We start from the raw sequence: 57,671 nt of genomic DNA, 5'->3' as shown, positions 1-57,671 counted from the left end.
TGGCCGTCCACCTCGGCGGCGACCTGCTGGAGCCGGGACAGGATCCAGGCGTCCACGGTCGAGACCTCGGCGGGCAGCTCGCCGCGCACGTGCGCGCCGTTGATCATCGCGAACCGGGTGGCGTTCCACAGCTTGTTGCAGAAGTTGCGCGAACCCTGCGCCCAGTCCTCGGCGACCGGGACGTCGCCGCCGGGGTTCGCGCCGCGCAGCAGGGTGAAGCGGGTGGCGTCCGCGCCGTACCGGTCGATCCAGTCGAGCGGGTCGACGACGTTGCCGAACGACTTCGACATCTTCTTGCCGTGCTGGTCGCGGACCATGCCGTGCAGCGCGATCGTGTGGAACGGCTGGACGCCGTCCATGGCGTAGAGGCCGAACATCATCATCCGGGCGACCCAGAAGAACAGGATGTCGTACCCCGTGACCAGCACGGACGTCGGGTAGAACCGCTTGAGATCGGCCGCGTCCGCGTCCGGCCAGCCGAGCGTGGAGAACGGCCACAGCGCGGAGGAGAACCAGGTGTCGAGGACGTCGGTGTCCTGCGTCCAGCCGGCGGGCGGCTCCTCGTCGGGTCCGGGGCAGAAGGTCTCGCCGTCCGGGCCGTACCAGACGGGGATGCGGTGGCCCCACCACAGCTGGCGGCTGATGCACCAGTCGTGCATGTTGTCGACCCACTCGAAGTAGCGGGGCGCCATCTCCGGCGGGTGGATCGCGACGCGGCCGTCGCGGACGGCGTCGCCCGCGGCCTTCGCCAGCGGCTCGACCTTGACGAACCACTGCAGGGACACGCGCGGCTCGACGACCGTGGAGCAGCGCTGGCAGTGCCCGACCGCGTGCTCGTAGGGACGGATCTCCTTGACGATCCGGCCGTCCTCGCGCAGCGCGGCGACGACGGCGGGACGCGCCTCGAACCGGTCCATGCCCTCGAACGGGCCGTGCGCGGTGATCACGCCGCGCTCGTCCATGACCGACAGGGACGGCAGGTCGTGGCGGCGGCCGATCTCGAAGTCGTTCGGGTCGTGCGCCGGGGTCACCTTGACGCAGCCGGTGCCGAACTCGGGGTCGACGTGCTCGTCGGCGACGATCGGGATGCGGCGGCCGGTCAGCGGCAGCTCCACGGTCGTCCCGACCAGGTGCCGGTACCGCTCGTCCTCGGGGTGGACGGCCACGGCGGTGTCGCCGAGCATCGTCTCGGCGCGGGTCGTCGCGACGACGATCTCGTCCGAGTAGCGGATCGAGACGAGCTCGCCCTCGCGGTCGTAGTGCTCGACCTCGATGTCGGAGAGGGCGGTGAGGCAGCGCGGGCACCAGTTGATGATGCGCTCGGCGCGGTAGATCAGGCCGTCGTCGAACAGCCGCTTGAAGATCGTCCGGACGGCGCGGGCGCGCGGCTCGTCCATGGTGAACGCCTCGCGCGTCCAGTCGACCGAGTCGCCGAGGCGGCGCATCTGGCCGAGGATCCGGCCGCCGGACTCGCCCTTCCACTGCCACACGCGCTCGACGAACGCCTCGCGGCCGAGGTCGTGGCGGGACAGGCCCTCCTTGGCGAGCTCGCGCTCGACGACGTTCTGGGTGGCGATGCCCGCGTGGTCCATGCCCGGGATCCAGGCGACCTCGTGGCCCTGCATGCGGCGGCGCCGGGCCAGCGTGTCCTGGATCGAGTGGTCCAGGGCGTGGCCCATGTGCAGGGAGCCGGTGACGTTCGGCGGCGGGATGACGATCGAGTAGGCGGGAGCGGCGGGGTTCCTGGCCGGGTCCGCCGTGAAGTAGCCCTCCGATACCCAGCGCTCGTAGAGCCTGCCCTCGACGTTCGCCGGCTGGTACTGGGTGGGCAGATCGACGTCGGCGGCCGGGTTCCGGCCGGGCTCGTCTCCGCGCTCGTTGCTGGGCTGGTTGCTGGGCTGAGTCACGGCCCCTGATTCTACGGGTCGCGGACGCGTATAACGTGCGGGGTCAAGAGAGATCAAGGATCTAGGAGAAGAACGTGAGCGGCTGGAACCCTCCGCCTCAGTCGCCGGGAGGCAATCCCGGCGGTTTCCCGTCACCCCCTGGTGGCTCCCCCGACCCCTACGGACAACCCGGATACGGCCAGCAGCCCGGTTACGGCCAGCCCGGTCCCGCGGTTCCCCCCGCGCCGCCCGCCGCCCCGCCGGCCGCCCAGCCCGGGTGGGCCCAGCAGGACCAGCCCGGCTGGGGCCAGCCGCCCGGCGGGTTCGCCCAGCCGCAGCCCGGTTTCGGCCCGCCGCCCGGCCCCCCGCCGCCGCGCGGGTCCAACGCCGGACTGATCATCGGCCTGGTCGGCGGCGGCCTCGTCCTGGTCGTCATCGCGGTGGTCGCCTTCGTCGTGCTCCGCGGCGGAGGCGGCGACAAGTACGCCATCAGCACCCCGCAGACCGTCGCCGGGCGTGACCGCGACGCGTCGATGGAGTCGCAGCTGGCGACGAAGATGGACTCGTTCAAGACGCAGATGCAGACGATGACGCACGGCAAGGTCAGCGACCTCAGCTCGGCGTTCTACAAGGACTCCGGCGGCAGCGGCGGCGCCCTCACCGGCAGCACCGGCGTGATCTTCTTCGGCGGCACCGGCTCCATCGGCGACCCGGCCACCTTCATGACCGGCCTCCGGACGTCCGCGAGCAGGAACAACACCATCGTCGAGGACGTCGACGCCGGGTCGCACGGCGGCAAGGCCGGCTGCTTCCAGCTCCACTCGGTCGGCGTCACGATCACCGAGTGCGCCTGGGCGACCAGCAGCAGCTTCGGCGCGATCGTCCCGACCAAGACCGGCACGACGATCGACGACACCGCCGACCTGATGCGCCAGTTCCGCGACGGTGTGGAGCAGAAGAAGTAACCCCCGGGCCACGGGTACCATCCCCCTACCCGCGCGGCGCCGGCCGCCGTCGCACGGGTAGGGGACGCGGCCGCCGGAGGACGAGCGCATGGACACCGCAAGCGGTACCGAAGGCGGCACGGACGGCGGCATGGACGGCGGCACCGAAGGCGGCGCCGACGTGGGCGCCGGGCCGATCCGGGTCCTGATCACCGACGACCACCCGGTGTTCCGGCAGGGCCTGCGCGGCCTGCTCCAGGCGCTCGGCGTGGAGGTCGTCGGCGAGGCCGAGAGCGGCCCGGACGCGGTCCGGCTGGCCGCCGAGCTGCGGCCGGACGTGGTCGTGATGGACCTGCACATGCCCGGCGGGAACGGCCTGGAGGCCACCCGCACGATCACCCGCACCAGCCCGCGCACCGGGGTCCTCGTCCTCACGATGTTCCAGGACGACGACTCGGTGTTCGCCGCCATGCGCGCGGGCGCCCGCGGCTACCTGCTCAAGGAGTCCGGCGCCGAGGAGATCGCGCGCGCCGTCCGCGCCGTCGCCGCGGGCGAGGCCATCTACGGCCCGGAGATCGCCCGCCGCGTCCTCACCTACTTCGCGGGCATGCCGCACCCCCGGCAGAACGCGTTCCCCCAGCTCACCGAGCGGGAACGCGAGGTGCTGGAGCTCATCGCGCAGGGCCGCGGCAACACCGACATCGCGTCCGTGCTGTTCCTGTCGACCAAGACCGTCCGCAACCACGTGTCCAACATCTTCATGAAGCTGCACGTGGCGGACCGCGCCCAGGCGATCGTCATGGCCCGCGAGGCGGGCCTCGGCGAATCCGGCAGGAACTGAGGCCCCGTGCTCCGCGGGAAGGGCCGGCACAACGTGTGCGGGCATGCGAAAGGCCCGCCACGGGAGTGGCGGGCCTTCGTCGTCAGGCCGGCTAGGCGCTCTTCTCGCGCGGCTCGCGCTTGGCGCGTTCACGCGGGACGAGCGTCGGGTTGACGTGCTCGAGGACGGCCTCGCGGGTGATCACGACGCGGGCCACGTCCTGCCGGGACGGGACCTCGTACATCACCGAGAGGAGGACCTCCTCCATGATCGCGCGCAGGCCGCGGGCGCCGGTGCCGCGCAGGATGGCCTGGTCGGCGATGGCCTCGAGGGCGTCGTCGGTGAACTCCAGGTCGACCCCGTCCAGCTCGAAGAGCCGGTGGTACTGGCGGACCAGGGCGTTCTTCGGCACCGTGAGGATGTTGATCAGGGCCTCGCGGTCCAGGTTGTGGACGCTGGTGATCACCGGCAGGCGGCCGATGAACTCGGGGATCATCCCGAACTTCAGCAGGTCCTCCGGCATGACGTCGCCGAGCATCGCGGACGACTCGTCGAAGTCGGACTTGGAGCGGATCACCGCGCCGAAGCCCATGCCCTGCTTGCCCACCCGGGACTCGACGATCTTCTCGAGCCCGGCGAACGCGCCGCCGCAGATGAACAGCACGTTCGTGGTGTCGATCTGGATGAACTCCTGGTGCGGGTGCTTGCGGCCGCCTTGCGGCGGGACGCTCGCGGTGGTCCCCTCCAGGATCTTCAGCAGCGCCTGCTGGACGCCCTCGCCCGAGACGTCGCGGGTGATCGACGGGTTCTCGCTCTTGCGAGCGATCTTGTCGACCTCGTCGATGTAGATGATCCCGGTCTCGGCCTTCTTGACGTCGTAGTCGGCCGCCTGGATCAGTTTCAGCAGGATGTTCTCGACATCCTCGCCGACGTAACCGGCCTCCGTCAGCGCCGTGGCGTCCGCGATCGCGAACGGGACGTTGAGGAGTTTGGCGAGCGTCTGCGCGAGCAGCGTCTTGCCCGATCCGGTGGGGCCGAGGAGCAGGATGTTCGACTTCCCCAGCTCGACCCCGTCGCCCGAGCCCGTGTCACCGGACTGGATCCGCTTGTAGTGGTTGTAGACGGCGACCGAGAGGGCCTTCTTGGCCGTCTCCTGCCCGATCACGTAGGAGTCGAGGAACTCGTAGATCTCCCGCGGCTTGGGCAGGCTGTCCCACTTGAGATCGGAGGTCTCGGAGAGCTCCTCCTCGATGATCTCGTTGCAGAGATCGATGCACTCGTCGCAGATGTACACGCCCGGACCCGCGATGAGCTTCTTGACCTGCTTCTGGCTCTTCCCGCAGAACGAGCACTTGAGCAGGTCACCACCGTCGCCGATGCGTGCCACCCAACTGTCTCCTTTTCGTGGGGCCGCGGCCTGTTCGGCCATCCGCTGCGGCTGGGTCTGGTCCCGGAGGCTCCAGGCGTTGGACTCGACGTTACCGCCTCGCAGTGGGTTGTTAAGCCCCCCGCCCGCGACCGTCGCCCGGGCGGGGGCCCAACGCGCCCTCCCGAGGGGACGCCGTCAGCGCCGTCTTATCAGGACGACACTACCTCGGCTTTGCGCTTCCTGCTGACGAAGACATCGTCGATCAGGCCGTACTCCTTGGCCTCCTGGGCCGTGAGGATCTTGTCGCGCTCGATGTCCCGGCGGACCTCCTCCAGGTCCCGCCCGGAGTGGGTCGCGAGGATCTGCTCGAGCTGCTCGCGGATCCGCATGATCTCGCGGGCCTGGATCTCGATGTCGGACGACTGGCCGTAGGAGCCCTCGGTCGCCGGCTGGTGGATCAGGATCCGCGAGTTCGGCAGCGCCGCCCGCTTGCCGGGGGTGCCCGCGGAGAGCAGCACGGCCGCGGCCGAGGCCGCCTGGCCGATGCAGACCGTCTGGATGTCCGGCTTGACGAACTGCATCGTGTCGTAGATCGCCGTCATGGCGGTGAAGGAGCCGCCCGGCGAGTTGATGTAGATGCTGATGTCACGGTCGGGGTCGATCGACTCCAGCGTGATGAGCTGCGCCATCACGTCGTTCGCCGACGCGTCGTCGATCTGCACGCCGAGGAAGATGATCCGCTCTTCGAAGAGCTTGTTGTACGGGTTCATCTCCTTGACCCCGTACGTGGTGCGCTCGACGAAGGACGGGATGATGTAGCGGTTGTCCACCGGCATGACCGCGCCGGAGCCGCCCGCCTGGATCTGGGGCCGGTACAGTTCGCTCACTTGCTGTGCCTCCGATTCGGGATGTTGGGTCAGCTGACCGTGCCCTCGGAGGGCACCTGGTTGGCGCTGAGGACCACGTGGTCGACGAGGCCGTAGTCCCTGGCCTCCTCGGCGGTGAACCAGCGGTCCCGGTCGGAGTCGCGCTCGATCTGGTCGAGCGGCTGGCCGGTGTGGGTCGCGATCTTCTCGGCGAGCGTCTTCTTGACGTACAGCATCTGCTCGGCCTGGATCTTGATGTCGGACGCGGTGCCGCCGATCCCGCCGGACGGCTGGTGCATCATGATCCGGGCGTGCGGCAGCGCGTAGCGCTTGCCGGGGGTGCCCGCGCAGAGCAGGAACTGCCCCATCGAAGCCGCGAGGCCCATTCCGACCGTGACGATGTCGTTCGGGACGTACTGCATGATGTCGTAGATCGCCATGCCGGCCGTCACCGAGCCGCCGGGCGAGTTGATGTAGAGCGTGATGTCGCGGCGGCCGTTCTCGGCCGACAGCAGCAGCAGCTCGGCGCAGATGCGGTTGGCGATGTCGTCGTCCACCTGCTGGCCGAGGAAGACGATCCGCTCGCGCAGCAGCCGCTGGAAGAGCTGGTCGCCCAGGGGCAGCAGCGGCGCCTCGGCCACCCGCGCCTGGATCCGGGACGACTCGTCGAAAGTCGGAGGCATGCTCACCGGGTGTTCCTCCGGTCCTTTAATCGGTTCGGATGATTGGACATTAACGCGCCCGCGACCCCGCTTAAGCCCGAGGGCCCTGCTTTTCGCCAGGGGCGTACCGATGGCGAGAACGGGGCCGCGTCGCGTAGGAGCGGGCGCCCCGCGCCGTCCGGCCCACCTGGGGCGTGGCGGCAGGGCGACCAGGCCCGGGGCGGTGGGGCGGCCAGAGCCGGGCGGTGGGGCGTCCAGGGCCGGGACGGCGGGACGACCAGGGCCGGGAACGCGAGCGCCCCGCAACCCTGAGGGGTTGCGGGGCGCTCGGCGCGTCGGCCCCTCCTCGGTGATCGTCGGAGGGGCCTCGGCGGTGCCTCAGTGGCGGTTCAGGACGCCTCAGGCGTCCTTCTTGCCATCCTCGGAGTCGGCCTCGGAGTCGGCCTTGGCCTCGGCCTCGGCGTTGGCCTCCTGGGCCTCCTCGCGGTCGGCCTCGTCGGCGACGTCCGCGTCGGCGGCGGAGTCGGCGATCTCCTGCGCCTCCTCGGTGACGTCCTCGCCGGCCTCGACGGTCTCGCCGCCGTTCAGCTCGCGCTGGATGGCCTCGACGTCCAGGACCTCACCGGACTCGGTCTTCAGCACGATGTGCTCGACGATCAGGTTGAGGGCCTTGCTGCGCAGGACCTCGGAGACGATCGCCGGGAGCTGGTTGTTCTCGGTGAGGTACTGGGCGAGCTGCTGGGGCGCGACGCCCATCTGCATCGCCTGGGTGACGACGTACTCGCTGAGCTCCTCGTTCTCGACGCCCAGCTCCTCCTGGACGGCGAGCTGGTCGAGGACGAAGCCGCCCTTGACCGCGAGGGCCGAGGCGTCCTTGACCTCCTGGTCGAAGTCCTCCTCGGACTTCTCCTCGTCCTCGAGGTAGTCGGCCTTGGTCAGGCCCGCCATCTGCAGCTGCTGCTCGAGCTGCTGGTAGCGGCGGTCGATCTCCTGCTGGACGACGGCGTCGGGCAGCGGGATCTCGACCTTCTCCAGCAGGGCCTCGAGCGCCTTGTCACGGGCGTCGGACAGCTGCTGGAGGCGGACCTGGCGGCCCAGGCGGGTGCGGACGTCCTCGCGGAGCTCGTCGATCGTGTCGAACTCGGAGGCGAGCTGCGCGAACTCGTCGTCGGCCTCGGGCAGGTCCTTGACCTTGACCGACTGGACGGTGACGGTGATCTCGGCGTCCTCGCCGGCCTGCTCGCCGCCGACCAGCTTGGAGGAGAACGTCTTGGACTCGCCGGCGGACAGGCCGGTGACGGCCTCGTCCAGGCCCTCGATGGCGCCCTCGCTGCCGACCTCGTAGGAGAAGCCGGTGGTGGCCGCGTCCCCGACCGCCTCGCCGTCGATCTCGGCGGCGATGTCGATCGTGGCGAAGTCGCCCTTCTCGGCGGCGCGCTCGACCGTGGTCAGGGAGGCGAAGCGGTCGCGGAGGGTGTCGAGGGTCTCGGCGACCTTCTCGTCGGTGACCTCGGCGTCCTCGACGACGACCTCGAGGCCCTCGTACTCCGGCACCTCGAACTTCGGCCGGATGTCGACCTCGGCCGTGAAGGCGAACTTCTCGTTGTCGTCGAGCTCGGTGACCTCGACGTCCGGCTGGCCGAGGACGAAGATCTCCTTCTCCTCGACGGCGCGCCCGTACAGCTCCGGCAGGGCGTCGTTGACGGCCTCCTGGAGGACCGCGCCACGCCCCACGTACTGGTCGATCAGGCGGGCGGGGACCTTGCCGGGCCGGAAGCCCTTGATCCGGACCTGGCGCGAGATCTCCTGGTACGCCTTGTCGAGGTTCGGCTTGAGCTCGTCGAACGGAACCTCGACGGTGAGCTTGACCCGCGTGGGGGTCAGCTCCTCGACATCGGTCTTCACTGGGGTAGGTCTCCTTGATCGGGCACTGTCTCGGCCGCGGCGTTCGACGCGCTTGCTCAGCCTGTGTCAGTCTCTCTGGCTCGGGACGGGCGGGCACGCCGAAGGACCGGCTCCGCGCCCATGCGCGCCAAGTCTATGGGGTAACCGGGGGAACTGCGGACATCGGCTGGTCGTTCCAAGACCACGGTCCCCGGCATCCGGTCGACTCCCGACGTTACCAGGCACGACGCGGCGGCACGGGTGCCTCCGCCGCCAGCCCTCCCGCACCGCCCCACCAGTCGCCCCGCCCCACCGGCGCACCGCCCCACCGGAGTCGCTTCGCCCTCCGGCCGCCTCCGCCTACCAGTTCCGCTTGGTCGCCCTGGAATGCCGGACGACGGGCAGGGCGTCCTCCGGCCGTTCGTAGACGGACTGGACGGCGACCCGGCCCGGCCCGACGAGGCGGGCGAGGATGCTGCGGTTGCTGTACCGGTTGCCGAACAGGGCTCCGAGGGCGCTCCGGCCCACGTCGCGGGGGTATTCGAGGTGCAGGTGCGCCTCGACGGTCACGTCCCGGTAAAGAAGGGCGCTGGGCTGGATGAGCAGCGGCTCCCCGGGCGCGAGGTCGCGGACGAAGGTGTTCCCCGGCGAGTGCAGGAGGAGCAGGCCGGGGCCGTTCTGGGCGGTGAAGACGTCCCCGAACTGGCCCATGGGCCAGTGGCGTTCGCGGTCGTCGCCCTTGCGGGTGTCGTACCAGATGCCCGTGCTCGTCCAGTCGTAGGCGACGTTGCCCGTGGCGACGAGGAAGCGGTGTTCGCGCACCCACATGGACTGGCCCTGCTGGAGGGGCAGGACGACGATGTCCCCCGCGTGGTTGTCGGCGAGGGCGATCCGGCCCGGCCCCTGGCCGACGAGCATGATCAGCGGAAGCCCGGCCATCATGCGCTTCCAGCCGCCCTTGAGGCCCATGTTGGTCAGCTGGGCGGCGGGGTCGGCCCACAGGAGGTTCTTGTGGGAGAAGTAGATCCACTCGCCCGAGGCCAGCGCGAAGTCGGCGACCGGGACCAGCGTCCCCTCGATCTGGCAGCGGGACCGCCCGAACTGGATGTGCGCCATGTCGCGGACGGCGGGCTGCTTCGTCCAGCCGGACATGCTCACGGACGCGCGGACGTCCACGGGGGCGCCGCAGAGCGGGCAGGTGCGGGAGTTCGGGTCGCTGGGCTGGCGGCAGTAGCGGCAGACGTACCGGCCGCCCGTCCGGGGGGCGGGCTGGTCGCCGGTCGGGTCGTCGCTCGGGTTGCCGGGCTGGTTGCCGGGCTGGTTGTCGGTCATGGACGCCTCAGCCGGAGTGGTGGTGGACGTACATGGACTGGATGCCGACGCGGCCGGGACCGGTCATCTCGGCGAGGTACATGCCGCGCCGGAGCAGGCCGGTCTTGAGGTTCATCTGCACGGCCTGCATCTGGACGGTGGAGTCCTTGTAGAGGAATCCGCCGGGTTCGACGAGGATCTTCTCCCCCGGGCGCAGCATCCGCTCGAAGACGTTTCCGTAACCGTGCAGCATGAGCAGGCCGGGATACCCCTGGGTGACGAACCGGTCCATGTACATGCCGTTGCCGCCGTGCAGGATATTGGCCAGGCCCTTGATCCGGACGAACGAGTAGCCGATCGTGCCGGACGCCACGAGAAAGGCGTGTTCCCGCACGTCCAGCTCCATTTGGGGATGCAGCGGGAGCACGACCAGTTCACCCGGGGAGTCGCGGGAGAAGGCGACGCGTCCGGGTCCGGTCGCGACGGTGACGATGTGCGGCATGCCGGCGAGTGACCGCTTGAGGCCGCCGCCGGTGTTGTAGGCCGACAGCGGGGTGTGCTCGTCCTTCCAGAGCATCACGTGGTGCTCGAAGTAGACCGCGTCGCCCTGCCCGAGGGCGACCTCGGCGACCGGGACGAGTTCGCCCTCGACCTGGCAGGTGCTGTTCCCGAAGCGGAACTCGGTCATGTCCCGCAGCCGGGGCGCCTCGCGCCAGCCGGAGTCGCTGACGCGGTCCGCCTCGTTCTGCGGCGCGCCGCAGGTCAGGCAGCTGATCGTGCCGGGCGGGTTCTGCCCGCGGCACCACCGGCACTGAATTCTCTCCACGGCCTTCCCCGCCCCCGCCCTTACCCTTTTGGCTCCGCATTAACGTTGCGCTTACTTTTTATGCGGCCTGTTTCGTCGCCATTCGCGGGAAGAAGGTAGCAGGCACGGTTAGGATCCGTTCGGGGCTTTCCGGCGCAGTGGAGGGGACATGGCCTGGTTCGAACGGGAATTCATCGCGGTTCCGGATGAACGCAAGGGACAGCTGGTCTTCAAATGGCCGGACGTGAACATCCGCCGGTTCACCAAGGCGATCGTCAACGCCGACCAGGCGGCCCTGTTCGTCAACACCGGCCAGGTCGTCCAGATGCTGGGCCCGGGGCGGCACACGATCGACGCCGAGGAGCTGCCCGGCCTGGGCGCGGTGATCGACCGGCTGACCGGCGGGAACGCCTACCGCGCCGAGCTGTACTTCGTGCACACCCGGGAGTTCACCGGGATCACCTTCGGGGGGCGGATCGACAACGTCCAGGACCCGAGGAGCGGGCTGATCGTGACGCTGCGCGTGTTCGGCGACTACGCGCTGCGGGTGACGGACCCGGCCCGGCTGATCACCAACCTCGCCGGGACCGTGGACCTCACCGACTCCGAGGGCGTCGCCGCGTGGGTGAGCGACCAGCTCCTCAAGGCGATGCGGGCCGGGGTGACCACGCAGATCGTCCGGAACGGGTGGCCGATCCTGGGGCTGTCGGCGTACTCGGAGGAGATCGAGAACGCGGCGGTCACGGCCGGCAACGGCCAGCTCGCCGCGTACGGCGTGGCGATCACCCGCATGGGCAACTTCGACGTCAACCTGTCGCCCGAGGACGAGGCGGAGCTGAAGCGGCTCGCCCGGGACGTCCAGTACTCGCAGCTCGCGGGCGGGTTCAACAACTACGCGGCGGGCCAGATGGCGCTGGGCGCGGGGCAGGGCATGGCCCAGGGCGGGTCGGCGAACGCGGGCGCGTTCCTGGCCGCGGGGCTCGGGCTGGGCCAGCAGGCCGCGGCCGCGCAGCCCCAGCCCCAGGCTCAGCCGCAGGCCGCGGCGGCCGTCGTGTGCACGTCCTGCAACACGGGGAACGCGGCGGGGGCGAAGTTCTGCATGGGCTGCGGCCAGCCGGTCGCGCAGGCCCCGCACTGCACGGGGTGCGGGACGCAGCTGCCGGGCGGGGCGCGCTTCTGCGCCAACTGCGGCCAGGCCGCCTCCGGGTAGCCGCGCCGCCTCAGGCCGATCGCACGGCCTGACCCCGTGCCGCGAGGGCCCGACGTCCGGCGGGCCCTCGGAAAGACCAAGCGCGGACCGCGTGCCGACCACACGCGCTCCGCGCCTTCCCCAGGCTCCCGGGCCGTGTCACTCGGCGTCAGACGAGGACACGGCCCGGGAGCTCATTCTCACTTGCCTCGGCGGTCCTGCTTCGGGAGGCCCTTGTCGAGGCCCGCGCGGCGCAGGGCGTCGGCCATGGCGCTGTTGCCGACGGGGGCGCCGCCGCCCTGACGGCCGCGACCGCCTCCACCGCCGTTGCCGCCACCGCCGTTGCCGCCGTTGCCGCCCTGGCGGCGCTGCTGGCCACCGCCCCGCTGGCCCTCACGCTGGCCACCGCCACCGCGCTGACCGCCGCCTCGCTGGCCACCGCCACCGCCGCCTCCGCCGCGCTGGCGGTTGTTCGGGCGGTCGCCGGACTTCTGGCGCTCGGTCTCCTCCTCCAGGCGGAGGGTGAGGGAGATGCGCTTGCGCTGGAGGTCGACGTCCAGGACCTTCACCCGGACGATGTCGCCGGGCTTGACGACGTCGCGCGGGTCCTCGACGAACTTGCTGGACATGGCCGAGATGTGGACCAGTCCGTCCTGGTGGACGCCCACGTCGACGAACGCGCCGAACGCGGCGACGTTGGTGACGACGCCCTCGAGGATCATCCCGGCCTCGAGGTGGGCGAGCTTGTCGACGCCCTCCTTGAAGGTGGCCGTCCTGAAGGCCGGACGCGGGTCGCGGCCCGGCTTCTCCAGCTCGGACAGGATGTCGGTGACCGTGAGGACGCCGACCGAGTCGTCCACGAACTGCTGCGGCTTCAGGCCGCGCAGCGTGGCGGTGTTGCCGATCAGCGCCTTGATGTCGGTGCCCGCGGCGTCCAGGATCCGGCGGACGACCGGGTAGGACTCGGGGTGGACGGCCGAGGCGTCGAGCGGGTCGTCCCCGCCGGGGATGCGCAGGAAGCCCGCGCACTGCTCGAAGGCCTTGGGGCCGAGCCGGGCCACGCCGCGCAGGCCGTCGCGGGTGCGGAACGGGCCGTTCTCGTCGCGGTGCGCCACGATCGAGGACGCCAGGCTCTCGCCGATGCCGGACACGCGGGTCAGCAGCGGGGCGGACGCGGTGTTGACGTCGACGCCGACGGCGTTCACGGCGTCCTCGACCACGGCGTCCAGGGAGCGGGACAGCTTCACCTCGGACACGTCGTGCTGGTACTGGCCGACGCCGATGGACTTCGGGTCGATCTTGACCAGCTCGGCGAGCGGGTCCTGGAGGCGGCGGGCGATGGAGACCGCGCCGCGCAGCGAGACGTCCAGGTCGGGCAGCTCACGGGCGGCGTACGCGGACGCCGAGTACACCGACGCGCCCGCCTCGGACACCATGATCTTGGTGAGCTTGAGGTCGGGGTTCGCGGTGATCAGGTCGGCGGCGAGCTTGTCGGTCTCGCGGGACGCGGTGCCGTTGCCGATCGCGATCAGGTCGACGTGGTGCTCCTTCGCCAGCGCGGCGAGGGTGGCGAGCGAGGCGTCCCACTGGCGGCGGGGCTCGTGCGGGTAGATCGTGTCGGTCGCGACGACCTTGCCGGTCGCGTCGACGATCGCGACCTTCACGCCGGTGCGCAGGCCCGGGTCGAGGCCCATGGTCGCGCGGGTGCCGGCGGGCGCGGCGAGCAGCAGGTCCTTGAGGTTGCCCGCGAAGACGCGGACGGCCTCGTCCTCGGCGTCCTGGCGCAGCCGGGTGCGCAGGTCGATGCCGAGGTGGACGAGGATCCGGGTGCGCCAGGCCCACCGGACGGCGTCCTGCAGCCACTTGTCGGCCGGACGGCCCTGGTCGGTGATGCGGAACCGGGCGGCGATCTCGGTCTCGTAGCCGGTCCGGACGGCCGGGTCGGCTGTGTCGGCTGTGTCGGCCTCTTCCCTCTCCGGCTGGAGGTCCAGGTCGAGGACCTCCTCCTTCTCGCCGCGGAACAGGGCGAGGATGCGGTGCGACGGCAGCTTGGCGAACGGCTCGGCGAAGTCGAAGTAGTCGGAGAACTTCGCGCCCGCCTCCTCCTTGCCCTCGCGGACCTTGGCGACGACGCGTCCGCTGGTCCACATGCGCTCGCGCAGGGCGCCGATGAGGTCGGCGTCCTCGGCGAACCGCTCGACCAGGATGGCACGGGCGCCCTCCAGGGCCGCGGACGCGTCGGCGACGCCCTTCTCGGCGTCCACGTAGGCGGCGGCGGACTCGGCCGGGTCGTGGGACGGGTCGTCCAGCAGCAGGTTCGCGAGCGGCTCGAGGCCCGCCTCGCGCGCGATCTGGGCCTTGGTGCGGCGCTTCGGCTTGTACGGGAGGTAGATGTCCTCCAGCCGCGCCTTGGCGTCGGCGGCCATGATCTGGGCCCTCAGCTCGCCGGTGAGCTTGCCCTGGCCGTCGATCGACTCCAGGATCGCGGCGCGCCGCTCGTCCAGCTCGCGGAGGTAGCGGAGCCGCTCCTCCAGGTCGCGGAGCTGGGTGTCGTCGAGCGCGCCCGTCGCCTCCTTGCGGTACCGGGCGATGAACGGGACGGTGGATCCGCCGTCGAGCAGCTCGACGGCGACGCGCACCTGCCCCTCCCTGACGCCGAGCTCGCCCGCGATCCGTTCGGTGATGGGCCGCGGCTCGGCCTGCTCGGCGGCGTTCTGGCTGGTGACTGTCACGTGTCGGTTCGCTTCCTCTCCTGGATGTCGCCCGAGCATTGTCCAGGAACCGGGGCCGCTTGTCGCGTCAGCCCCGGTTCCCGGACGGTCTCGTCCCGCCGTGCGGGAGCGTGGCGTCAGCCCACCGGCATCCGGCGGGACGTCCGGTGCTCCGGCGCGGCGTTCTTCCGGGACAGCGGCCCGGGCCACCAGTTCGCCCGTCCGAGCAGGACCATCAGCGCGGGCAGGACGACGGTCCGGATCACCACGGCATCGATGAGGACGGCCACGGCGAGCCCGACGCCCATCTCCTTCATGTCCATCAGGCGCAGCGCCCCGAAGACCGCGAACACCGAGATCATGATCACGGCGGCGCTGGTCACCGTCCCGGCCGATCCGGCGATGCCCTCGGCGACGGCGCGGCGGGTCGGCATCCCGGAGCGGGCGGCCTCGCGGATCCGGCTGACGAGGAAGACGTGGTAGTCCATCGACAGGCCGAACAGGACCGCGAAGAGGAACAGCGGGATCCAGGCGACGATCGCGCCGGTGCTGCGGAAGCCGAGCGGCCCCTCCAGCCAGGTGTGCTGGAAGATCAGGACGAGCGCCCCGAACGAGGCCCCGACCGACAGCAGGTTCACCACGATCGCGGTCAGCGCGACGACCACCGAGCGGAACATCACGGCCGTCATCAGGAAGCTCAGGCCGAGGACGAACCCGACGACCAGCGGCATCCGATCGGACATCTGGTCGCCGAAGTCGACCGAGGCGGCGGCGTCCCCGCCGACCCAGTGCCCGGCGCCGGCGACCTTCCCGACGGTGGCCGGGACGAGGTCGTCGCGCAGTTCCGCGACGGCGGCGCGGGCCTGGGAGCTGTTCATGCCGTACGGGGTGGCGAGGGTGAGCATCTGGACGCGTCCGTCCGCCGAGGACCGGAGGTCCGGGCGCGGTCCGCGGGCCACGAACAGGCGGTCGCCGTCGACGCGGGCGGCGAGGTCGGTCAGGGCGGTACGGGCCGCGGGGGCCTGGTCCGGGGCCGTCCGGACGACGATCTGGTGCTCGGTCGACTGGTCGGGGAACGCGGCGACCAGGCGGTCGTAGACGCGCAGGGCCGGGATGGCGCGCGGGAGCTGGTCGGTGGTGGTCGGGCGCAGGTTCATGTCGAGCGCCGGGACGGCGAGGGCGAGGAGCGCGGCGACGGCCAGGACCAGCGTGATCACCGGGTGGCGGACGGCCGGGCGCAGCAGCGCGGGCCACAGGCGCGGGTTCTCGCGGGTCATGGTCAGGCGCCACAGCACCGGGACGCGCGGCCGGTCCACGCGCGGGCCGAGCTTGCCGAGGACGGCGGGCAGCACCGTCACCGAGCCGAGCATCGCGACGGCGACCACGACGATCGCGGCGGTCGCGAGGGAGGTGAAGATGACGTTGCCGGTGAGGAACAGCCCGGCCATCGCGACGATGACCGCGACGCCCGACACCACGACCGCGTGCCCGGAGGTCGCGGCGGCGATCTCGATGGCGTCCAGGTGGCCCCGGCCGCGCATCCGCTCCTCGCGCTCGCGGCGCAGGTAGAACAGCGAGTAGTCGACGCCCACGGCCATCCCCATGAGCATGGTCATGCTGCTCGCCGTGTCGTACATCGGGACGAGGTGGGAGACCAGCATGGTCAGCCCGGTCGCGCCGACGATCGCGGTGATCGCGAGCAGCACCGGGACGCCCGCGGCGATCAGCGCGCCGAACGCGACGATGAGGATCAGCAGCGTCACCGGAAGGCCGATGCCGTCCGCGCGGACCAGGTCCTTCTGGATCAGCTCGGACATGTCCTTGCCGATGGACGCGCCGCCGGTCTGCTCCACGCGCAGCCCGGGGTGCCTCTTCTGCACGTCCGCGGTCCGGTCGAGGAGCGGCTTGACGCGCTCCTTGGCGGTGAGCGGGTCGCCGGCCATGGTCGCCGGGACCATGAGGGCCGCGCCGTCCTTGCTCGGGATGGCCGCGCCCACCTTCGTGACCTGCGGGATCCCGCGCAGCGCGGCGGTGACCTCGGCGGCCGCCGCGTGCGCCTCGGCCTTGGGCAGCGGCCCGGACCGGGACGTGATCAGCACGTTCTCCACCGCGGGCGGGGTCACGCCGTGGGCGTGCGCAACGCGTCCGGCGGTCCCCGCCTCGCGCGCTGCCTGGTCGAGGTCGGTCGCCTTGTTCGTGCCGAGGGCGCCGCCGATGACCACGCAGGCCACCACGAAGACGATCCACAACCCGATCGCCCGCCAGGGGTGGCCCGCGCTCCAGCGGGCCACCCGAACCGTCACCGAACGCCTGCTCATGAGCGCGGCACCTTCCCGTCCGTCCATCGGTTCCTGTCGCCCGGCGGCTTTTGTCACCGAGCGACTCGATGTTCGTCCGGCGCGGGCTCCGGGGCACTGGGCCCACGCCCTCCTCGGGGGTAGGCGAAAGCCCCCCATCGCGATGGGGGAGCCAGGCCCCCTGACCGATTCACGCTGTTCAGGCACAATGTGCGTGTGAACGGCGAAGCGCAGGACCATGCGGGCGTGGCCGGCCTCGCGGTCGGACGCAGCCTGCTCCAGGCGCTGCTGGCCCAGATCGCCAACCTGCCGCTCGCGATCCTCCTCGGGGTGTCGCTGGCGCTCGTCCCGCTCGGAGTGGGGCTGGCCCTGCTGCCGCCCGTCCTGCTCGCGGTGCGCGGGCTGGCGAACCAGCAGCGCCGCTGGGCGAAGGAGTGGTCGGGGGTGGAGATCCCCGTCCCGTACCGTCCGCGGCCTGCGGACGCGAGCGGGTTCGGCCGGGTGAAGTGGCTGCTCACCGACCCGGCGACCTGGCGCGACATGCTCTGGACGCTCGTGAACTCGGTGCTCGGGGTGGTGCTCGCCGGGCTGCCGTCCGCGCTGGTCGTGTACGGGCTGGAAGGCGTCCTGGTGGCGCCGTGGCTGTACAGCCTGCACTCGTTCGGCTGGGGGCCGTTCTGGCCGCTCGGCGACTACGGCCCGCCCGGCGCGATCGGCTGCCTCCTGCTCGGGTCCGTGCTGGTGCTGACCGGCTGGCTGGGCGGTCCGCCGATCATGCGGGCGTACGCGCTCGTCAACCGGTCGATGCTCGGCCCGACCCGGGCACGGCTGGAGGAGCGCGTCCGGGAGCTGACCGCGACCCGGTCGGAGACCGTGGACGCGTCGGCCGCCGAGCTGCGCCGCATCGAGCGGGACCTGCACGACGGCGCGCAGGCCCGCCTCGTCGCGCTGTCGATGCACATCGGCCTCGCCGAGCAGATGGTGAAGGACGACCCGGACGAGGCGGTGCGGCTCCTCATCGAGGCGCGGCAGGCCAGCGGGACGGCGCTCACCGAACTGCGCGACCTGGTCCGCGGCATCCACCCGCCGGTGCTCGCCGAGCGCGGCCTCCCCGGCGGCGTCCAGGCGCTCGCGCTGACCCTGCCGCTGCCGGTGAACGTCACCGTCGACCTCCCCGGGCGGGCCGCTCCCCCGGTCGAGTCCGCCGCGTACTTCGCGGTCGCCGAGATGCTCGCGAACACCGTCAAGCACGCCGGCGCGGAGCGGGCGTGGGTGGACGTCCGGCACAATGGCACCGCGCTCGTGATGATCGTCGGGGATGACGGGCGCGGCGGCGCCGATCCCTCGCGGGGCACCGGGATGCGGGGCATCACGCGCCGCCTGGCGGCCTTCGACGGCACCATGGCCGTCACCAGCCCCGAGGGTGGGCCGACCGTCGTGACCATGGAGCTGCCGTGCGCGTTGTCATCGCCGAAGATCTAGCACTGCTGCGCGACGGCCTGATCCGGCTGCTGTCGGCCTACGGGTTCGAGGTGGTCGAGGCCGTGGACAACGGGCCGTCGCTGAGCCGGGCCCTGCTGGAGCACCGCCCGGACGTGGCGGTCGTGGACGTCCGGCTGCCGCCGACGTTCACCGACGAGGGCCTGCGGGCCGCGCTGGACGCGCGGCGCGCGATCCCGGGGCTGCCCGTCCTGGTGCTGTCGCAGCACGTGGAGCAGCTGTACGCGCGCGAGCTGCTGTCGGACAGCTCGGGCGGCATCGGCTACCTGCTGAAGGACCGCGTGTCCGACGTGAAGCAGTTCGTGGAGGCCGTGCGGCGCGTCGCCGACGGCGGGACGGCGCTCGACCCGGACGTGGTGTCGCAGTTGCTCACCCGCCGGTCGCGCGAGGAGCCGCTGAAGGCGCTGACGCCGCGCGAGCGCGAGGTGCTGGAGCTGATGGCCGAGGGACGGTCGAACGCCGCGATCGCCGGGAAGATGTTCGTCACCGAGAAGGCCGTCACCAAGCACACCGCGAACATCTTCGCCAAGCTCGGCCTGCCGGTGTCGGAGGACGACAACCGGCGCGTCCTCGCCGTCCTGGCCTACCTGCACGCCTGACGCCCGCACCCGGGATGCGGGAGGGCCGCCCCGAATCGGAGCGGCCCTCCCTGGTCGGTCGGCGTGTCAGCCGACGGTGTAGGAGTAGGGGATCGCGGTCAGGACGTCGCCGCCGCCGTAGATCTGGCCGAGCAGGCCGTTGAACGCGCCCACCGGCGAGGTCACCAGGTAGAGCACGCCGTTCACGACCGTGCCGGGCTTGGCGGTCGGCGTGATCGTCACCGCGACCTTGCCGCTCCTGCCGGGCTGGACGACGACCGGGGTGCCGTTCGGGGTGAAGTCCCCGGTGATCGCCGTCTTGTACGGGTCACCGGCCGGGGACGTCACCGTGGTGTCCCACGGCTGGGTCTTCGCCACGGCGCCGAGCGTGCTCGAACCGGACGGCGCCGGACCCGAGAACGGGCCGATCTGCTGGACGTAGCTGAACCAGAACCCGCGCGCGAGGACGTTCCGCCCGCCCGCCTCGCTGACGCGGGCGATCGAGGTCAGGTCGCCCTTCTTCGCCGAGGCGAGGTCGCCGTACACGTCCGGCTCGCCGGACGGGCCCTGCAGTTCGACCTGCGCCGGGGTGCTGGACTGCGCGGCGAGCGACAGCGCCCGCGTGCCGGGCGGCACGAGGTACGCCGGGACGGACGTGCTCGGCGTGATCGGCAGCGGGATGGTCGGGGACGAGCCGATCGGCGCGAGCGTCACGTCGGCGTAGTCCTTGAGGCGCGGGTTCACCTGCACCGGGACGGGCGCGACGCCGTTGTTGGCGTAGGTGAGGGTGAAGGTCGCGGCCTTCCCGGCGGGCAGCTTCGCGCCCTTCGGGAGGGAGCCGGTGACCTTCACCTGGTCGAACCCGATCGTCCCGGTGAAGTTCTGCGAGATCTCCTTGCCGCTGACGGGGTTGGCGACGATGACGGTCAGCCGCCAGCGTCCGGGCACGGGGTCGGCCTGGGTCACCTGGAGGGTGCCCGCGGTGACCGGGGTGCCGTCGTCCTTGAAGTCGCGCGCGTTGGACCCGGTGCCCATGAGCTGGCCGTCCGGGTCGACGAGCGCGGCCTCGACCAGGACGTTCGGGTCGCGGGCGAGCTTCAGGGTGACGCCGAGGTCGTGGCGTCCCTTCGGCACGTCGAACGCGTACGTCGAGGTCTGTCCCGGGGTGTACGCGCGGGCGTTGCCGCCGGTGATCGTCCCGCTGAACGTGCCCCTGCCGCCCTTGGTCGGGACCAGCGTGCGGATGACGGCCGCGACCGATCCCGCCTGGCCCGCGGACGTCCGGAACGTGACGGCCTCGGGGAGGTCGCCGCGGGTGCCGTCGGTCCTGGCGCGGAACGTGGCGCTCGCGGTCTGGCCGGGCTTGAGCGTCAGCGTGGACGGGCTGACCGTCCCGCGCGCGACCGCCTTGCCCGCGGACGTCGCGAACTGCACCGGTCCGCTGTACGACTGGCCGCCGGACTGCGGGCTGTACAGGATCGCCGTCCATGTCCCGGCGGCCGGGTAGCGGACGTCGACGTAGGCGTGGTTCGCCGAGACGTTGGAGCCCTGCGGACGCGAGTTCGCCGCGTAGGCGCCGTTCGGGTCGATCAGCGTGAGCCGGACGATGGGCCCGAGCAGGGAGCCGTTCGGCTGCGTCGCGTTCACGCCCTGCCAGGCGGTCGAGACGCCGAGGACGTCGGTGCCCTTGGCGACCTTGAACGTGACCTTCTTGTAGGACCACGGCGCGCCGTTGGTCGCGTACGGGATGGTCGGCAGCGACGCGGCCTTGAACGGGACGGTCTGCCAGCCGGTCTGCTTAGTGCTGAAGGCCCGGGTCCCGAGGCTCACCTTGGTGGACGTGGTGCCGTGGTTGGTGAACGCGATCTTCTTGCCCACCGTCGCGCCGGGGGTGCCGGTCAGGGTCGCCTGGGTGATGTCGGGGACGACGTTCGCGGAGCCCTTGTAGGTGCGGGCGGCGTCCACGGCGGCCTTGGCGTCCAGCAGTCCGGCGCCCTGCTCGGGGCCGGGCAGGCCGAGGTCGTGCGCGGTGCCGGTGAGGAACCGCTTGACCAGCCACGGGGACGGCGACTGGCCGTGGTGCGCGTTCCGGTACGCCTGGATGACCAGCGCGGCGGCGCCCGCGGTCATCGGCGCGGACTGGCTCGTCCCGCCGAACGGCTGGATGGACGCGGGCTTGCCGGAGTAGCCGACGCAGGCCTCGTACTTGGACGGGTCGGGCGTGCACAGCGCCCAGTCGGACTCACCCGGCGCGACCAGGTCGGGGACGCGCCCGCCCTGGGAGATGCCGCCGGACGACAGCGCCGAGACGTTGTTCGAGATCCATTTTCCGGGCTTGGCGAAGCGCGCGGCCCCGTACCCGGTCTGCTGGTAGTTCTGGAAGTCGGTGGAGCCCGCGGCCGCGATCACGTTCGGGTCGGTGGACGGGCTGCCCTGCGTCCCGGTGATGCCGCCGTCCCCGGTGGAGACGGTGACGGTGATGCCCGCGCGGACCGCCGCGTCGTTGAACAGCTTGATCGTGTCGCGGCTGCCGTCGTCGGGGTACACGTTCGAGCCGAACGACTCGTTCAGCACGTTGACGTGCTTGCCGATCGCGTAGTCGATCGACTGGAGGATGGCCGAGTTCGGCATCAGCTCGCCGCCGGCCTTGAGCCCGACGATGGACGCGCCGGGCGCCATGCCGAGCACCCGGATCGTGCAGCCCTTCGGAATGCCCTGCGTCGGGTGCGCGTAGTCGGACGCGTCGTAGACCATGCGACCCTGCGCGGCGATCGCGGACGCGTCGCCGAACGCCTCGGCCGCGCCGGTCGGCGTGTTCGGGCCCTCACCGGAGAAGTCCTGGTAGTCGGTGAAGACCTTCTTGCCGTTGGCGCGGACGAAGTCGGGGTTGTTCGGGTCGACGCCGTCGGCGATGTAGGCGACGGTGACGCCCGTGCCGTCGATGCCCGCCTGGTGCGCGAGCCCGGCGCGGGTGGTCGTGAGCGCCTCGGGTTCGAGCAGGGGCTTCTTCGGGTCGGACGGGCAGACCGTGGGCGGCAGGGCGGACTGCCCCGTCTGCGCCTTGGCCATGCCCTTGACCGGGGCGGTCGGCTTCTGGTTGGGGGACGGGGGCGCGACCGGCACGTTCGTGTCGGGCACGACGGCCGCGACGGCGGGGTCGCCCGCGAGGGCGATGGCCTGGTCGGCGGAGACGGTCGCGGCGAACGACGGGACCGCCCGGTAGGCGGTGACCTTCGTCCCGCCCGCGGCCCGCACCCTGGCGACGAGGGCGTCCTTGGCGGACGGCGTCTTCAGCAGCACGATCACCCGGGACGGCTTGGCGGCGTCGGGCTTCGGCGCGGCCTGGGCGGGCGCGGTGACCGCGCCCGCTCCGAGGGCCAGCACGGCCGCGCCCAGCCCGGCGAGCAGGCCGCTCCGCCGGGTGGGCACGACGCCCCGCGGGTCCGTCCGTCCGGACGATCTCCCATTTCGTAGGGCCATGAGGTCCCTTCACAAGATCCGTCGCGGCCCCGGGCGGGTGTACGCGGCCACGAGAGCTACGTCCGGGCGGCAGGGCCGGACGGGTCGCCGCGGAGCAAATACGGCGAACGTCCGAATATCAACGGATCTTGACGAGTGGGACAAGAGGGAGAAAAGCGACGATTAGATCACGCTTGTGTTTGGGACACCCCCGGGAGGCGCATTCCGGCCGACGGTAATTCGCCGCGCTAACGTTCCGTCCGGTGCCGGAGTGCGGAACGTCAGCGGGCCCAGAAGGGGACGATCTTCTCGTCGCCCTTGGGGGCCAGGTCGCAGCCCTCCTGCACGACGGGGACGGGAGTGGAGACGAGGACCCCGGCGGGCGCGGCGACGACGGCCCGGAAGCCGTCCGGGGAGACGACCATCTGCCGGGCCACGCCGCCCGGCAGCACGATGGTGTCGCCGGGCGCGACGTCCATCCGGTCGTCGCCGACGGTGAAGGCCGCCCCGCCGTCCAGGCACGTCCACACCGACTCCTCGTCGAAGACGTGCAGCGGTCCGGTCGCGCCGGGCGCCGCGTCGACCTTCCACACGGCGAGCCTGGACGTGCCGCCCTGGGTGGGCGTGGCCAGGGACGTCATGACGCCGTTCGGGGTCTCGGTACGGCGTGCCCCGGCCTCACGGATCACGGTCGCAGCACGGATCACGGTCGTGTCGCTGATCACGGTCATGGGGGTCTCCCGCTAGAATTTAGACAACTGGGTTGTCCATATAGTCAACGAGGTTGTCTTTCATGTCAAGCGCCGACCACGACGCGCCCGGCTGGGAACTGCCGCTCCGGCTCTTCCTGGCGTTCCGGCAGATCATCGACGAGACGCACGACGAGCTGGCGAGACAGGGCCATCCGCACCTGCGTCCCATGCACGGCTTCGTGTTCCAGGCGATCGGGCCGCGCGGCACCGCGGCCGTCGAGCTCGGGAGGCGGCTCGGCGTCAGCAAGCAGGCCGCGGGCAAGCTCGTCGACACCCTGGAACGGCTCGGCTACGTCGAGCGCGGCGCCGACCCGTCCGACGCGCGTCGCAAGATCGTCCGGCTGACCGCGTTCGGCGTGGACGCGCTGGACCGGTCCGCGACGATCTTCGAGGCCGTCCGGGGGCGCTGGGCGGAGGAACTCGGCCCCGACCGGATGCGGGCCCTGGAGACCGACCTGCGGGCGATGACGCCCGGCGACCTGTGGCGCCTGGACGCCCCCGGCTGGTTCGGCGGCTCCTGACCCCCGGCGTGCGGGCGCGTCCGAAGTGATCTTCCGGACCGGTGCAGCGTGCGGGGCGGACCAGCGTGATCGTCGCGAACCGGTGCCCGGAAGACCCTTGCCGGGGCCGGTCAGCGCGGTTAACATCGCGGCGACTCTTAGGAAACTTTCCTAAGAATTATCAAGATTCCTGTTGGTTCGGGGGCGCGGACTGAACGGAGAATCATGGCCACAGCGGGAAGACGACGGGTCCTCGCGGTCCTGTCCGCACTCACCGCCGCGGCGGGGCTGACGCTCACCGCGGCGCATCCCTCGGCGGCCGCCGGCGCCGTCACCGCCACCTGCACCAAGACCTCCGACTGGGGCACGGGCTTCGAGGGCTCGTGCACGATCACCAACGGCACGTCCGCCGCGATCAGCGCCTGGAAGGTGGAGTTCGACCTGCCGTCCGGGACCGCGGTCACCTCGGCCTGGAACACCACGCAGACCCGCACCGGCGACCACTACGCCTTCGCCAACACGTCCTGGAACGGGTCGGTGGCGGCGGGCGCGACCACGAGCTTCGGCTTCGACGGGAGCGGTACGGGCTGGGCGTCCGGCTGCACCGTGAACGGCGCGTCCTGTGATGGCTCGGGCACCCCGCCCGGCGGCGGCGACACGCAGCCGCCGACCGCGCCGTCCGGGCTGAGATCCACCGGGAAGACCGACACCACGGTCGGCCTGTCCTGGACGGCGTCGACCGACAACGTCGGCGTGACCGGGTACGACGTCTACCAGGGGTCGGCCAAGGCCGTCTCGGTGACGGGGACGTCCGCGACCGTCACGGGCCTCACGGCGAAGACCGCGTACAGCTTCACCGTGAAGGCGCGGGACGCTGCGGGCAACGTGTCCCCCGCGTCGAACGCCGTGTCCGTGACCACGGACGACTCCGGCGGCGGAAACCCGCCGTCCGGCGGGACGAGGGTCATGGGGTACTTCACCGACTGGGGCGTCTACCAGCGGAACTACCACGTCCGGAACATCGACACGAGCGGCACCGCGAGCAAGATCACAACCATCAACTACGCGTTCGGCAACGTCACCAACGGGCAGTGCGCCGTCGGTGACAGCTACGCCGACTATGACCGCTTCTACGGCGCGGGCGAGAGCGTGGACGGGACGTCCGACACCTGGGACAACGGCGCGCTGCGCGGCAGTTTCCACCAGTTGCAGGAGCTGAAGAAGAAGTACCCGAACATCAAGGTGATCTGGTCGTTCGGCGGCTGGACCTGGTCCGGCGGCTTCACCCAGGCCGCGCAGAACCCGGCCGCGTTCGCCGACTCCTGCTACAAGCTGCTCAACGACCCGCGCTGGGCGGGACTGTTCGACGGCATCGACATCGACTGGGAGTACCCGAACGCCTGCGGGCTGAGCTGCGACACCAGCGGGTTCGCGTCGTTCAGGAACCTGCTCGCGGCCGTGCGGGCCCGGTTCGGCTCGTCCCAGCTGGTGACCGCGGCCATCACCGCGGACGCCACGTCCGGCGGCAAGATGGACGCGGCCGACTACGGCGGCGCCGCGCAGTACGTCGACTGGTACAACGTCATGACCTACGACTACTTCGGCGCGTGGGACGCCAAGGGCCCGACGGCCCCGCACTCCCCGCTGACCTCCTATGACGGCATCCCGATCAAGGAGTTCAACAGCACCGACACGATCGCGAAGCTCAAGGGCCTCGGGATCCCGTCCGGCAAGCTCCTGCTCGGCATCGGCTTCTACGGCCGCGGCTGGACGGGCGTCACGCAGAAGGCGCCCGGCGGCACCGCGACCGGACCGGCCGCGGGCACCTACGAGCAGGGCATCGACGACTACAAGGTCCTGAAGTCCAAGTGCCCCGTGGACAGCGTCGTCGCCGGGACGGCCTACGGGCTGTGCGGCAGCGACTGGTGGTCCTACGACACCCCGTCCACCATCGGCGGGAAGATGGGCTACGCCAAGTCCCAGGGACTCGGCGGCGCCTTCTTCTGGGAGATGTCCGGCGACACCTCCAACGGCGAGCTGGTCTCCGCCATCCGCTCCGGACTCGGCTGATCCCTTCCCCCCGGTCGCGGCCCGGACCTCCCAGAACGGTCCGGGCCGCGATCCCTCCCAGAAGGCCCCCGGTTCCTCCTCCCGCCGGGGGCCTTCACCCTGCTCACCGGGCGCTCTGCCGGAGCCCGTCGAACGTGGGCCGGAGCGCCTCCACCAGGCGGTCGGCGTAGGGCTGGGGCGACTCCGCGATGTTCGGACGGTCCTTGCGGAACTCGTCCCACTCGACGTACTCCAGGCACTCCCGGAAATTCGCGGCGAAGGACTCCCGGAAGCCCGGCTCGGTGACCGGCCCGTTCCTGTAGGAGTCGTCGGCGAGCTCGAGCACCTTCAGCAGCAGCTCACCGGAAAGGGACGTGTGCTCGGCGAGCAGGCACGCGTCGTACAGGTCCTTGCCCTCGGGGTAGGCGTCACTGTGCAGCCACAACACCTTCCAGGCCAGCGACAGTTCGGGCGTCGCGGCCAGGAGCCGCACCGATCCGGTGCCGTCCGCGCGCGGGACGACGGTGACCTCCGGCTCGGAGGGCAGCGTCTCGTTGAACACGAAGTCGATCTGGACGGTCCCGTCGGGCACGCCCTCGGCCGTCCACGGCAGGACGATCCGGCGGCCGGGCACGCGGTCGTAGGTCCAGATGTCGGACCAGACCGCGCCGTCCGCGTCGATGAGCACCGGCTTGCCGCGGCCGGCGTCCTCGCGGGACACGCGCTCGGCCTGCCGCGCGACGCCGGTCAGCAGGGCGTCGGTGCGCTTCTCGTTCACGCCCCACGTCGACGGGCGCAGCACGAAGTCCAGGTCGCCCGGGTCGCGTGCCGCCCGGCCGTACCAGGCGCGCAGGAGCATGCTGCCGCGCAGCATCAGGTTCTCCGCCCACCTGGACGCGGCGACCCCGGCGAGGACGTGGTCGAGCGCCCGGCGCCGCGCCGCGTACCAGCGCGCGCCGCCCGCCTCGTCGTCGAACCGGGGCTCGCTCGGCCGTATCCCCCGGTGGTGGTGCTGCATCGCCGGGTCGAACACGGGGATCTGCTCGGCGCCGGTGACCGTGCGGACCGTCGGGGGGATCCGCAGGCGGCGCGCGGTCTCCTCGTCCAGCGGCTCCCTCGGCAGGCGCGTGGTGGCGGGCCAGGGGCCCCAGGGCAGGTCGTCCCAGCTCATCGTGACTCCTCGGTGATCCAGCCGTCGTCCAGCGACGGCGTGTCGTCGTGCACGACGTACTCGCGCTCGACCTCGACGATGGTGTGACCGGCCGCGCGCAGGTCGGTGACCAGGGCGTCGAGGCGGGCGGCGGCGGCAGGGGCGCCCACGCGGTGGCAGCGCTGCGTGACGAACCGCTCGGGACGGCCGTCCGGGCGGACGCGCCGGGCGTTGCGCGACACGTGCGCGCCGTGCGCCGTCGCGGCGTCCGCGAGGGCGGCGAGGTCGGCGTCCGGGGTGAGCAGCAGCTTGACGTGGTGCTCGAAGTAGGAGCCGAGCGCGTCGCCCTCGGCGTCGGTGCGCGGCACGCCGTCGTTCCAGGGCGCGGCCTCGACCTTGACGCGGACGACGCGCAGGCCGTCGCCGCGCAGGTCGGCGGCCGCGCGTCCGGCGGCGGCCAGGACCTCGTCCCGGGCGCCGGACCGGCGCAGGCTCAGCATCGGCTGGACGGGCGTCCGGCCGCGGGCGAGCTCGATCAGGGTGAGCTTGAGTCCGCGTGCCGCGGCGGCCTCGCGCGCCCGCTGCGCGTCCGGCTCGGCGACCGTCAGATGGATCTCGAAATCCCCCGTGATGTTCACCTTTGGGAGGGTTCCAGAAATCCGGGAACACGGTCATCCGAATTTCGCAGAATGGAGGCCGGAAAGGAGATCTCCCATGGGCACCAGCATCGCCGCCGTCCTGTTCGATCTCGACGGGACGCTTCTCGACCACGACACGGCGGCCGTCCGCGCCGCCACGGAGTGCTGGCCGGACGCCGACGCCGCGTTCGTGGAGCGCCGCTGGACCGAGCTGACCGACGCGTTCGTCCTGCGCATGGTCCAAGGCGAGCTGACGCAGACCGAGCAGCGGCGGGGCCGCGCCATCGCTCTGGCGGGCGAACTCGGGCACCCCGGGTGGGACGACGCCACGGCGGACGCCTGGCTCGCCGGCTACCGCGTCCGCTACAAGGCGCATTGGACGGCCTACCCGGACGTCGGGCCCGCGTTCGAGGAGCTGGCGGCACGCGGGCTGCGGTTCGGGATCGTGACGAACGGGGACGGCGCGGCGCAGCGGGCCAAGCTGGAGCACATCGGCGTCCTCTCCCACGTCGCGGACTGCGTGATCGCGTCGCAGGAGGCCGGGGTGGCCAAGCCCGACGCGGCGATCTTCGCGGCGGCGTGCGCCCGGCTGGGGCAGGCGCCCGGGGCCGTCCTGCACGTCGGGGACCGGCTCGACACCGACGCGCGGGGGGCGGCGGCGGCCGGTCTCACCGGGGTCTGGCTCGACCGTGCCGACACCGGCACCGGCTCCGGCACCGGCACCGGCATCGGCTCCGCCGTCGGCGTCCCGCGCGTCGTCAGCCTCGCCGAGCTGGCCGCCCTCGTGGACGCGCGCCGGTGAGGGGCGCGGTCAGGCGCCGGTGGCCAGGACGGCCTCGATCTCCAGGGTGACCTCGACCTTCTCGCCGAGGCCCATGCCGCCGGGGATCGGCATGTTGGTGTCCACGCCGAACTCGGTGCGGTCGATCACGCCGGACGCGGTGAACCCGGCGCGGGCGCCCCGGCCGTCCGGGTCGAAGTGGTCCGGGCCGAACCCGCCGATCTCCAGGTCGAAGGTGACGGGCCTGGTCACGCCCTTGATCGTCAGCTCGCCGTCGAGCTCGAACCGGCCCTGCCCGCGGGCCGGGCGCAGGCCGGTCGAGCGGAACGTCATGGTCGGGTGGTCGGCCACGGCGAAGAAGTCGGCGGCGCGCAGGTGCTCGTCACGCTGCGCGCTGCCGGTGTCGACCGAGCCCATCCGGACGGTCGCGGTGACGCTGGAGTCGAGCGGATCCGTCCCGGTCGTGAACGTCGCGTCGAAGTCGCCGAACCGGCCGCGCACCTTGCTGATCATCAGGTGCCGGACGGCGAACCCGACGGTGGAGTGGACGGTGTCCACCGTCCAGGTGCCCGCGACGTACCCGGGGATCTCGACAAGTCCGGTGGTCATCGTGTCTCCTTGGTTCTGGGAAGTAAGTCGGTTCCTCCGAGGAACCGCCTTCATCCTGCGAGAACCTCGCGAAGCCCCACAAGAAGGCACTTTCACCTGCCCCACGCACCCGGAGATAACCATGGACGTCAGCGGCCTGAGCGAGCACTCCCCCGAGGCCTGCCGCGCCCGCGAGACCCTCGACCGCGTCGCCGAGAAGTGGACGCTGATGGTCATCGCGCTGCTCGGCGAGCGCACCAAGCGGTTCGGCGAGCTGAAGCGCGAGTGCGTCGGGATCAGCCAGCGGATGCTGACCGTGACGCTGCGCGGCCTCGAACGGGACGGCTTCGTCATCCGGACCGTCCACCCGGAGATCCCGCCGCGCGTCGAGTACACGCTGACCGGGCTCGGCCGGACGATGCTGGAGGCGATCGAGCCGATCATCGTGTGGACCGCCGCGCACGGCGACGAGATCGACGCCGCCCGCGCCTCCTACGACGAACGGCAGGAACCGGCCCGGACGGGGCAGGCCGCCGGCTGATACGGGCGTCCGGACGGGAGTACCGGGGTGCGGGATCGGGATTCCGGTTGTTACCTTGGACGGCACCTGGACGCCCGCACGGAGCAGAACGCAAGGACGATGGACCTTCACGAGGTGGGACGGCGAGCTAGCCGCGCCGAGCCGGAGAACGCGCGACGCGCGGTCCGGCTCGGCGGTGTGCGCCGCTGTCCCGACCACCTCGTGAGGGTTCACCATGCTGTCCGATGACGTCCGTTCGACCTTCCTGACCTTCTTCCGCGAGCGCGGCCACGTGCGCGTGCCGTCCGGCCCCCTGGTGCCGGACGATCCGACGCTGCTGCTGGCGAACGCGGGGATGAACCAGTTCAAGCCCTGCTACCTGGGCGAACGCGTGCCCGAGCACCGGCGGCTGATGTCGGTGCAGAAGTGCGTCCGCACCGTCGACATCGAGAACGTGGGCCGGACGACCCGGCACGACACGTTCTTCGAGATGCTCGGGAACTTCGCGTTCGGCGACTACTTCAAGCGCGAGGTCGTCCCGTGGGCGTGGGAGCTCCTCACCGGGCACTACGGCCTCGACCGGGACCGCCTCTGGGTGACCGTGTTCCGCGACGACGACGAGGCGGAGGCGATCTGGCGGAGCCTCGGGGTTCCGGCGGACCGGATCCAGCGGCTCGGCATGGTCGACAACCACTGGTCGATGGGCGTGCCCGGGCCCTGCGGGCCGTCCTCCGAGCTGCACTACGACCGGGGACCGGAGTTCGGGCCGGACGGCGGCCCGGCGGTGGACGGCGAGCGCTTCCAGGAGCTCTGGAACCTGGTGTTCATGGAGAGCCTGCGCGGCGCGGGCGACGGCAAGGACGGCTACGAGGTCCTCGGGCCGCTGCCCGCGAAGAACATCGACACCGGGCTCGGGCTCGGGCGGCTCACCGCGATCCTCCAGGGCGTCGACACCGTCTGCGAGACGGACATGCTGCTGCCCGCGTTCCGGCTCGTCCAGGAGCGGGCGGGACGGGAGTACCCGGGACGGCACGGCGGCGACGTCGCGAGGTCCATGCGGATCGTGACCGACCACGCGCGGACGGCGGCGTTCCTCATCGCGGACGGCGTGCTGCCGTCCGGGGACGGGCGCGGGTACGTGCTGCGTCGGCTGCTGCGCCGCGCGATCCGGCACGCGCGGCTCCTCGGGATCGAGGGCCCGCTGCTCGCGGACCTCACCGGACGCGTCGTCGGCGGCCTCGGCGGTTCCTGGCCGGAACTGGTCGCGGGCCGTCCGCTGGTGGAGCGGGTCGTCGCGGCGGAGGAGGAGCGGTTCGACCGGACGCTCCGGCAGGGCTCACGGCTGCTGGAGTCGGCGATCGCGAGGGTCTCGGAGACCGGGGCGGGGTCGCTGCCGGGGCGGACGGCGTTCGAGCTGCACGACACCTACGGCTTCCCCATCGACCTGACCTTGGACGCGGCGCGCGAGGCGGGCCTGTCGGTGGACGAGGACGAGTTCGGCCGCCTCCTGGAGGCGCAGCGCAGGCAGGCGCACGCGGCGGGCCAGGGACGCAAGGGGGACGCGGTCGCGCGGCAGGACCTCTACCGGGGCGTCCTCGCGCGGCACGGCCGGACCACGTTCGTGGGCTACGACAGGACGTCCGCGGAAGGACGCGTCGTCGCGCTCCTCGACGGCTCCGAGATCACGCGCGCGCACGAGGGCGCGACGGTGGAGCTGGTGCTGTCCCAAAGCCCCTTCTACGCGGAGGCGGGCGGACAGGTCGGCGACACCGGACGCGTCGTCACGCCGTCCGGGACGCTCGACGTGCTCGACACGCGGCTCGGGCTGGACGGGCTGCACGTCCACACCGTCCGGGTCGTGTCGGGCGAGGTCGGCGTGGGCGAGGAGGCGGAGGCGGTCGTGGACGCGGACCGGCGGGCGGCGACCGCGCGGTCCCACAGCGCGACGCACGTCCTGCACGCGATGCTGAAGCGCGTCCTCGGCGACCACGCGGCGCAGCGCGGCTCGCGCGTCGAGCCCGGGCGGCTGCGGTTCGACTTCGCGCACTTCGGCGCGGTCACCGACGGCGAGCTGGCGGCGGTCCGGACGCTCGTGAACGACTACCTGCTGGACGATCCGGACGTGCGGGTCTGGGAGGCGGACCGCGCGTCGGCGGAGGCGGCGGGCGCGGTCGCGCTGTTCGGCGAGCGGTACGGCGAGCGCGTGCGGATCGTGGACATCGGCGACGCGTCCCGGGAGCTGTGCGGCGGCACGCACGTCGGGCACGGCGCGCAGGCGGGTCCCGTGCACCTGCTCGGGGAGTCGTCGGTCGGGTCCGGGTTGCGGCGCGTCGAGGCGCTGACCGGCCCGGACGCGCTGCGGCACCATGACCACCAGGGCGCGCTGCTGCGGGAGCTGGCGGACCTGCTGTCGGTCCCCGCGGACCAGGCGCCGGACCGGCTGCGGCAGCGGCTCGCGACCCTCGCGGAGGCGGAGCGCGAGCTGTCGGCGCTGCGCGCGGCGGACCTGTCGTCCCGGGCGGCGCGGCTGGCGGCGTCCGCGTCGGTGTCCGCGTCAGCGTCGGTGTCCGGAGACGTCCCGGTCGTCTCCGCGCGGGTGGACGGCGTCCCGGTGGAGTCGCTGCGCGGGCTGGCGTCGGAGACCGCGGGGCTGCTGCGCCGTCCGGGCGCGGTCGTCCTCGGGACGGTCTCCGACGGCCGGGCGCTGCTGGTGGCGGCGGTCTCGGGGACGCTCGGCGTCGAGGCGCGCGATCTTCTGGCGGACGCGGCGCGCGTGGTCGGCGGCGGCGCGGGCGGGCGCGGCCCGGTCGCGAACGCGGGCGGACGGCGCGTGGAGGCGCTGTCCGAGGCGCTGAGGGTGGCGGAGCGGACCGTCCGGGACGTCCTCGCGCCCTGACGTCCTCGCGCCCTGACCCGACCCGGCCCGTCCGGGCGCCTGCTCAGTTCGGGACGATGACGGCGCGGCCGCTGATCTCGCCGTCATGGAGCCGCCGGTAGGCGGTGGGCGCCTCGTCGATCGAGTAGGTCTCGATGTGGACGTCCACCGCGCCGGCGCGGGCCAGGTCGAGCACCTCGACCAGCTCGGACCGGCTGCCCCAGTACGGCGACCGGACGGACGCGTCGTAGGCGATCGCGCCGAACCCGACGGTGGCCGTACCACCGCCGATGCCGACGATCGCGACGTCCGCCTCGGTGCTCGCGACGCCCGTGGCGATCGCGGTGGTGGGCGGGGCGCCGACGAAGTCGAACACGGCCTGCGCGCCGAACCCGCCGGTCAGCTCGCGGACGCGCGCGACGGCCTTGTCGTCGGACTTCACGGCCTCGTGCGCGCCGACCTCCTTGGCGAGCTCCAGTTTCGCGTCCGAGACGTCCAGGGCGATCACACGGGCCGAGGACAGGGCGCGGAGCAGCTGGATCCCGACGTGCCCGAGGCCGCCCGCGCCGATGACCACGGCGGTGCTGCCCGGCACGAGCCGCGGCAGCGCGCCCTTGATCGCGTGGTACGGGGTGAGCCCGGCGTCCGTCAGCGAGACGGTCTTCACCGGGTCGAGATCACCGAGCGGGACGAGGTGGCGCGGCGCGTCGACCAGCAGGTACTCGGCGATCGCGCCGGGCGCGCCGAGCCCGGGCGGACGGATCCCGAGGGCCGCGGCGCGGCGGCAGTAGTTCTCCTTGCCCTGCGCGCACTCCGGGCACGTCCCGCAGCCCCACGGCCCGTACACGGCGACGGACTCGCCGACGTCCAGGCCCGTGACGCCCGCGCCGAGCCGCGCGACCGTGCCCGCGCCCTCGTGGCCGAGCGTCAGCGGCAGCCCGATGCCCAGCTCGGCCGGGCTCTGCATCACGACGAAGTCCGAGTGGCAGACCCCGGCCGCGGTCACCTTCAGCAGGACCTGCCCGGGGCCGGGCTCGGGCTCCGGAACCTCGACGACCTCCGGCGGCCTGCCGGCCTCCCGGAACTGGACAGCCTTCATGATCTCCCCCTCGGTGACCGCCACGAACCCGCCTCACGCGGTCCATACCCCCAGGCGACACCATCACCCCATCAACCAGCTAAAAGCCCCAAAGAGGGATGATCTACTCGTGGAGATACATCACTCACCTCCGCATCTCTGCGCCCATGCCGCGGAACGGGATAGACTGCTGCGCGCTGCGGGCTGTAGCGCAGTTTGGCTAGCGCACCGCCTTTGGGTGGCGGGGGTCGCCGGTTCGAATCCGGCCAGCCCGACGGACGAGGCGAGGCGGGGCCCACGGGCCTCCGCCTTCCTCACCCGTTATCGAAGCGACAACCACCCGGAAAACCCGGTACGCTACGGTCACGGACGAGGCGATGCCTCACCCACGCGGATGTAGCTCAATGGTAGAGCCCTAGTCTTCCAAACTAGCTACGCGGGTTCGATTCCCGTCATCCGCTCCACGTTCGAAACGACAACGGCGGCCGATCGGCCGCCGTTGTCGTTTCTTTTGTACCGCTGTTTCGCGCCGTTCTCAGCAAAGATTCCCGGTGAGCGAGACGGCCCGCGAAGAAGTTCCGACCATCACCTTCGCGCATCCCTTCACCTGCTGCCAGGAGTGCGTCGTCGTGTTCCAGTAGGAGAAGGCGCGGGCGTCCAGGGGGAAGGTCACGCGGGCGGACGCCCCGGGCGCGAGCGAGACCTTCCCGAAGCCCCTGAGCTGCTTGGCGGGCTCCGGGACGGCCTTGCTGGACGGCAGCCCAAGATAGAGCTGCGGGACGGCGTAGCCGCGGCGCCTGCCGGTGTTGGTGACGGTCACGCTCACCCCGGTCGGCGACATCTTCAGGCCGGTGAACTTGAATCCGGTATAGGAGAGCCCGTGCCCGAACGGGAATGCCGGAACAAGGCCCTTGGCGTCGTAGTGCCGGTATCCGACCAGCAATTCCTCGCTGTAGCGGACGGCGCCCCCGACACCCGGGTACCGGGTCGCATCACCACTGGTCGGGGCCTGCTTCTCGGCGGCGGGGAAAGTGACCGGGAGGCGCCCGCCCGGGTCGACGTCACCGAAAAGGACGCGCGCGATCGCCGTCCCACCCGGCCCGCCCGCGTACCAGGACTCCATGATCCCCCGGACCCTGCCCGCCCACGGCGTCAGCACCGGCCCGCCGGTCTGCAGCACGACCACGGTGTTCGGGTTGGCCTTGGCGACGGCCGTGACCAGGGCGTCCTGGTCGCCGAGCCTGCCGTCGCCGCAGCGCAGCGCCAGGCACGCGACGTCGGCGTCCTCGGCGCGCGCGTCGGCGGCGAACACCACCGCGACCTTCGCGGCCCGGGCCGCCTTCACGGCCGCCGCGACGTCCGTGCCGTCCCGGTAGGTCACGTTCCTGGTCCCGGCGCGCGTGGTCAGGGCCTTCAGGGGTGTGACCGCCGACACGGGTTTGACGTACGCCGACCCGGTCGCCGACCGCACCTGCGCGGCGGGCTTCCCGATCACCGCGATCCCGGCGCCGGTCTTCAGCGGCAGCACGCCGCCCGCGTTCTTCAGCAGCGTGATCCCCTGCTCGGACAGCTGCTGCGCGGTGCGGTCGTGCGCGGCGCGGTCGACGCGTCCGTCGTTGACCGGACGGGCCCGGTCGAACACCCCGAACGCCAGCAGCGTCCGGAACCTGGCCCGGAGCCGCGCGTCCACGTCCGTCCAGGTGACCTTCCCGTCGCGCAGGGCCGCGCCGAGCGCGGGCGGGCTGTACTGGACCCCGATCGGCATCTCCAGGTCGAGCCCGGCCTTCATGGACCCCTCGGTGCTCTTCGCGCCGCGCATCCAGTCGCTGACCACGAAACCGGTGAAACCCCACCGCCTGCGCAGGACGCCGTCCAGGAGCGGGGTGTTGGAGCAGCTCGGCAGGCCGTTGACCAGGTTGTACCCGCACATGACGCTGCCCGCCCCGGCGTCGCGGACCGCCGCCTCGAACGGCGGCAGGTACACCTCCCGCAGCGCCCGCTCGGACACCACCGCGTTCACCGAGTACCGGTCGGCCTCCTGGTTGTTGGCCGGGAAGTGCTTGACCTGCGCGATCAACCCCCTGGCCTGGACGCTCCGGATCCAGGACGCGCCCATGCGCGACGACAGCAGCGGGTCCTCGCCGTACGCCTCGAACGCGCGGCCGCTCCGGGCCGTCCGCATGAGGTCGACCGCCGGGCCGAGGACGACGTCGTTCCCATGGTGGACGGCCTCGTCGGCGACCACGGCGCCCGCCCGTCCCGCCGCCGTCGGATCGAAGGTCGCCGCCAGGGACAGCCCGGACGCCAGCGCCGTGTTCGGTCCCTGCTTCACGCCCATCGACCCGGCGTCCACCAGGTACAGGTCCGGGATCCCGAGCCGCGGCACGCCGTGGACCGTTCCCGCGCGGAACCGCGCGTCGTCGGCCGCCCGCAACGGCCCGACCAGGTCGTCCCCCGCGAGCAGTGCGATCTTCTCCTCGCCGGTCAGCGCCGCGACCAGCGCGTCCGCCCGCCGCTCGACGGGCAGCGCGCGGTCGCACCAGGCCCTTCCGGACGGGACGGCGCACGGCGCGTCGTCCGGGGCCGCCCCCGCGACCTGGGCCCGCGTCACCGGGGACACCAGGAGCCCGGCCGCCGCCAGCGTTCCGACGACGAGCGGGGCCCTCCTTCTGATCATTCCTTGCCGACTCTCCCACGACGCGCTTCAGCCTCACGAAGCCGCAAAATTAGCAATCAGCACGAAAGGCGGACAAGATCCCCCAGGCTCAGGAGGGCTGGAGGAGGGCCCGGCCGGCCGCGCGGTGTTCGGCGGCGCTGGCGGGGTCGGTGTCGGCGAGGACGGCGGCGATGCCCTCGTGGGCGAGGGCCTCCTCGTGGCGGTAGCCGACCTCGGGGGCCAGGCGGAGGGCCTGGCGGTGGAGGCGCAGCGCCTCGTCGGGGAGGCCCGCGAGACGGCAGGTCTCGCCGTAGCCGTTGAGGAAGTGGATCTTCCAGTGCTCCTCGAAGAGCTCGTCGAGCAGGGCGAACGCCCGGCGGTGGCCGGCGAGGGCCTCGTCGTAGCGGCCCATCTGGCGGTAGGCCACGCCGAGGCAGTTGAGGCACCAGGCCTCGTTGTGCCTGTGGTTGTCCTCGCGGGCCAGGTCCAGGGCCCGGGTGAGGTGGCCGGTGGCCTCGTCGGGACGCTCGGGGGCGAGAGCCACGCCGAGGGTGAGGAGCGCCGTGAGGGTGGACGGCCAGGCCGGGTCGGAGGCGGTCAGGTCGAGGGCCTCGCGCGCCCGGGTGGCGGCGGCGTCCCGGTAGCCCAGCTGGAGGAGGGCCCAGGCCTCGTTGGCCGTCGCATGGGCCTTGCCCGTGACGGAGTCGATGGAGTCGTAGAGGGCGGCGGCCTTGCAGAAGAGGGTCAGGGGTTCCTGCGCGTTGCCCTCGTCCCAGAGGAGGAAGGCACGGCGCATGGCCAGTTCGGCCTCGGCCCAGGTGTCACCCGTCGCGGCGATCAGAGGTTCGGCGGCGGCATAGGCCGCGTGCGCCTCGGGCATGCGGCCCGCGTTGTAACGGGCGAAACCGAGGTCGCTGTGGGCCTCGGCTATGCGGAGCGGATCGTCCAGGCGCTCGGCGGCCGAAAGGGCGCGCTCGAACAGGACGTTGAGGTGGGTCGTCCCGCACCGGCGCGCGAAGAAGGCGTGCATGAAGCGCGGCAGTTCGCAGGCATGGACGTCGGCTCCGGCCGAGACCGCCGTGTCGAAGACGGCCATCAGGTTCGTGTACTCGGTGACGTACCAGTAGAGCGCCTGGTGCTTGTGCGTGAAGGCCGGGAGCTCGGCCGGGGCCTCGCCCGCGCGCGGCGCCCGGCCGCGGGACAGGTGGGGCATCACGGACTCGGCGGCCGCCGCCGCGTGGACGTAGTAGTCGAGGACGCGCCGGACGGCCCGGTCACGGTCGTCCTGCGCGTCGTGCTCGGCGGTGGCGCGGCGGGCGTGCTCCCGGACGAGGTCGTGCAGCCGGTAGCGGCCCGCGGACGGCTGCTGGACGAGATGGGCGTCGAGGAGGTCCTCCAGGATCGTCCGCGCGGTGCGGAGCGGGACGTCCGCCACGGCCGCCGCCACGTACTCGTCGAAGGACGAACCGGGCAGCAGGCCCAGCAGGCGGAAGAAGCGGCGCTGCGACCGGTCCAGCTGCCGGACCGACATCGCGAACGCCCGGTCGAACTCGCCCGGCCCCTCCGCCATGCGCTCGGCGAGGACGCCGACCGTCCAGCCCGGACGGTGCCGGAGGCGGGCGGCGGCCAGGCGCAGCGCGAGCGGCAGGTGGCCGCACAGGCGCAGCACCTCGGCGGTGTTCTCGGGCTCGCGGGCGAGGCGCCCCTCCGGGCGGCCCGCCTCGCCGCTCGCGCGCGCCAGCAGTTCGGCGCTCTCCTCGGGGGACAGCACGTCCAGCGACACCGGCGGGACCTCGTCCAGGCCGAGCAGGCGGTTGCGGCTCGTGATCAGCGCGACCGAGGGGCCCGCGCCGGGCAGCAGGTGGCGGACCTGGTCGGCCCCGGCGGCGTTGTCCAGGACGACGACCGCGCGCCGGGACGCCAGTTCCGAACGCCAGAACGCGGCGAGCGGCTCGACACCGCCCGTCTGCGGGATCCTCTCGGACGGCACGTCGAGCGCGGCGAGCAGCGTCCGCAGCGCCATGTCGGGGTCGAGCGGCTCGCGTCCCTCGGTGAAGCCGTGCAGGTCGAGGTAGAGCTGCGCGTCCGGGTAGGCGGCCGTGAGGGTGTGCGCGGCGTGGACGGCCAGGCAGGTCTTGCCGACGCCCGGCATCCCGTCGATCGCGACGAGCCGGTCGCCCTCGACGGCCGCGAGGACGCCGGCGAGGGCGTCCCCGCGTCCGGTGAAGTCGGGCACGTCGCGGGGCAGGTCGTTGCGCGGCGGGCGCGGCGCCCCGGCGGGCGGCGACGGCGGCGGCACCTGGCGGCTGGTCTTCGGCGGCGCGGGCAGCGGGCTCCCGGCGCGCTCCCACAGCGGACGCAGCGGACGCGGATCGCGCTTCACCAGGCGGCACAGCTCGACGACCGCGGGCCACGGCGGCACGCTCTGGCCGCTCAGGTAGCGCGACAGCGAGGACGAGCTGAGGCCGGTGTCCCGCGCCAGGGCGCGGACGCCGCGTCCGGAGAGGTCCTGGATCGCCCGCAGCCGTCCGGCCAGTTCGGCCTGAGGGTCCGTCGTCCGCCGTTCCACCACCATCGCGATCCCCGCCGCTCTGTCCCACCTCGCCGGAAGTCTCCCGGTTCGAGTCCTGGCTGGTCGTGACCGTACCAGCTGTCCCACGGTGTCCCACGGGGGTCGTCCCGGCGGCCCGTCCCGGCTGTGATGGAGCCATGCCCCCCGGGAACACGGGACGGGCCGGAAGGACCACAGAGGAGAACGACATGCAGGCTCGGATGCAGAACCCCGCCCAGGTGCTCGACGGCGCGATGAAGCCGATCCTGGACATCTTCAAGGCCGTCCACACCGGCGGCGTCGACGAGCAGACCCTCGAACTGGTGCACCTGCGCGTCAGCCAGATCAACGGGTGCAGCGCGTGCGTCGACGCCGGCGTGAAGGGCGGCCGGAAGGCGGGCGTCAGCGAGGACAAGCTGGCCACCACCGCCGCGTGGCGCGAGGCCCCCTACTTCTCCGACGAGGAGCGCGCGGCGCTGGAGCTGGCCGAGGCCGCGACACGGCTCGCCGACCGCCCGGACGCCGTCAGCGACGAGATCTGGGACGCCGCCGCCACCTACTACGACGAGAAGCAGCTCGCCGCGATCGTCATGATGATCAGCGTCACCAACCTGTTCAACCGGCTCAACGCCACCACCCGGCAGATCGCCGGCGCCTGGGGCTGATCCGCCCCGACCGCGTTCGCGCTGACCGAGCCGACCGACGCCGCCGAGGCCCGGATCACCGAACCGGTGAAGCGCGCGGCGGGCTGAGCCTCGACGGGCTGAGCATCGACGGACTGAGCATCGACGGGCCGTAGGTGATGCGGTGCGTCCCCGAGGGACGCACCGCTCCGCCGATTTCGACCTCAGACGGGGCAGGCAGGTCCCGGGCCGGCCTCGTCGATGTAGACCGGACCCGTCTGGGACTGGCCCGCGCCGAGGCTGCCGAAGGAGAGGATCCCGGAGCCGAGGACCTCGCAGTACGTGACCTTGGTGGCGTTGACGATCGAACCGGCCAGCAGGGGCGGGCTCCAGTGGCCGATCGAGCCCTGGGGAACCGAGACGACCGTCCCGTTCATCAGGTTCACGCAGAAGTAGCCCACCGCGCAGACACCCACTGCGGGAGCGGCCGAACGGGCGGGCGCGGCATTGGCGGGGGACGCGGCCAACGCCGCGGTGAGCGCGACGGAGGCGGTGAGGGCGACGGCGCCGCGGGCGACGGTGGCACGGCGTACGAAGGTCATGGCAACTCCGGAGTGGGAGACTCGGCGGGCTTCGGAGGGGCGCCCGCGTCGTTTCGAGACTCTTTCCGGGCCCTGGAGGTGTCAACGACCGTTACTGGCCGTCCACTTTCGTCCACCCCGTCCAGACCGGGCGGTAAGGGGAGTTCCCTGACGCATCCGTGTGTCTTGGGTGGGGCTTGGGGTTGGAGAGCCGCGAGTGGCGGTAGAGAGTGGCGTAGGGCCCGCGCGATCACCGAGGAGCCGTCATGCCGCCGAAGCCCCAGCCGCTGCCCCCGCGACCCGAGCCGCAGGCCGTGAGAGCTGAGCCGCAGGCCGTGCGACCTGAGCCGCAGGCCGTGCGACCTGAGCCGCGGGCGGTGCGAGCTGAGCCGCAGGCGGTGGTCGGGCCGCTCACCGACGCCGCCGTGTTCCTCGTGGTCACCATCGAGGCCGGGGCCGAGCAGGTGGTGCACGAACTGCTCGCCGACCTGTCCGGGCTGGTCCGGGCGGTCGGGTTCCGCGTCCCCGAGGGCATCCTGACCTGCGTGACCGGCATCGGGTCGGCCGCCTGGGACCGGCTGTTCACCGGGAACCGCCCGGCCGGGCTGCACGAGTTCGCCGAGCTCGACGGCCCCCGGCACCGCGCGCCGTCCACACCGGGCGACCTGCTGTTCCACATCCGCGCCCGCACCATGGACCTCTGCTTCGAGCTCGCCACGCAGATCATGGACAGGCTGCGCGGCGCGGTGACCGTCCAGGACGAGGTGCACGGCTTCCGGTACTTCGAGAAGCGCGACCTGCTCGGGTTCGTCGACGGCACCGAGAACCCCGGCGGGCCCCTCGCGGACCGCTCGGCGCTCGTGTCCGAGGAGGACGACCCCGAGTTCGCGGGCGGAAGCTACGTGGTCGTCCAGAAGTACCTGCACGACCTCCCCGCATGGAACGCGCTGCCGGTCGAGGCCCAGGAACTGGTGATCGGACGCCGCAAGCTGTCCGACATCGAACTCGACGACGCGTCCAAGCCGGACGACTCGCACGTCGCCGTGAACACCGTCACGGACCCGGACGGCACGCAGCGGCAGATCCTGCGCGCCAACATGCCGTTCGGCGCCGCCGGGACGGGCGAGTTCGGGACCTACTTCATCGGCTACAGCCACACGCCCGACACGACCGAGGAGATGCTGCGGAACATGTTCCTCGGCACGTCCGCCGGGAACACCGACCGCATCCTGGACTTCTCCACCGCCGTCACCGGGTGCCTGTTCCACGTCCCGACCACCGACTTCCTCGACTCGCCCCCGGATCTGCCCGCGTCCGGGCCGGGGGCGGCGGCCGCGGTCCCGGCGCCGCCCGTGGCCGGCGCGGCACCCGGAACGGCGTCCGGCGACCCCTTCGGGTCGCTGGGCATCGGCTGCCTGAAGGAGACACCGTGAACAACCTGCACCGCGAACTGGCGCCGGTCTCCGCCGCCGCCTGGGCCGACCTGGAGGACGAGGTCCGCCGCACCTTCACCCGCAGCGTCGCCGGACGCCGCCTGGTGGACGTGCCGGACGCGGCCGGGCCCGAACTCGCGGCCGTCACCACCGGCTACCTCGACCCGGCCGACTCCCCCGCCGAGGGCGTCACGGCGGCGCTGCGGACGAGCCGTCCGGTCGTCCAGCTGACCGTCCCGTTCACCGTCGCGCGCGAGGCCGTGGACGCCGTGGAGCGCGGCGCCCAGGACGCCGACTGGCAGCCCGCCAAGGACGCGGCCACCCGGCTCGCCCTCGCCGAGGACCGCGCGATCTTCCACGGCTACGCGCCGGGGCGCATCGCGGGGATCGCCGGCCAGGCCGTGACCGTGTCCCCGGCGCGTCCGCTGCCCGCCGAGGCGTCGCACTACCCCGACACGGTCGCCGAGGCCCTCGCCACGCTGCGGCTGGCCGGGGTGGAGGGGCCGTACGCGCTGGTCCTGGGATCGGAGGCCTACACGGCCGCGACCCGCTCGTCCGACCAGGGCTACCCGGTGTACCAGCACCTGGCCAAGCTGGTGGACGGCGGGATCATCTGGGCCCCGGCGATCGAGGGCGGCGTCGTGATGAGCACGCGCGGCGGCGACTACCGGCTGAGCCTCGGCCAGGACCTGTCCATCGGCTACACGGGCCACGACGCGTCCGGCGTCCACCTGTACCTGCTGGAGAGCTTCACCTTCCTCGCCTACACGGCCGAGTCGGCGGTCGCGCTGACCGGGCCGTCACCGCAGGCGCACAAGACCGGCTTCTGACCGCCCGCGTCCGCCGCGTGCCTCAGGAGCGGCTAGCGGACGGCGTCCAGGGCCATGAGGACGTCGGCGACCAGGTCGTCGGCGTCCTCGATGCCGCAGGAGAAGCGGATGAAGCCGGGCGGGACGTCGTCGCCGCCCCAGCGGGCGCGGCGCTCGGCGGTGCTGTGCACCGATCCGAAGCTCGTCGCCTCGCCGACCAGGCGCAGCGCGCGCAGGAAGCGGTCGGCGACGTCCCGCGACGGGAGCGTGAACGACACGACGCAGCCGAACCGGCGCATCTGCCGGGACGCGACCGCGTGCGCCGGGTCGCTCGCGAGGCCGGGGTAGCGCAGGCCGGTGACCAGCGGGTCGTTCCGGAGGGCGGTCGCGAGGGCGAGGGCGTTCGCGGTCTGGCGGTCGAGCCGCAGCCCGAGCGTCGCCAGGGACCGGTGCGCGAGCCACGCCTCCATCGGGCCGGGGATCGCGCCGACGGTCTTGCGCCACGTCCGGACGGCGGCGGCGAGCTCCGGGTCGCGGGCGGTGACGTGGCCGAGCAGCAGGTCGCCGTGGCCGGTCAGGGACTTGGTGTCGCTGGCGACGGCCAGGTCCGCGCCGAGGTCCAGGACGCGCTGGCCGAACGGCGTCGCAAGGGTGTTGTCGACGGCGACGAGCGCGCCCGCGTCGTGCGCGGCGGCGGCGATCCGGGCGATGTCGCAGACGTCCAGGCCGGGGTTGGACGGCGTCTCCAGCCAGACCAGGCGGGCGCCCTCGACGAGCGCGAGCTGCGCGTCGTCCGCGGTCGGGGCCATGCGGACGCGCACCCCGTAGGACTCCAGGCGGTCCCGCAGCGCGCGGGTCGTCTGGTAGCAGTCGTCCGGCATGACGACGGTGTCGCCGGACGCGACCAGCGACAGCATCGCGGCGGACACGGCGGCCATCCCGGACGAGAAGACCGTCGTGGTGCCGCCGCCCTCCAGCTCGCTGATCGCGTCCTCGAGCAGCGTCCACGTGGGGTTGGCGTCGCGGCCGTAGGTGTAGGGGCCGGTGGCCTCGCCGGACAGGTGGAAGTGCGCGGCGAACGTCGGGCCGGGCAGCTCGGGCGTGTACTGCTCGGGGGCGGGCCGCCCCGCCCGGACGCTCCGCGTGCTGTCCCCGTCCGCCATGCCGTCCTCCTTCTGCGGTCCTCGCCCGAAGGGTAACGGCACAGGTCAGGGCATATCGCGGCCGGGGTGGCCCGTGGTCGGGAGCCGTCGTCGCGGCCGGGTCAGGGACGGCGGCGGGGAGTGGGGGCCGGGTCGGGGTCGACGCCGCGGCGGGACGGGCCGGACGGCGCGGGCGCCGGGGCCGGGGCGTCGCCGTCGGCGGGGGCCGGGAGCAGGCCGATCTCGTCCAGGTAGGCGCGGCCGCGGGGCGTGATGTCCCACAGGTTGCTGCGCCACTCCTTGCGCCGCCACACGACGCCCGCGGCGAGCAGGCGGCGGCCGACCCGGCTGATCTCGGTGTCGTCGGTGCCGAGCTCGGCGGCGAGCTCGCGGTTGGACCGGCCCGGACGGGCGGCCACGGCGACCAGGAAGCGGGCCGCGTGGCCGCCCGGGCGCAGGCCGAGCTGGAGGCCGGACGGCATCCGGCGCAGCGCCCAGTGCGCGACGTCGATGAGGCCGAGCACCCGGCCCCGCTCCTCGCGCCGGTCGGGGTCGAGGGCCGGGACGTCGAGGTAGTGCGTCCGGCACAGCCACTGGAGGCCGTCCTTGAGGGCGGTCAGCGCCGGTTCGTCCGCACAGAGGGAGGCGTCGGTGATGAGCATGCCGAGCGCGCCGAAGTGCCCCTCCTCGATCGTCTTCGCGTGCTCCAGGGTCTCCAGCAGGCGTTCGGCCTCGGCGAGCCTGCCGCCGCTCGTGCCCATCGCCGGGGTGGTCGCCGAGGTCGTCGCCATGTCTCTGGTCCTTGTTCTGTCGGGGTGCCGTTGAGGTGCTGCCGGGGTGCTGTTCAGGTTCTGCCCGGGCGCGGTGACCGGCCGGTCTCGCGCGCCGGTCTCTCCACTGTCCGTCGATGCCAAGTGAATGTCAAGTGACTCATTCCAGAAGCGCCGGACGGCACGAAACCCTTACCGCGCCGGGGCTACCATCGGGTGACCCCCTAGTGCGCGCTGTCACCCCCGGAGGGCGCAGATGACGGATCGGCTCGCGGAGCACCCGCCCGCGACCGCGGAGTACCCGGCCGACCCGGCGGACCTCTTCGTCCGCCTGTACGACGAACTGCCCGCCGGACTGCACCGGGCCTGGCCCCTGAACCTCTGGTACGAGGACGCCCGCGTCCGGCGGACCGTGAACGACCTGACCGAGCGGATCATCGAGGACGCCGGGTTCGACCCGGCCGAGGCCGCCGCGCTCGTCGCGGCGGGCGGCGACCACGGCCGGTTCACGCTGCTGCTCGCCCTGGACGGCGCGCTCGCGCTCGCCAACCCGTTCGGGCCGTTCCACGACGCGTCCACGCTGACCGGGATCACCGTCCGGTACCTGGTCGAGGGCCGGTTCGACAGCGGCGCGGCGGGCGGCGCGCTGCTCCCCCGCTGCGCCCTGCCCGGACGCCCGGAGGGGCTGCGCGCGCTGCCCGACTTCTTCGGCGTCCACCGCGTCCCGCCGCACCTGTGGGAGAGGGTCGAGCACACGCGGCTGCCCGCCGTCCACGACCCGCACCTGTCCCCGGACGTGCCGGTCGAGGTCGGCTGCGCGCCGGTGATGGAGTCCTACGACGAGGTGCGGGTCGGGTTCGCCGAGCGGGCCGCGCGCACCGTGTACCGGCTCGACCCGGCCGACACCGCGGACGTCCGCGCGCGGATCCGGGCGATCGTCCGGCGGCTGGACGAGGCGGGCGCGCGGATCGCCGTCCTGCCCGAGGCGACCCTGTCGGACGGCCTGCTGGAGGTGTGGAAGGAGGCGGCGTTCGACACCGCGCGCCGGGACGCGCCGCTGCGGCTGCTCATGCTCGGGTCGGGGCCGCTCGGCGGGGGCGACCCACCGCCGAACCGGGCGGTGCTCATCGACCGCTGGACGGGCGCGGAGCTGCTCGTCCAGGACAAGCTGAGCCCGTTCGTGCTGGGCGAGCGGCAGATGCGCGACTGGGCGGTGCCGGGCGCGCCGGGCGCGGGCACGGCCGAGGAGGACATCGCGCCCGGCGCGGCCGTCCGGCTGCTGGACTGCTCGCTCGGCCGGCTCGCCGTCCTGATCTGCGAGGACCTGAGCCGCGCGGACCGCTGGGACCGGGAGCTGATGGCGGCCGGGGCGTCTCACCTGCTGGTGCCGATCTTCTCCAAGCCGATCCTGCGGTTCCGCTGGGAGGAGCAGGGCGCGCAGCGCCAGGTGAACACGCTCGGCGCGTGGGTGGTGGTCGCCAACAGCCTGGTCGTCGGGAACGCGATGCCGCCCGACCCGTCGCTCGGCGAGCGGCACACCTGCCTGGTCGCGGGCCCGGACGGCGCGGCCCGGCTCGACTACGCGTCGGTGCTCGCGTTCGGCAGCGCCGTCCGCGGCGACGAGCCGGGCCTCACCGCGGACGGCAAGCTCCCCGTCCTGCACGTGGGCGCCGCGCACGAGGCGTGGCTGCCGCACTGGTCCGACGACCTCCCCGGGGGCGGCGCCTTCGAGGAGGTCGGGCCGGACGACGTCAGCAGCCTCGACTGACGGTCCTCAGGGGTCAGTCGGGCCGCACCGGGGTCCTGTTCTCGACGAGGCGCTGGTCGGGGACGTCCAGGAGGAGGCCGGACCGGCGCCACGGCGTCTCGGCCGCCTCCCGGGCGCGGGCGGCCTCCTCGGGACGGCCCAGCTCGTCCAGGGCGACGGCGAGCAGGGACAGGACGCGTCCGCCGAGGTGCTCGTCGCCGATCTCGCCGAACAGCGCGGCGGCCCGCGTCCCGACGTCCGCGGCCTCGGCGGGGCGGCCGAGCCGCAGGTGCGCGACGACGATCCGGGGCAGGCACCACGCCTCGCGCAGCGGCATGCCGCGCGTCCGGTAGATCTCGCGGGCCGTCTCCAGTTCGCGCAGCGCGCGCAGCGGCTCCCCGGCGTACAGGGACGCGACGCCGAGCCCGAGCCAGCACAGGCCCTCGGCGTTGCCGTCGCGGACGGGCGCGGCGAGCGCGAGCCCGTCGAGCCCGTGCCGCCGGGCCTCCTCGGGCATCCCGGACTCGGCGTAGGCGATCGAGAGCTGCGCGTGGGCGCGGCTGATCAGCGCGTCGTCGCCCGGGAGGGCGTCCAGCGCGTCGCTGAGCAGGCTGATCGCGGCGTCCGCCGCGCCCATGAGGCGGGCGCCCGCGCCCATCGCGAACAGCACCCCGCCGGGCAGCAGCCCGGCCGGGACGGTCGCCCGGTCGGCGAGCGACGGGACGACGAACAGCTGGCCGACGAGCCGTCCGGGCGAGCCGCCGCTCCCGAGGTAGCCGCGGATCGCGGCCATGACGTTGGCGTGCTCGGCGCGCATCCAGGCGACCATCGCGGCGGCGTCCGCGAAGGACCGGCCGGTGTGCAGGGCGTCGACGGCGACGCGGTGCGCCTCGACGACCTCCGGTTCGCAGTAGATCTGGTACAGGATGATCGGCTGCCGGAACAGGCCGCGGATGCCCGCGAGATAGTGCTCCAGGAGCCGTTCCAGCGCGCGGGCGCACGAGATCGGGCCGTCGCCCGTCTCCGCGAGTCCGCGCGCGTAGAGGCGCAGCAGCGCGTGGTAGGCGTACCGGGCGGGCGCGCGGCATTCCAGCAGGCCGGAGTCGACGAGCGACTCGCAGAGGTCCTCGGCGTCCAGGACGTCGAGGTCGAGCAGCGCGGCGGCGGCCTCCACGCACAGGTCCGGGCCGTCGTGCAGGGCGAGCAGCCGGAACGCGCGGGCCTCCTCGATGCCGAGCTGCGCGTAGCCGAGCGCGAAGCACGACTCGACCGCCTCGTCGCCGATCCGCAGCTCGCCGAGGCGGCGGCGCTCGTCGGCGAGCCGCCCGGCGAGGACGGCCGGGCGCATCCGGGGCCGGGCGGCGAGCCGGGACGCGATGATCCGCACCGCGAGCGGCAGCAGCCCGGACGCCTGCACCAGGCGCAGCGACGCGTCCGGCTCGGCGGCGATCCGCTCGGGGCCGGCGACGCGTCCGAGCAGGGCGGTCGCGGCCTCCGGGGTGAACGGCGCGAGGTCCAGGTGGGCGGCGACGGGCAGCTCGGCGAGCCGCGTGCGGCCGGTGACCAGGACCGCGCTGCCGGACTCGCCGGGCAGCAGCGGCGCGACCTGCGCGGCGTCCCGGGCGTCGTCCAGGACGACCAGGACGCGGCGTCCGGCCAGGTGGGAGCGGAGCAGCGCGGCGCGGCGGTCCGGCTCGGGCGGGATCTCCCGGTCGGGCGCGCCCAGCGCGCGCAGGAACGCGGCGAGGACGGCGGCGGGCGGGGCCGGTGCCGGTCCGGCGCCGTGCAGCTCGGCGTAGAGCTGGCCGTCCGGGAACGCGTCCCGGACGGCGTGGGCGACGTGCAGGGCGAGCGCGGTCTTGCCGATCCCGCCGAGCCCGGCGACGGTCACGACGGGCACGGCGCTGCCGTCCCGGGTGGTGAGCGCGGCGGCGAGGCGGGCGGTCTCGGCGTCCCTTCCGGTGAAGTCGGGCAGGTCGGGCGGGAGCTGGGCGGGCGGGACCTGGGCTGGCGGGACTTGGGCGGGCGGCACCGGATCGGCCGGTGCGTTCCGGGTCGGCGGAGCGTCGGTGGACGGACTCCGATCGGACGGACACGGGTCGGATGGAGCTTTGGCGGGCGGCGCGTCGGACATGGCGATCCCCTCGTTCCCCTCAGGCGTTATTTTGCATGTCGGTCACGTCTGCGGCGGAAGGGACCGGATGGGCGATGGGCCGCGGTTCGCGGTGCTCGGACCGGTGCGCGGGTGGCGCGGGGACGCCGAGCTCGACCTCGGCGCGCCGCAGCAGCGCGCGATGCTGGCGTTCCTGCTGTTGCAGGAGGGACGGGCCGCCGCCGCGCAGACCCTCGTGGAGGCGCTGTGGGGCGAGCGGCCCCCGGAGCGGGCGCGCGCCGCCCTCCGCACCTACGCGTCGCGGCTGCGTTCGGCCGTCGAACCCGACCGCGCGCGGCCGTCGGTGCTGCTCACCGCCGGGGACGGGTACCGGCTCGTCCTGCCCGACGGGCACCTGGACGCCACCCTGTTCCGGACGCGGCTCGCGGCCGCCGAGCGCGCGCGGGCGTCCGGTGCGCCCGCCGCGGCGCGGCGCCTGGTCGCGGAGGCGCTGGAGCTGTGGACGGGCGACCCGCTGGACGATCTGCCCGGCCCGTACGCGCGGGCGCAGCGGGCGCGGCTCGCGGAGTGGCGGCTGGCGGCGTCCCAGACGCGGTTCGAGCTGGATCTGGCGCTCGGCCTGCACGAGGAGGCCGTCGCGGGGCTCGCGGCCCTGGTGGCCGAGCATCCGCTGCGCGAGGCGTTCCAGCGTCTGCTGATGCTCGCCCTGCACCGGTCGGGGCGGCGGGCCGAGGCGATCGAGGTGTTCGAGCGGTCGCGTTCGCTGCTGGACGCCGAGCTGGGCCTCGGTCCCGATCCCGGCCTGGTCGAGCTGCGGCGGGTCATCGCCGCGGGTCCGCCCCGGGGCTCGGCGGTCGCGCAGCTCCCCACCGACCTCATCGACTTCACCGGGCGCGAGGAGCAGGCCGGGGAGCTGGCGCGCCTGCTGTCGGGCGGGGCCTCGGCCGTCGCGGTGTGCGGGCCGGTCGGGGTCGGGACGTCGGCGCTGGCCGTGCACGTCGCCCATCTCGTCAGAGATGTGTATCCGGACGGCCAGCTTTATGCCGACCTCCGCCGCGACGAGCCCGGCGCGGTCCTCCTGGACTTCCTGCGGACGCTCGGCGTCCCGGCGGGCGGCGTCTCCGACCGCTGCGAACTCGCCGCGCGGGTGCGCTCGGCGCTGCGCGGACGGCGGATGCTGCTCGTCCTCGACAACGCGCCGGACGCCAGGTCGCTGCGTCCGCTGCTCCCGGGCGGGGGCTGCGCGGTGCTGGTCACCGGCCGCGTCCGGCCGGAGGGCGTCCCGCACGCCGTTGAGCTGGCCGAGTTCTCCGAGGACGAGGCCGTCGCGTTCTTCGGGCGCGTCGCGGGCCGGGACCGCGTCGCGCGCGAACCGGACGCCGTCGCCGAGGCCGTCGCGCTGTGCGGGCGGCTGCCGCTGGCCCTGCGGATCCTCGCGGCGCGGCTGGCGTCCCGGCCCGGCTGGACGGCCGGTTCGCTCGTCCGGCGCCTCGCGGACGAGCGGCGCCGCCTCGCCGAGCTGAAGGTCGGGACGCTCGGCGTCGAGGCGGCGTTCGCCCGCGAGCACGCGCGGCTCGACGACGGGCGGGCGCGGGCGCTGGCGCTCCTGGCCCGCTCCGGAGGAGTCGCGTTCTCCCTCGATCAGGCCGCCGAGCTGCTCGGACGTCCGCCGGAGGAGGTCGCGGACGTCCTGTCCGGGCTGGTCGGCTCCGGTCTGATGGTGTCGCCGTCACCCGGCCGGTTCCGGTATCCCGACCTGGTCCACCTCTTCGCCCGGCACCTCCCCGAGCGGCCCTAGCGGACGCACGCGCCCATCGTGGTCGGCTGCTCCCCCGTGGCGAGGAGGGCCCGGACGGTGGCGGACTCGGCCGTGCCGAGACCGACGAAGGCGTCCAGCGCGGTGCGCCATTCGCGGCGCGCGCGGGCCGTCTGGCCGAGCGCGGCCAGGGCCCGTCCGAGGACGACCCGGGTGCGCGCCTGCTGCCAGTCCACGCCGATGACGCGCGCGACCGCGAGGGACTGCGAGGCGGTGTCGGCGGCGTCCTGGAACTGGCCGAGCGCGAGGCGCGTCTCGGCCATCCGCATCAGGACCTGCGCCTCGCGGAGCGGCAGCGAGTGCGTCCAGCAGACCGTGAGCGCCTCGTCGTACGCGCCGAGCGCCTCGGTGTGCCGGTCCAGCGAGCCGAGGATCTGCCCGACCAGGTAGAGCGTGTACGCGACGGCGACCGGGGCGTCGGCGCGGCGGGCCAGCGCGAGCCCCTGGTACCCGGCGGCGAGCGCGGACGCCCGGTCGCCCGTCTCGAGGTGCAGCTGCGCGATGTTCGCCAGCCGCGTCGCCTGCCCCCGCAGGTTCCCCGTCCGGACGTCGATCGCCAGGGCCTCCCGGCAGTGGGTCAGGCCGGACGTGTGGTCGCGGCGGTAGAAGGCGTCCAGCGCGAGGATGCTCAGCGCCTCGGCGAGCGCGGGTTCGTCGCCCAGTTCGCGGCAGAGCTCCACGGCGCGCCGGACCAGCTCCGGGCCCCCGGGCCGCTTGGCGCAGTGGATCAGGTGGTAGCCGAGGACGAACGAGCCGGCCATCTCCGCGCGCCGGTTCCCGGCCGGGAGCGCCGCGTCCAGGAGGGCGCGGGCGGCGACGACCAGTTCCGCCCAGCGGGGGCCGTCGTCGAGCTGCTGCGCCAGCGCGAGGGTCAGCTCGGCGACGCCGTCCAGGGGCAGGGCGGAGTCGGACGCGTAGCGTGTGACCAGCGCGAACAGCTCCGAGAGGTGGTCGGTCGTCCACTGGGTCGCGGCGCTCGCGGACGTGAACCGGGGCGGCCCGGTGCGGGGCGCCTGGGCGGGGCTCTCACCGAGGACGACGAGGGCCTCCCGCTGCGCGTCCAGGTGGTGGGCGAGCAGGCGGGCGAACGCGGCGCGCCTCTCGCCGGCGCCTTGGCGCTCGCCGAGCGCGCGGGCGAACAGCAGGGTCAGGTTGTGGAAGCGGTACCGGCGCGGCGCGGGCGCGGCGAGCATGCCGAGTTCGACGAGCGAGTCCGCGAGCTCCTCGGCCTCCTCGTCCCCGGTGCCGAGGAGCGCGGCGGCGGTGCCGACCGGGATCACGGGCGCGTCCGAGAGCGCGAGGAGGCGGAACGCGCGGGCCCGCGCGGCGTCCAGCTGGTCGTAGGCGAGCTGGAAGGTGGACTCGACGGCCGTCCCGCCGAGGCGCAGCTCGGCGAGCCGCCGCCGTCCGTCGGCCAGGCGGCCCAGCAGGGACTCGACCGTCCAGTCCGGGCGCGCGGCCAGCCGCGACGCGACGATCCGGACGGCGAGGGGCAGCCGGTCGCACAGCCGCAGCACCTCCTCGGCGGCGGAGCGCTCGGCGGCCGTCCGCGCCTCGCCCGCGATCCGCGCGAACAGGTCGAGCGCGTCGCGGCGGTCCAGCGTCCCGAGGTCGAGGTGGCGGTCGACGGGGAGCGCGGCGGGACGGACCCGGCCGGTGACGAGCACCGCGCAGCCCGCGCCGCCGGGCAGCAGCGGCCGCAGGCGCGCGGTGTCGCCCGCGTTGTCCAGGACGACCAGCACCCTCCGGTCGGCGAGCCAGGACCGGTAGAGCGCGGCCGCGGCGGCGACGTCGTCGTTCGGCTGCTCCGCGTCCACGACGCCGAGCCTGCGGAGGAACCCGCGCAGCACCTCCCCCGGCTCGGCCGGCGCGGAGTCCGGGCCGGTCCGGGCCGCGCCGAGGTCGGCGTAGAGGACGCCGTCCGGGAAGGCCCCCGCGACCTCGTGCGCCGCCTGGACGGCCAGCGTCGTCTTGCCGACCCCCGCACCGCCCGCCAGCGTCACGACCACGGGCGCCCGCCCGCGCCGCTCGCCCCGCGCGGCCCCGGTGAGCGTCGCCCGCAGTCGTGCCAGCTCTCCGACCCGCCCGACGAAGTCCGGCACGGCCCGGGGCAGCTCGTACACCTGCTCGGCGGCGCCGTCACCGGACGGTTCGTTCGCGGCGGTCAGGTCAGGGGACGAGCGGAGGATGTGCTCGTGGAGGTCGCGCAGCGGGGCGGCGGGGCGGGTGCCCAGTTCCTCGGCGAGGGAGCGGCGGACGGTGGCGTAGGCGTCGAGCGCCTCGGCGCGGCGGCCGCTGCGGTAGAGGGCCAGCATGCGCAGGGCGTGCAGGCGTTCGCGGAGGGGGTGGGCCGCGGCGAGCGCGGCCAGTTCGACGGCGGCCTCGGCGTGGGCGCCCAGGGCGAGTTCGGCGTCCAGGCGCGTCTCCAGCGCGTCCAGGCGGAGGAGGCGGAGGCGTTCGCGGTGCGCGGCCGCGGACGGGCCGGGCAGGCCGACGAGGGGTTCGCCGCCCCACAGGGCCTCGGCGTCCAGGAGCAGGCGGCGGGCCCCGGCGTGGTCGCCGCGTCCGGCGGCGGCGCGCGCGTCCTGGACGAGCCGCTCGAACACCACGGCGTCCACCGACTCGGCCGGGACGCGCAGCGCGTACCCGCGTCCCGTCGAGACCAGGACGCGCGGACGCGTCCGGTCGTCCTCCAGCGCGTGCCGCAGCCGGGACACGTAGGTGCGGATCATGCCGACCGCGCGGGCGGGCGGCTCGCCCTCCCAGAGCGCGGCGACCAGGTCCCCGATCCCGGCCGTCCGGCCGCCGCGCAGCAGCAGCGCGGCGAGGAGCGCGCCCTGCTGCGGCGCCCCGATCCCGAGCTCTCCCCGTCCCTCACCCGCCTCCGGCGGATCGCGCCGGACCGTCAGCGGTCCGAGCAGCGTGAAGCGCAGTCGTGTCGAGGTCACCCCGGAAACCCTCTCGAACGCCGGTCATCGGTACGTGGTCGGCCATCGGAACGTGGTCGCTCGTCGGAACGTGGTGGCGGCCGTGCCGGGCCCGGTCACCGCCGGACGGTGAAGGGGGCCGGGCTGGTCGCGGATCCGCCCGGGGTGCGCACGACCGGCCGTCCGGTCGCCGCGTCCGCCGGGACGGTGGTGGTGAGGCCGGTGTCGGTGACGTCCGTGACCGGGGCCTCGGCGGAGCCGAAGCGGACGGCCGTCGCGGACGCCAGTCCGACGCCGGTGATGCGGACGCTCTCGCCAGGCGCCGCGTCCGCCGGGTCCACGCCCCGGACCTGCGGACCCATCGCCTGGTCGCGTCCCTGCTGCGCGGGAGCCAGCAGTGTCGCGAACACCGCGCGCAGCTTCTCGGCCGTCTCCCGCGAGAACAGCCCGACCAGCGCGGCGATCGCGGCGATCCCGTACGGGTTGACGTCGTCGGCGCCGCCCGCGCCCGTCACCAGGCCGCCGCGCAGCACCAGGTAGACGATGAGGCCGAGCAGCGCGCCCGCGAACGGCAGCATGAGGTACATCATCAGCCAGCTGCGCCGCAGCGACCGGTTCCCGACGTACCAGTACAGCGACCGCGACACGTGGACGCAGGAGCCGAGCGCGCCCGCCGCGAGGACGACGAGGAACATCGCCTTGTCGCGGGACACGTGCGTCCGCCACCCGAACCAGTCCAGCGTGTGCCCGGGCGCGGTGGTCGCGCCGGGTGGGGTGGCGGGCGGCCACGCCTGGACGAGCAGGGACACCAGCGCGGCCGCCAGCAGCACGATGACCAGCGCCACTGCGACGATGTCGCGGGTGCGCGCGTAGTCGCTGCCGACCGGTGACTCCTGCACTGAATATTCCTCACGTCGGGGATGTCTCACGCATATCGCTCCACCCGGGCGGGCCGTTTCCACGGTGACACACCCGGCGGGCTCTTGAATTCACCCCATCTCATTACGAATTGGTGGAGTCTTCATCCTTGGTTCTGTTTGGGGCGGATGTCCGCCTCTACGCTCGCCTCCCATGCGCCGAAAAGCAGCAGCACTCGCGGCCGCGGCCGTCGCCGCCGCCGGGCTCGCCGGATACTCCGGCACCGCCCGCGCCGAGACCCCCGCGGCCGCCTGTGAGACGCCCGCCGACCACCGGATCGCGCAGGTCCAGGGGTCCGGGGACGCCTCCCCCCTCGCCGGGCGGACCGTCCGTGTCGAGGGCGTCGTGACCGGTGACTTCCGCCGGGCCGACCAGCTCAAGGGGTTCTTCGTCCAGGACCCCGCCCCCGACGCCGACCCCGCGTCCTCCAAGGGCCTGTTCGTCTTCTCCACGCAGGACGTGAAGCCCGGCGACCGCGTCCTGGTCACCGGCAAGGTGACCGAGTACAGCGGGCTGACCGAGCTGTCGCCCGTGTCCGCCGTGGACGTCTGCGGCACCGCGACCGAGCCCGTCAGGCCCGTCGACGTGAAGCTCCCGCTCCCCGCGGGCGTGACCATGGAGCGGTACGAGGGCATGCTCGTCCGCTTCAAGCAGCGCCTCACCGCGACCGAGGTGTACAACCTCGGCCGCTACGGCGAGGTGTCCCTGTCGTCCGCCGGACGCCTGTTCAACCCGACCGAGGGCCGGGGGAGGTCGCAGGCGTGGAACGACGCGCACCGCGTCCTCCTGGACGACGGGTCGAACGTGCAGAACCCGGCCGTCCCGCCGTACACCAGGCCGAAGGTGCTGCGCGTCGGCGACTCGACGACGAACCTGACCGCGATCATGTCGCAGGGCTTCGGGACGTACCGGCTCGAGCCGCCCACGCTGCCGACGTTCGCGCGGACGAACCCGCGCCACGCCCGGCCCGCCCCGGTCGGCGGCGACGTCCGCGTCGCCGGTTTCAACACCGAGAACTGGTTCACGACGCTGAACGAGCGCGGCGCGACCTCGGCCGAGGAGCGCGACCGGCAGCTCACCAAGCTCGTCGCCGCGATCAAGGGCGTCGACCCGGACGTCGCGGGCCTCATGGAGGTCGAGAACAACGACGCCGCAGGCGCCGACTCGGCGATCCAGACGCTCGTCGACAAGCTGAACGGCGAGGTCGGCGCGGGCACCTACGCGTGGATCCGGCACCCGAACCCGGGCACCGACCAGATCCACGTCGTGGCGATCTACAAGCCCGCGAAGGTCCGCCCGGTCGGCGCCCCGCGCTCGACCGACGCGCCGGTCTTCGAGCGCCCGCCGCTCGTCCAGACGTTCGCGCGCGCCGACGGCAAGGGCACGACGTTCACGCTGATCGCCAACCACTTCAAGTCCAAGGGCTGCACCGGCGCGACCGGCGCGGACAAGGACCAGGGCGACGGCCAGGGCTGCTTCAACCCGCGCCGCGTCGCGCAGGCCAAGGCGATCACCGAGCTGGCCGCCCGGGAGAAGAACCCGGTCGTCCTCGGCGACCTCAACGCCTACACCGCCGAGGACCCGGTGAAGGCGCTGGTCGCGGGCGGTCTGGTCGGCCAGACCGAGCGGTTCGTCAAGCCCGCCCAGCGCTACAGCTACGTGTTCGACGGCCAGTCCGGCGAGCTGGACCACATCCTGGCCGGGAAGGCGTTCTCCAAGCGCGTCACCGGCGCGGCGATCTGGCACATCAACGCCGACGAGCCGCTCGCCGAGGGCTACCCGACGAAGTACAACCCGCCGTTCCTGTACCACCCGGACGCGTACCGGTCGTCCGACCACGACCCCGTCGTGATCGGCCTGAAGCTGCGCTGACCAGCGGAGACGACGATGCCCGGGGCGTGCCGCACGCCCCGGGCATCATCTTCTCTCAGGAGGTCGTCCCTCAGGACGCCGCGTCTCAGGAGGTCGCGGCGAACGCCTCGGCGAGGATGTCCAGGCCCTCGTCCAGCAGGTGGTCCGGGATGACCAGCGGCGGCAGGAAGCGCAGCACGTTGCCGTAGGTCCCGGCGGTGAGGACGAGCAGCCCGGCCGCGTGGCAGCGGCGCGCGATCGCGGCCGTGACCTCGGGGTTCGGCTCCTTGGTGCCCGGCTTGACCAGCTCGACGGCGATCATCGCGCCGCGTCCCCGGACGTCCCCGACGATGTCGTGCTTCGCGGCGAGCTCGCGCAGCCGCGGCAGCATCGTGTCGCCGATGGCGCGGGCCCGCTCCACGAGGCCCTGCGACTCGATCTCCTCCAGGACGGCGAGGGCCGCCTCGCAGGCGAGCGGGTTGCCGCCGTAGGTGCCGCCGAGGCCGCCGCCGTGGACCTTGTCCATGACGTCCGCGCGGCCGGTGACGGCGGCGAGCGGCAGGCCGCCCGCGATGCCCTTCGCGGTCGTGATCAGGTCCGGGACGATGCCCTCGTGCTCGCAGGCGAACAGGTCGCCGGTGCGCGCGAAGCCGGTCTGGACCTCGTCCGCGACGAACAGGATGCCGTGCTCCCTGGCGAACTCGGCGATGCGCGGCAGGAAGCCCGGCGCGGGCTCGATGAAGCCGCCCTCACCGGCGATCGGCTCGATCACCACGGCGGCCACGTTCTCCGGGCCGAGCTGCTTGGTGATCTGCTCGATGGCCTGCTCCGCGGCCTCCTGGCCGCAGTTCTCCGGCCCGGTCGGCCAGCGGAACGGGTAGGCCAGCGGCATCCGGTAGACCTCGGGCGCGTACGGCCCGAAGCCCTGCTTGTACGGCATGTTCTTCGCCGTGAGCGTCATCGTCAGCAGCGTCCGGCCGTGGTAGCCGTGGTCGAACACCACGACGGCCTGCCGCCCGGTCGCGTACCGGGCGATCTTGACGGCGTTCTCCACCGCCTCCGCGCCGCTGTTGACCAGGATCGACCGCTTCTCGTGGTCGCCGGGCGTGAGGGCGTTCAGCGCCTCGCAGACCTGCACGTACGACTCGTACGGCGCGACCATGAAACAGGTGTGGGTGAACCGCTCGACCTGCGCCTTCACCCGCTCGACGACGCGCGGGTTGGCGTTGCCGACGTTGGTGACGGCGATCCCGGAGCCGAAGTCGATCAGCGAGTTGCCGTCGACGTCCACGACGACGCCGCCGCCCGCGTCCGTCACGTACACCGGCAGGACGCTGCCGACGCCGGGCGGGACGGCCGCCGTGCGGCGCTCCTGCAACTCCCGGGAGCGGGGGCCGGGAATCTCCGTGACGATGCGCCGTTCCTGCGCGATTTCGCTGGTCATGGGGCCGACGGTAGACCGGCGGGGCCGTAGGCTGAACTCGCCGCGGCGGCGAATCGGTGTCGCGCGGCTCGCCCTGACGGAAGGACCCGGACGTGCCGCCCCGCCTCGCCGCCGTCGCCGCGCTGCCCCGGCTCGGCCTGCGCCCGCTCACGCCCGTCCCGCCGGACGCCCCCGTCTCCTGGGTCGCCGTCAGCGAACTGGAGGACCCGACCGCCTACCTGGAGGGCGGCGAGCTCCTCCTCACCACGGGCATGCGGCTGACCTCGGACAACGCTTACGACTACGTCGCGCGGCTCGTGCGCCGCGAGGTCGCGGGCGTCGGCTTCGGGATCGGCGTCGTCCACGACGCGGTGCCCCCGGCCCTGGTCGCGGCGGCGCGGACGCACGGGCTGGCGCTGCTGGAGGTCCCGCGCGCCACGCCGTTCATCGCGGTCGGCAAGGCCGTCTCCCGGATGCTCGCCGCCGAGTGGTACGAGGACGTCACGCGCGCCTTCCAGGCCCAGCGCGCCCTGTCCCGCGCCGCCCTGGACGGCCCCGCCGCCGTGATCGTCCGGCTGGCGCGCGAACTGGGCGGCTGGGCGCTGCTCCTGGACACCGCCGGAGCCGTCCGGCACGCCGAGCCCGCGTCCGCCGCGTCCCGCGCCGCCGCCCTCACCCCCGACCTCGCCCGACTCCGCCCCGGCCCGTCCACCCCCGCGCCGAGCGGGGCGGGGGCGCGGGGGCGGGCGGTCGTGGGAAGCCTGTCGCTGGTGGACGGGGACGCGCACGTGGTCGTCCAGGGGATCGGGCTCGGCGACCGGCCGCTCGGGTTCCTCGCGGTCGGGACGCCCGCGCCGCTGCCGCACGTCGCGCACACGATCGTCGGGGCCGCGGCGGCGCTGCTGACGCTCCGGTCCGAGACACCCCGCTCGGGACGCGACCTCCGCGCGGCGCTCGCCGCCGTGCTCCTCGGCCTCCCCGCGCCGGACCGGGCCGCGCCGAGGTTCCCCGCGACCGTCCTGGCCTGCGCCGACACGGGAATCGTGGACGCCCTGGAGGCCGACCCGCTGGGCGACCGCTGCCTGGCCCTGCCGCGTCC

General features: G+C 73.2%; 41 protein-coding genes and 2 tRNA genes (2 of these 43 cut by a window edge). 19 read left to right on the top strand and 24 right to left on the bottom strand.

Features of this window, described 5'->3' with window-relative positions:
- A protein-coding gene (locus tag EBO15_RS08655) for a valine--tRNA ligase (RefSeq protein ID WP_122193800.1) crosses the window boundary here: on the bottom strand, positions 1-1,907 show its 5' portion. It extends 733 nt beyond the left edge of the window; 1,907 of the gene's 2,640 nt are visible here — the first part of the coding sequence; its start codon is at positions 1,905-1,907; its stop codon lies beyond the left edge, outside the window.
- A 74-nt stretch (positions 1,908-1,981) separates the two neighbouring features.
- On the opposite strand from EBO15_RS08655, the gene EBO15_RS08650 reads away from it, so the two are divergent.
- Positions 1,982-2,851, top strand: a complete 870-nt coding sequence (locus EBO15_RS08650) for a hypothetical protein (protein ID WP_122193799.1) — start codon at positions 1,982-1,984, stop codon at positions 2,849-2,851.
- A gap of 130 nt (positions 2,852-2,981) precedes the next feature.
- Entirely contained in the window at positions 2,982-3,671 is a 690-nt protein-coding gene (locus EBO15_RS08645) for a response regulator transcription factor (RefSeq protein ID WP_122193823.1), read from the top strand.
- 91 nt (positions 3,672-3,762) lie between these two features.
- Here EBO15_RS08645 and clpX read toward each other — a convergent pair whose 3' ends face one another.
- The 6 genes from clpX to EBO15_RS08615 all read right to left on the bottom strand — a co-directional run bounded on the left by clpX (position 3,763) and on the right by EBO15_RS08615 (position 10,568).
- Positions 3,763-5,037, bottom strand: coding sequence for an ATP-dependent Clp protease ATP-binding subunit ClpX (gene clpX, locus EBO15_RS08640; RefSeq protein ID WP_122193798.1), 1,275 nt, complete (start codon positions 5,035-5,037; stop codon positions 3,763-3,765).
- Positions 5,038-5,228: 191 nt separating this feature from the next.
- Positions 5,229-5,906, bottom strand: coding sequence for an ATP-dependent Clp protease proteolytic subunit (locus EBO15_RS08635; RefSeq protein WP_378238063.1), 678 nt, complete (start codon positions 5,904-5,906; stop codon positions 5,229-5,231).
- 29 nt (positions 5,907-5,935) lie between these two features.
- Complete coding sequence (locus EBO15_RS08630) at positions 5,936-6,568, bottom strand: ClpP family protease (protein WP_122193821.1); 633 nt, start codon at positions 6,566-6,568, stop codon at positions 5,936-5,938.
- A 378-nt stretch (positions 6,569-6,946) separates the two neighbouring features.
- Positions 6,947-8,452 carry a trigger factor gene (gene tig, locus EBO15_RS08625; RefSeq protein ID WP_122193797.1) on the bottom strand — a complete coding sequence of 502 codons (1,506 nt, stop codon included), beginning with the start codon at positions 8,450-8,452 and terminating at the stop codon, positions 6,947-6,949.
- A gap of 339 nt (positions 8,453-8,791) precedes the next feature.
- Positions 8,792-9,763 (bottom strand): AIM24 family protein, encoded by a 972-nt coding sequence (locus EBO15_RS08620; protein ID WP_122193796.1) that lies wholly within the window; start codon positions 9,761-9,763, stop codon positions 8,792-8,794.
- Positions 9,764-9,770: 7 nt separating this feature from the next.
- Positions 9,771-10,568: an AIM24 family protein gene (locus EBO15_RS08615; protein ID WP_122193795.1), complete on the bottom strand. Its 798-nt coding sequence runs from the start codon at positions 10,566-10,568 to the stop codon at positions 9,771-9,773.
- A 148-nt stretch (positions 10,569-10,716) separates the two neighbouring features.
- Between EBO15_RS08615 and EBO15_RS45845 the strand changes: the two genes are divergently transcribed.
- The gene (locus EBO15_RS45845; RefSeq protein ID WP_122193794.1) at positions 10,717-11,757 is read left to right on the top strand and encodes an SPFH domain-containing protein; all 1,041 of its coding nucleotides are present in this window, start codon (positions 10,717-10,719) and stop codon (positions 11,755-11,757) included.
- 179 nt (positions 11,758-11,936) lie between these two features.
- Here the strand turns inward: EBO15_RS45845 and EBO15_RS08605 are convergent, their stop codons facing one another.
- Together EBO15_RS08605 and EBO15_RS08600 are read right to left on the bottom strand one after the other, a co-directional pair.
- On the bottom strand, positions 11,937-14,507 hold the full coding sequence (locus EBO15_RS08605; RefSeq protein ID WP_122193793.1) for a Tex family protein: 2,571 nt from the start codon (positions 14,505-14,507) through the stop codon (positions 11,937-11,939).
- 77 nt (positions 14,508-14,584) lie between these two features.
- Entirely contained in the window at positions 14,585-16,765 is a 2,181-nt protein-coding gene (locus EBO15_RS08600; protein WP_122193820.1) for an MMPL family transporter, read from the bottom strand.
- 195 nt (positions 16,766-16,960) lie between these two features.
- Between EBO15_RS08600 and EBO15_RS08595 the strand changes: the two genes are divergently transcribed.
- Entirely contained in the window at positions 16,961-18,226 is a 1,266-nt protein-coding gene (locus EBO15_RS08595; RefSeq protein WP_122193792.1) for a sensor histidine kinase, read from the top strand.
- Positions 18,199-18,843: a LuxR C-terminal-related transcriptional regulator gene (locus tag EBO15_RS08590; protein WP_122193791.1), complete on the top strand. Its 645-nt coding sequence runs from the start codon at positions 18,199-18,201 to the stop codon at positions 18,841-18,843. Before EBO15_RS08595 ends, EBO15_RS08590 begins: the two co-directional genes overlap by 28 nt.
- A 66-nt stretch (positions 18,844-18,909) precedes the next feature.
- Here the strand turns inward: EBO15_RS08590 and EBO15_RS08585 are convergent, their stop codons facing one another.
- Both EBO15_RS08585 and EBO15_RS08580 read right to left on the bottom strand, forming a co-directional pair.
- Positions 18,910-22,251 (bottom strand): S8 family peptidase, encoded by a 3,342-nt coding sequence (locus EBO15_RS08585; protein WP_158628165.1) that lies wholly within the window; start codon positions 22,249-22,251, stop codon positions 18,910-18,912.
- 311 nt (positions 22,252-22,562) lie between these two features.
- Positions 22,563-23,012, bottom strand: a complete 450-nt coding sequence (locus tag EBO15_RS08580; RefSeq protein ID WP_122193789.1) for a cupin domain-containing protein — start codon at positions 23,010-23,012, stop codon at positions 22,563-22,565.
- Between the two features lie 62 nt (positions 23,013-23,074).
- Between EBO15_RS08580 and EBO15_RS08575 the strand changes: the two genes are divergently transcribed.
- Positions 23,075-23,554 (top strand): MarR family winged helix-turn-helix transcriptional regulator, encoded by a 480-nt coding sequence (locus tag EBO15_RS08575; protein WP_122193788.1) that lies wholly within the window; start codon positions 23,075-23,077, stop codon positions 23,552-23,554.
- A gap of 204 nt (positions 23,555-23,758) precedes the next feature.
- Positions 23,759-25,603 carry a glycosyl hydrolase family 18 protein gene (locus EBO15_RS08570; RefSeq protein ID WP_122193787.1) on the top strand — a complete coding sequence of 615 codons (1,845 nt, stop codon included), beginning with the start codon at positions 23,759-23,761 and terminating at the stop codon, positions 25,601-25,603.
- Positions 25,604-25,706: 103 nt separating this feature from the next.
- Here the strand turns inward: EBO15_RS08570 and EBO15_RS08565 are convergent, their stop codons facing one another.
- Positions 25,707-26,753, bottom strand: coding sequence for a nucleotidyl transferase AbiEii/AbiGii toxin family protein (locus EBO15_RS08565; RefSeq protein ID WP_122193786.1), 1,047 nt, complete (start codon positions 26,751-26,753; stop codon positions 25,707-25,709).
- Positions 26,750-27,370: a hypothetical protein gene (locus tag EBO15_RS08560; RefSeq protein WP_233616055.1), complete on the bottom strand. Its 621-nt coding sequence runs from the start codon at positions 27,368-27,370 to the stop codon at positions 26,750-26,752. Before EBO15_RS08560 ends, EBO15_RS08565 begins: the two co-directional genes overlap by 4 nt.
- Positions 27,371-27,446: 76 nt before the next feature.
- Between EBO15_RS08560 and EBO15_RS08555 the strand changes: the two genes are divergently transcribed.
- Entirely contained in the window at positions 27,447-28,172 is a 726-nt protein-coding gene (locus EBO15_RS08555; protein WP_122193785.1) for an HAD family hydrolase, read from the top strand.
- Between the two features lie 9 nt (positions 28,173-28,181).
- Here the strand turns inward: EBO15_RS08555 and EBO15_RS08550 are convergent, their stop codons facing one another.
- Complete coding sequence (locus EBO15_RS08550; protein ID WP_122193784.1) at positions 28,182-28,760, bottom strand: YceI family protein; 579 nt, start codon at positions 28,758-28,760, stop codon at positions 28,182-28,184.
- A 121-nt stretch (positions 28,761-28,881) separates the two neighbouring features.
- Here EBO15_RS08550 and EBO15_RS08545 point away from each other — a divergent pair, with 121 nt between their 5' ends.
- Both EBO15_RS08545 and alaS read left to right on the top strand, forming a co-directional pair.
- Complete coding sequence (locus tag EBO15_RS08545; protein ID WP_122193783.1) at positions 28,882-29,280, top strand: winged helix-turn-helix transcriptional regulator; 399 nt, start codon at positions 28,882-28,884, stop codon at positions 29,278-29,280.
- Positions 29,281-29,494: 214 nt separating this feature from the next.
- Positions 29,495-32,155, top strand: coding sequence for an alanine--tRNA ligase (gene alaS / locus EBO15_RS08540; protein WP_122193782.1), 2,661 nt, complete (start codon positions 29,495-29,497; stop codon positions 32,153-32,155).
- 43 nt (positions 32,156-32,198) lie between these two features.
- Here alaS and EBO15_RS08535 read toward each other — a convergent pair whose 3' ends face one another.
- Positions 32,199-33,233: an NAD(P)-dependent alcohol dehydrogenase gene (locus tag EBO15_RS08535; protein WP_122193818.1), complete on the bottom strand. Its 1,035-nt coding sequence runs from the start codon at positions 33,231-33,233 to the stop codon at positions 32,199-32,201.
- 179 nt (positions 33,234-33,412) lie between these two features.
- On the opposite strand from EBO15_RS08535, the gene EBO15_RS08530 reads away from it, so the two are divergent.
- Both EBO15_RS08530 and EBO15_RS08525 read left to right on the top strand, forming a co-directional pair.
- Positions 33,413-33,487, top strand: a tRNA-Pro gene (locus EBO15_RS08530).
- Between the two features lie 115 nt (positions 33,488-33,602).
- Positions 33,603-33,676 (top strand) — tRNA-Gly (locus EBO15_RS08525).
- 71 nt (positions 33,677-33,747) lie between these two features.
- On the opposite strand, the gene EBO15_RS08520 is transcribed toward EBO15_RS08525, so the two are convergent.
- Together EBO15_RS08520 and EBO15_RS08515 are read right to left on the bottom strand one after the other, a co-directional pair.
- Positions 33,748-35,889, bottom strand: coding sequence for a beta-glucosidase family protein (locus EBO15_RS08520; protein WP_122193781.1), 2,142 nt, complete (start codon positions 35,887-35,889; stop codon positions 33,748-33,750).
- A gap of 88 nt (positions 35,890-35,977) precedes the next feature.
- Positions 35,978-38,443, bottom strand: coding sequence for an ATP-binding protein (locus tag EBO15_RS08515; RefSeq protein ID WP_122193780.1), 2,466 nt, complete (start codon positions 38,441-38,443; stop codon positions 35,978-35,980).
- A gap of 185 nt (positions 38,444-38,628) precedes the next feature.
- Between EBO15_RS08515 and EBO15_RS08510 the strand changes: the two genes are divergently transcribed.
- A complete protein-coding gene (locus tag EBO15_RS08510; protein WP_122193779.1) occupies positions 38,629-39,084 on the top strand; it encodes a carboxymuconolactone decarboxylase family protein in 456 nt (151 codons plus the stop codon).
- A gap of 182 nt (positions 39,085-39,266) precedes the next feature.
- On the opposite strand, the gene EBO15_RS08505 is transcribed toward EBO15_RS08510, so the two are convergent.
- Complete coding sequence (locus tag EBO15_RS08505; RefSeq protein ID WP_122193778.1) at positions 39,267-39,644, bottom strand: hypothetical protein; 378 nt, start codon at positions 39,642-39,644, stop codon at positions 39,267-39,269.
- A gap of 356 nt (positions 39,645-40,000) precedes the next feature.
- Here EBO15_RS08505 and EBO15_RS08500 point away from each other — a divergent pair, with 356 nt between their 5' ends.
- Positions 40,001-41,056 carry a Dyp-type peroxidase gene (locus EBO15_RS08500; protein ID WP_233616054.1) on the top strand — a complete coding sequence of 352 codons (1,056 nt, stop codon included), beginning with the start codon at positions 40,001-40,003 and terminating at the stop codon, positions 41,054-41,056.
- Positions 41,053-41,886: a family 1 encapsulin nanocompartment shell protein gene (locus tag EBO15_RS08495; RefSeq protein WP_122193776.1), complete on the top strand. Its 834-nt coding sequence runs from the start codon at positions 41,053-41,055 to the stop codon at positions 41,884-41,886. The genes EBO15_RS08500 and EBO15_RS08495 overlap by 4 nt, the downstream gene beginning before the upstream one ends.
- Positions 41,887-41,918: 32 nt before the next feature.
- Here the strand turns inward: EBO15_RS08495 and EBO15_RS08490 are convergent, their stop codons facing one another.
- Positions 41,919-43,028: a cystathionine gamma-lyase gene (locus EBO15_RS08490; protein WP_122193775.1), complete on the bottom strand. Its 1,110-nt coding sequence runs from the start codon at positions 43,026-43,028 to the stop codon at positions 41,919-41,921.
- A gap of 101 nt (positions 43,029-43,129) precedes the next feature.
- On the bottom strand, positions 43,130-43,798 hold the full coding sequence (locus EBO15_RS08485; protein WP_122193774.1) for a MarR family winged helix-turn-helix transcriptional regulator: 669 nt from the start codon (positions 43,796-43,798) through the stop codon (positions 43,130-43,132).
- Positions 43,799-44,033: 235 nt separating this feature from the next.
- Between EBO15_RS08485 and EBO15_RS08480 the strand changes: the two genes are divergently transcribed.
- Positions 44,034-45,545 (top strand): carbon-nitrogen hydrolase family protein, encoded by a 1,512-nt coding sequence (locus tag EBO15_RS08480; protein ID WP_122193773.1) that lies wholly within the window; start codon positions 44,034-44,036, stop codon positions 45,543-45,545.
- A gap of 13 nt (positions 45,546-45,558) precedes the next feature.
- On the opposite strand, the gene EBO15_RS08475 is transcribed toward EBO15_RS08480, so the two are convergent.
- Complete coding sequence (locus EBO15_RS08475) at positions 45,559-47,556, bottom strand: NB-ARC domain-containing protein (protein WP_158628164.1); 1,998 nt, start codon at positions 47,554-47,556, stop codon at positions 45,559-45,561.
- 169 nt (positions 47,557-47,725) lie between these two features.
- Here EBO15_RS08475 and EBO15_RS08470 point away from each other — a divergent pair, with 169 nt between their 5' ends.
- A complete protein-coding gene (locus tag EBO15_RS08470) occupies positions 47,726-49,435 on the top strand; it encodes an AfsR/SARP family transcriptional regulator (protein ID WP_158628163.1) in 1,710 nt (569 codons plus the stop codon).
- Here EBO15_RS08470 and EBO15_RS08465 read toward each other — a convergent pair.
- Together EBO15_RS08465 and EBO15_RS08460 are read right to left on the bottom strand one after the other, a co-directional pair.
- Positions 49,432-52,401, bottom strand: coding sequence for an AfsR/SARP family transcriptional regulator (locus EBO15_RS08465; RefSeq protein ID WP_122193770.1), 2,970 nt, complete (start codon positions 52,399-52,401; stop codon positions 49,432-49,434). The two genes, EBO15_RS08470 and EBO15_RS08465, sit on opposite strands and share 4 nt — an antisense overlap.
- Before the next feature lie 95 nt (positions 52,402-52,496).
- The gene (locus tag EBO15_RS08460) at positions 52,497-53,279 is read right to left on the bottom strand and encodes an IPT/TIG domain-containing protein (RefSeq protein WP_122193769.1); all 783 of its coding nucleotides are present in this window, start codon (positions 53,277-53,279) and stop codon (positions 52,497-52,499) included.
- A gap of 172 nt (positions 53,280-53,451) precedes the next feature.
- On the opposite strand from EBO15_RS08460, the gene EBO15_RS08455 reads away from it, so the two are divergent.
- The gene (locus tag EBO15_RS08455; protein WP_122193768.1) at positions 53,452-55,170 is read left to right on the top strand and encodes an ExeM/NucH family extracellular endonuclease; all 1,719 of its coding nucleotides are present in this window, start codon (positions 53,452-53,454) and stop codon (positions 55,168-55,170) included.
- An 85-nt stretch (positions 55,171-55,255) separates the two neighbouring features.
- On the opposite strand, the gene gabT is transcribed toward EBO15_RS08455, so the two are convergent.
- Positions 55,256-56,593 (bottom strand): 4-aminobutyrate--2-oxoglutarate transaminase, encoded by a 1,338-nt coding sequence (gene gabT, locus EBO15_RS08450; protein ID WP_122193767.1) that lies wholly within the window; start codon positions 56,591-56,593, stop codon positions 55,256-55,258.
- 92 nt (positions 56,594-56,685) lie between these two features.
- Between gabT and EBO15_RS08445 the strand changes: the two genes are divergently transcribed.
- Positions 56,686-57,671, top strand: the 5' portion of a protein-coding gene (locus EBO15_RS08445) for a PucR family transcriptional regulator (RefSeq protein WP_122193766.1). The gene runs 505 nt beyond the window's last position; the window shows 986 of its 1,491 coding nt (coding positions 1-986); its start codon is at positions 56,686-56,688; its stop codon lies beyond the right edge, outside the window.

This window comes from Actinomadura harenae, from assembly GCF_003696215.1.
GTDB classification, from domain to species: Bacteria; Actinomycetota; Actinomycetes; order Streptosporangiales; family Streptosporangiaceae; genus Spirillospora; species Spirillospora harenae.
Note: the sequence above shows the minus strand (reverse complement) of the source record. Positions and strands in the feature narration are given on the sequence as shown.

Excerpts from the sequence above, each read along its gene's own strand:
- EBO15_RS08645 (WP_122193823.1), top strand. The coding sequence starts at position 2,982 with ATGGACGGCGGCACCGAAGGCGGCGCCGACGTGGGCGCCGGGCCGATC.
- EBO15_RS08630 (WP_122193821.1), bottom strand. The coding sequence starts at position 6,568 with ATGCCTCCGACTTTCGACGAGTCGTCCCGGATCCAGGCGCGGGTGGCC.
- EBO15_RS08620 (WP_122193796.1), bottom strand. The coding sequence starts at position 9,763 with ATGACCGACAACCAGCCCGGCAACCAGCCCGGCAACCCGAGCGACGAC.
- EBO15_RS45845 (WP_122193794.1), top strand. The coding sequence starts at position 10,717 with ATGGCCTGGTTCGAACGGGAATTCATCGCGGTTCCGGATGAACGCAAG.
- EBO15_RS08605 (WP_122193793.1), bottom strand. The coding sequence starts at position 14,507 with ATGCTCGGGCGACATCCAGGAGAGGAAGCGAACCGACACGTGACAGTC.
- EBO15_RS08600 (WP_122193820.1), bottom strand. The coding sequence starts at position 16,765 with ATGAGCAGGCGTTCGGTGACGGTTCGGGTGGCCCGCTGGAGCGCGGGC.
- EBO15_RS08580 (WP_122193789.1), bottom strand. The coding sequence starts at position 23,012 with ATGACCGTGATCAGCGACACGACCGTGATCCGTGCTGCGACCGTGATC.
- EBO15_RS08575 (WP_122193788.1), top strand. The coding sequence starts at position 23,075 with ATGTCAAGCGCCGACCACGACGCGCCCGGCTGGGAACTGCCGCTCCGG.
- EBO15_RS08570 (WP_122193787.1), top strand. The coding sequence starts at position 23,759 with ATGGCCACAGCGGGAAGACGACGGGTCCTCGCGGTCCTGTCCGCACTC.
- EBO15_RS08565 (WP_122193786.1), bottom strand. The coding sequence starts at position 26,753 with ATGAGCTGGGACGACCTGCCCTGGGGCCCCTGGCCCGCCACCACGCGC.
- EBO15_RS08555 (WP_122193785.1), top strand. The coding sequence starts at position 27,447 with ATGGGCACCAGCATCGCCGCCGTCCTGTTCGATCTCGACGGGACGCTT.
- EBO15_RS08550 (WP_122193784.1), bottom strand. The coding sequence starts at position 28,760 with ATGACCACCGGACTTGTCGAGATCCCCGGGTACGTCGCGGGCACCTGG.
- EBO15_RS08545 (WP_122193783.1), top strand. The coding sequence starts at position 28,882 with ATGGACGTCAGCGGCCTGAGCGAGCACTCCCCCGAGGCCTGCCGCGCC.
- alaS (WP_122193782.1), top strand. The coding sequence starts at position 29,495 with ATGCTGTCCGATGACGTCCGTTCGACCTTCCTGACCTTCTTCCGCGAG.
- EBO15_RS08535 (WP_122193818.1), bottom strand. The coding sequence starts at position 33,233 with ATGAAGGCTGTCCAGTTCCGGGAGGCCGGCAGGCCGCCGGAGGTCGTC.
- EBO15_RS08520 (WP_122193781.1), bottom strand. The coding sequence starts at position 35,889 with ATGATCAGAAGGAGGGCCCCGCTCGTCGTCGGAACGCTGGCGGCGGCC.
- EBO15_RS08515 (WP_122193780.1), bottom strand. The coding sequence starts at position 38,443 with ATGGTGGTGGAACGGCGGACGACGGACCCTCAGGCCGAACTGGCCGGA.
- EBO15_RS08510 (WP_122193779.1), top strand. The coding sequence starts at position 38,629 with ATGCAGGCTCGGATGCAGAACCCCGCCCAGGTGCTCGACGGCGCGATG.
- EBO15_RS08505 (WP_122193778.1), bottom strand. The coding sequence starts at position 39,644 with ATGACCTTCGTACGCCGTGCCACCGTCGCCCGCGGCGCCGTCGCCCTC.
- EBO15_RS08490 (WP_122193775.1), bottom strand. The coding sequence starts at position 43,028 with ATGGCGGACGGGGACAGCACGCGGAGCGTCCGGGCGGGGCGGCCCGCC.
- EBO15_RS08485 (WP_122193774.1), bottom strand. The coding sequence starts at position 43,798 with ATGGCGACGACCTCGGCGACCACCCCGGCGATGGGCACGAGCGGCGGC.
- EBO15_RS08480 (WP_122193773.1), top strand. The coding sequence starts at position 44,034 with ATGACGGATCGGCTCGCGGAGCACCCGCCCGCGACCGCGGAGTACCCG.
- EBO15_RS08470 (WP_158628163.1), top strand. The coding sequence starts at position 47,726 with ATGGGCGATGGGCCGCGGTTCGCGGTGCTCGGACCGGTGCGCGGGTGG.
- EBO15_RS08455 (WP_122193768.1), top strand. The coding sequence starts at position 53,452 with ATGCGCCGAAAAGCAGCAGCACTCGCGGCCGCGGCCGTCGCCGCCGCC.
- gabT (WP_122193767.1), bottom strand. The coding sequence starts at position 56,593 with ATGACCAGCGAAATCGCGCAGGAACGGCGCATCGTCACGGAGATTCCC.